The following is a 57,671-nucleotide window of genomic DNA, read 5'->3' as shown; positions in this document are numbered from 1 at the left end:
CCCCTTGAAATCAGAGGCTGAGACTGTTGCGGATGCTTTGACTTCCACTGCCACCAGTGAACCCACTTCATTTTCCATGATGAGGTCGACCTCGTCCTGATCCTTATCGCGATAATGCGAAAGCCGAACCTCTACACTGGACCAACTGGCGATCTTGAGTACTTCGGAGATGACGAAACTCTCCAGAATCGCTCCGAACCGCGAGCGGTCAGCCGTAATCCGTTCGGAGTTGGCGCCGAGCAGAACGGATAGCAGCCCAGTATCTAGGAAGTGCAACTTCGGTGTCTTGACGATTCTCTTGAGGTCGTTGCGAAACCAAGGCTCGATACGCCTTACGAGAAAGACGTGTTCGAGTATGCCGATGTAACGCCGTACCGTCTTGTCATCGAGGTGGAGTTGGCCGCCAAGCTGTGAGAAGTTCGTGAGTTGGCTCGCATGGCTGGCGAGTGCCCGTAACAATTGTGGCATCCGCTCAAGCTTGTCTACCTCGATGATGTCGCGAACATCTCGTTCAATGATTGCTCGAATGTATTCTCTCGCCCATGCCGCTCGACGGCGACTGTTGTGGCGGGCAAGAACCTCTGGATAGCCCCCGGTTACAACAACATCGACCAGTTCTTTGCCGAGAGCTAAATTTGTTGGCTGGTCAATCTTGCCAGTGAAGGCGTCCTCGATGAAATCGGTTTTACGTCCTCCGATTTCCGCTTGAGACAGCGGAAGCAAGGTAACTACCTCCATGCGCCCGGCCAAGCTTTCCGCAATCGTCGGCATAGCAAGGATATTGGCCGAGCCCGTTAGCAGAAAGCGACCGGGCCGGCGGTCATCATCCACCGATCGTTTGATGGCGCGCAGCAGGTCGGGTGCGCGTTGAACTTCGTCAATGGTCGCAACGTCAAGCTCTCGAATGAAACCCGCTGGGTCAGCACGCGCGGATGCCAGAACCGTCTCATCGTCAAGCGTAAAATAGCGACGGCTGCCATTTTCGAGCCCTCTTACAAGCGTCGTCTTGCCACATTGGCGAGGCCCGTTCACCATCACAACAGGCGTATCCGCCAGTGCAATGGTGATACGGTCATTTGCATATCGTGGATAGAGAAGTGCCTGCGTGGTCATGATCGTCCAATTGGGAATCTACCTACGTCCAGCTCGGAATTTACATACGTCCATTCCGGATTTCAAGAGCGTCCAATTCGGATAAGAGACTTAGCACCCGCGTACTCTTTTGATAGCTTTGTAGAGGGAGCTCTTTACACCTCACGATCTGGGTGCCTGTTGCAGGGTTGGCAACAAGCGCTCTGCTGATATCCGTTGATCTGTTAGGGTAGCGTCTCCGCAGCGTTTCTCTCACATGGCGCCTCTCGCAAATTCTGCGGACGTTTTGTCCTGGATCAATCCATGTGCAACAGGCGATGCGATAATCGCGATACCTTTGCAGCAATCAGATGCTTGATCGTCAAGCGATCGAAGTCTGAGGAAATTCTAGTCAAGGGAGGAACCAGCCATGATGATTCGTGAGATGTTGCATGCGGATTGCGTTGCGCTGCTGGCGAAAAGCCGGATCGGGCGCCTGGCATGCTGCAAGGAGAATGTGCCTTATGTGGTGCCCATTCAGTTCGCCTATGTCGACAACCGCATAGTCAGTTTTTCACTTCCCGGTCAGAAGATCGAATGGATGAGGTTGAATCCGCGTGTTTGTCTTCAGATCGACGACATCACCGACAAACACCGCTGGCAGTGCCTGCTCGTCAACGGCGTATTTAAAGAACAGGCCCGGGATGAACAACGCGATCGCGCCTGGCTCGCTCTCAAGGCCGACAACGACTGGTGGGAACCGGGCTCTTTCAAACCGGGCCCGCAGGCCATAGCCAGCGAACGCAACCACGTCTTCTATGCCATCGATATCGATGAATTGACGGGCCGCGAAGCATTTTGATGAGCACGCTTAGTGGCTCGAAGATACGCGAGTGGCGCGAGATTTCTTGCTTCAGGAGGGCATGATGAAACTGCGTGAATCATGGGCCTTGGCCATACGCGCATCCTTTCCATTGCTTGTCGTTTTGCTGTGCACGGGTGCGGTCCTGTATGCTGCCTCCGAGCCAGCAGTCGCGGCTCTGGCGTGGCAGGCAGGAACAGCGATCGCGCTCGCAGTGCTGGCAATAGAGATTTTGAGAAATGCCTTGCGCGGCCAGTTTGCGCTCGACGTGGTGGCAGCGGTTGCCATGGCCACAGCCCTGGCGCTGAACGAGCCGCTGACCGGCATGATTATCGCGGTCATGTATGCTGGCGGGCAGGCGCTTGAGGACTTCGCGCAGGGGCGCGTCGCTCGCGAGATGAACGCATTGTTGGCAGGTGCCCCTCGCAGCGCCTCGCGATATCGCGACGGTCGGCTGGAAGAAGTCCCGGTTTCCGCAATCGTCCGTGGAGATCGGATGCTGATCAAGCGCGGCGAGGTCGTACCTGTTGACGGTCGGATCTGTTCGGCCAGCGCGATCCTGGATCAATCGACTCTTACCGGTGAAGCTCTCCCGGTTCGCCTCCAGGCCGATGATCCGGTCCTGAGTGGTACGACGAATTCCGGCGAAGCCTTTGAGATGGAGGCCAGCAATTCCAGCGCAGACAGCACCTACGCCGGTATTGTCCGTCTGGTCGAAGCCGCCCAGAAGTCCAAGGCACCGATCATGCGGATCGCCGACCGATATGCCTTGCTTTTCCTGCTCCTGACGATTGCGACGAGTGTCGCGGCGTGGTTGCTGTCAGGCGATCCGCACAGAGCATTGGCGGTCCTTGTCGTCGCCACACCGTGCCCTCTTATCCTCGCAGTGCCGGTGGCCATTCTCTCAGGCGTATCGCATTGCGCCAGACGCGGCGTTCTGGTCAAGGGTGGAGAAGCTTTGGAACGCTTGGCCGCCATCAACATCGTTCTGCTGGACAAGACAGGAACCATCACCGATGGGCGGGCGCGACTGATCGAAACGAAAACCTTCGACGGTCTGGAACCGCAATTTTTGCTTGGCCTCGCGGCATCCCTGGACCAAGGTTCACCGCATGTCTTCGCCCAAGCTCTTGTCGTAGCCGCCCGGACTCGAGGGCTTACACTCGAGAGCCCGGAGGAGATTGAGGAGCAACCGGGAAGTGGACTCCAGGGGCGCGTGGGCACCCACCAAGTTGCACTGGGCGGCTCCGGCTTCATCCTGTCGAAAGGCGGGGATCCGCAACGGGTCGCCGAGATCGACCTCTGGGCAACGAGCAAGCGCGCGAGCTCGGTCATCGTGGTGATTGACGGTCGTGTCGCAGGTGCGCTGCTGCTTGCCGACCATATGCGACCCGAAGCGCCAACGGTCCTCAGGCAATTGAGGGCGTCGGGCGTTGACCGTATCGTCCTGTTGACGGGCGATCATGCCGAACTGGCGGCAGCGGTTGCGACGTCTCTCGGTCTTGACGGCTTCAAGAGCGACATGAAACCCTCCGACAAGTCTACGGCGGTCCAGGCCGAAAAGGCAAACGGTCGGGTGCTGATGGTTGGCGATGGCGTGAACGATGCTCCTGCTCTCGCTGCGGCCGATGTTGGCGTTGCGATGGGCGCACGCGGGGCGGCGGCCTCAAGTGAAGCTGCTGATGTTGTCATCCTCCTCGATCGCCTGGACCGGCTGGTCACGGCTCTTCGAATTGCACGCCGCTCGCGCGCAATCGCACTGCAGAGCGCATTTGCGGGAATTGCTCTGTCATTGGTCGCGATGGTGGCGGCCATGCTCGGATATCTGCCGGCGATCAAGGGCGCTGTCTTGCAGGAAGTTATCGATGTCGCCGTGATACTCAACGCGTTGCGGGCGTTGGGTGGGCCCAACTGGCTACAGAGCAGCAGCGTCAGCGCCAAAGAGCTTGTGACCCTCGAAGACGAACACCGACATCTCTCTGGAATCGTCGATGAAATTCGCAGCGCGGCCGACGCAGTTCCCTATCTGTCGTATATCGAACTGCGTCAGCGCCTGGGTCAACTTGAGGCACTGCTAAACGAACATCTGTTGCCGCACGAAAGGCGTGATGAAAGCGAACTCTACCCTCGACTCAACGGCAAGTCCGGCAACGTTCATGCAATGACAGGTATGAGCCGAACACATATGGAGATCCGGCGTCGCTGCAACTCCTTCGGCGCCCTTGTCCGCTCCCTGTCCAGCACGCCAAGCGACGCGGAACGGCGAGAAATCCAGCGTCTTCTCGATGGCCTCGACGCCATCACCAGGCTACATTTCGACCAGGAGGAAGAGATCTATCGGATGCTGGAAGCCAACTGATGCGCCGCCTCCCGGCAGCATAGATCGGATGGCTATCGACCCTTGCGTGTAGCTTTCATCCCTTGATCGTACTTGCCGGATCGGAGTACGCCCTGGTGGATAGGCTCCCAACGCCCGAGGTCTACCGGCGGTGTTTTTCAGGGGCGGCCGCATCTCTAACGTCGTCTTCCAACACCCTCCAGGACGCACCTTCCAGATCATCGTATTGACCCGCCCTGAGCGACCAGAGGAAGGCGACAAGGCCCAGCCCACCTAGGCCAAGCGCGATCGGAATCAGGAAAATCAGTGCGTTCATGCTGCAACCTCATTCGTCGTGCGAGGTTCACGCTCGCGTTCCGTCGGCGTCGGTTTTCCGCCAAGCTCATTGAGCCTCAGCGAATTGGCAACGACGATGAGTGACGACGTCGACATGGCGATTGCCGCAACCAGTGGCGATGCCTGACCCAGGATGGCTATGGGCACCGCGATGACATTGTAGCCGATTGCGAGGGCGAAATTTTCCCTGATAAGCCGCCCCGCGCGTCGCGCCACGTCGATCGCATGGGTCACGGCAGCAAGTTCGCTGCGCAGGAAAACGAAGTCGGCGGCCTGCCTGCCGATATCGGCGGCGGTCGAGGGCGCCATCGAGACATAAGCGGTCCGAAGCGCTGGGGCGTCATTGATGCCGTCTCCCACCATCAAGACCTTCGCACAAGCCGCCTGTGCCGCGGCGATCGCGTCGACCTTGCCCTGCGGCGCCAGCCCACCGGCCCATTGTTCAATACCGAGCTTGCGCGCCACGCCCTCGACGATACGCGTCCGGTCGCCGGACAACACTGATGTCTTGACACCGTGCCGATGTAAACTGCGGATCGTCGCCGCAGCATCCGGCCGGACGAGATCCTCGAACCGGAACGTGGCGATCTCGCTGCCATCGAAAGAAAGAATGGCCTCGGAGAAATCGTTGGACGCGTCTCCTCCGGTTGGGTTCTGAAGTGCGAAGGCGCGCTGGCCGAGCCGCCATGTGCCTCTCCCATCGCGCGCTTCCAATCCTGCTCCGGCGATTTCGGTGACGCTGCCAAAGCGTTGCGGCACAACCAGGCATGCCACGCTGATTGCCTGCGCGATAGGATGTCGGGAATGCCCGGCGAGGCCTGCGGCGACGGCAAATGCGTCTGCGCGGATCTCCCTGGAATTGCGCAAAATCGGCTTGCCGAGTGTCAATGTTCCCGTCTTGTCGAAATAGGCGGTGTCGATCTCGGCCAGCCGCTCCATTGCAGAGCCGTCCTTCACCATGATGCCGTTTCGAAAAAGCCGGCCGGCCGCGACAACCTGCACGACCGGCACCGCAAGCCCGAGCGCGCATGGGCAAGTAATGATCAGCACGGCGACGGCCACGAGCATCGCATGCTTCCAGTCGCCATCGTAGAATCCCCAGCCGAGGAAGGACAGCAGCGCAAGAAGATGGACCGCAGGCGAATAAAGTTGTGCGGCCCGGTCCGCAATCCGACGGTAGCGCGCCTTGCCGCCCTCGGCAGCCTCCATCAACGACATGATCTCCGCCAGGAAGGAATTCCTTGCCTCGGCTACGGCTTCGACAACCAGCGATCCCGTCAGGTTGAGCGTTCCCGCAAGCAAGCGCGTGCCAGACCGTGCCGCCGCAGGTGTGCTTTCGCCGTTTACGATTGACCAGTCGATATCGCTTTCACCGGCCCGGACCACGGCGTCGACAGGAATGCGCTCGCCAACGGCAACCAACAGCCTGTTGCCGGGGCGAATATCCTCGATAGGTCGGTATTCCCTGCCCCCGCTCTCCAGCTCAAGCATCGCACCGCGGGGAGACAGACGTGCAAGTCCTGATATCGCCGACCGCGCCTTGTCCCGCATGAAGTGATCCAGGGTGCGGCCGATCAGCAGGAAAAACAACAGCGATGCTGTGGCATCGAACCATGCATGCTCACCATGGTGGATCGTCTCCCAGAGCGAAACACCGTAGCTCAAAAGGACTGCGAGCGAGATCGGCACATCCATGTTGGTATGGCCGTGCTTCAGCGCTTTCCAGGCCGACACGAAGAAGAAGCGCCCGGAATAAATCAGCGCCGGTGCGGCGATCATTGCCGAGATCCAGTGGAAGAGATCACGGGTCGTTGCATCCGCACCCGACCAGATCGACACGGAAAGCAGCATGATGTTGGTGGCGGCGAAACCTGCGACTGCAACCGCACGCAGGAGCTTGTTTCGCAGTTCGTCACTCAGTTCGCCCGCATCCTGGAAAAGATGAACCTCGTAGCCAGTCCCGTTCACTGCCATGACGAGGTCGACAGGATCCGTCGGGCGGCCATTGAAACTGTCGCGCCAGATCACCGCTATTCTCTTCGCCGAGAGATTGACGCGGGCGCGTTCGACGAAAGGGAGCTTGGCGAGCGCTCCTTCGATGGTCGTGATGCACGCGCCGCAATGGATTTCAGGGGCACTCAGGTCGAGCTGGTGCCGGCCATCGCCAAGATCTCGCGATGCGAATTTGAGTTCATCGGTGCTCGGCAAGCTGAGTGCCAGAATCCCTCGGCTATCGACGCTGCAGCAGGTCATGGCGTGTCACCCGCTATGTGAAGTCGCATTGCCTCGTGAAAGATCGTCCGGCCATCCTCGATGGCGGCGATATCGGCGATCCATTGTCCAGGCGCGAGCCCGTGGCGGGCGACAAAGATCCCATCGGCGCTTCGCGGCAAGGTGAGGACGAAATCCTGCTGTTCGCCCACCGGGCGATGGAAAATGGCGGACACGGCGTGTAGCGCCTCGACGGACTTGGCAGGTCCCTCAAGTCTGTATTTCAACAGATCGCCTTCGACAGTCAGTTTGCCCTTGAAACCCTCCCTGGCCCACTCTCGCGCCTCGGCGGCCTTCAAGTTGAAATCCTGGCTCGCCACGTAGGTGTTCTTGGCGAGGATGCCGCTCCAGCTCGCACTGGCGTAATAGGCCATCAGTACATTGACGCCGATGACCGTGCCGAAGAAGGCGCACATGATGGCCAGCATGTGCCAGCCGGTGAAGTTCGCAGATTTTACTGTCACTGAAGGGATCGTCATGGACGTTTCTCCGGCGCGATGAAGGTTGATTTGTAGTCATAGCTTTCGCCCGTGGGCGGGTGCTCGATGTGGAAAGTGAAATCACGCATCGCAGCCGGGAGCTGGTCCTTGGGCACCGTGACGTAGAGTTTCAGCTTGCGCACGGAATCGGCGTCTGCCTGGATCTCGAAGGAGCGCCCCTTCCGTTGGGGTTCTCCGGCAATTGTCATATCGGCGCCGGGCAGGTCACTGATGGAAAGAACCAGAGAGCGGGGCTCCGGCTGCATGTTAAGCACCTTGATCGTATAGCCGTTGCGTATGGACCCGTCCGATTCCAGCACAAACTGCGGATTGCGGTCATGCAGCACGTCGAGTTGCAGGCGGTCGCGCATCGCAAGGCCGACCAGAAGGCCGATGCCGACCAATGTCCAAAGGGCTGAATAGAGGATGATCCTCGGGCGGAAGATGATCCGCCAGTTGAAATGCCTGACTTTGTTGTTGAACCCGCCGTTGGAATCACGAACGAGCGAGGGGTTGATCGGGACAGAATTGCCGGCAGTGGCGAGGGCCATGTTGAAAGTGTAATCGTGCAGGGTCGAGTAGCCGATGAGCCCCTTGTCCCGGCCGAGCTTGTCCATGACGCCATCACAGGCATCGATGCACAGCGCGCAGGTGATGCATTCCATTTGCAGCCCGTCGCGAATGTCGATCCCCATGGGACAGACTGCCACGCAGGCATTGCAGTCTACGCAATCGCCCGCCGCAAACCCTTCTGACACGGCCTTCTTGGTGTGACGGGTGCGAGGTTCGCCGCGCCAGTCGTTGTAGGTGACGACCAGCGAATTCTCATCCAGCATCGCTCCCTGAATGCGTGGCCAAGGACACATGTAGGTGCACACCTGTTCACGCATGAGGCCGCCGAACACGTAGGTCGTGGCGGTCAGGATCGCGACAGTGAAATAGGCGACGGGTTGTGCCTGCAAAGTGACGAGATCAACCAGCAACGTCGGGGCATCCGCGAAGTAGAATATCCATGCCCCGCCGGTGAGAATGCCGATCAGCAGCCAAATGCCGTGCTTGGCTGTTCGCTTGGCCATCTTGTCGAGCGACCAAGGCGCTGCGTCCAGCTTGATGCGCGCATTGCGGTCGCCTTCCACGGCTCGCTCGACGACAAGGAAGAGGTCGACCCATACGGTTTGGGGGCAGGTATAGCCGCACCAGGCCCGCCCCACTGCCGATGTGACGAGGAAAAGGCCCAGACCTGCCATGATCAGCAGACCGGCGACGAAGTAGAATTCCTGCGGCCAGATCTCAACGAAGAAGAAATAGAAGCGCCGATCGGCGAGGTCGAGCAGGATGGCTTGGTCCGGCGCATGCGGCCCGCGATCCCAACGGATCCACGGCGCGAGATAATAAATGCCGAGCGTGACCGCCATGATGCGCCACTTGAAGCGCCGGAACTGTCCCTCGGCTCGCTTCGGGTGGATTTTTTTGCGCTTCTCATAAAGCGGCTGCCGGATTTTTGCCGAGTTGACAGGCTCGGCCTCCAGCTGTTCGACCGCAACGCCGGCATTCGTTGTCGTGGGAGAGGAATCGAGGGTCATGGCACATCCATCATTCGCCATTGACCTATCCCGACAGTCCATGGGCTGCTTTGATTTAGGTCAACTGTCGTCACTCGCTGCTGCCGCCCCGAAAAAACCCCATGCTCAGGAGAGGCATGGGGTTCACGGCGGCAGAGGATTGGGGCTACTCCCCGCCGCCAAGGGAGTGAATGTAAACCGCCAGCTGCTTGATCGTCGTGTCGGGCAACCGACCGGCCCATGCCGGCATCACACCATGTCGGGGCGCCGAGACCTGACGTGCGATCGCATCCTCGCCCTCTCCTTTCAGCCAGATGGCATCGGCGAGATTGGGCGCACCCAAGTCACGCTTGCCCTCTGCACTATCGCCGTGGCAGGCGACACAGTTTTCCTTGAAGACCTTCATGCCGGGCTCGATCATGGCCGCATCTGCCGGCGTTCCGGTCAAACTGACCACATAGGCGGCGACATCACGGATCTGGGTGCTGTCCAGCATATCCACAAAAGGAGACATTTCGGAAAAGCGCGTCTCGGAATCGTCGCTACGAATGCCGTGCGAGATCGTCTGGTAGATTTCGTCGATCGTGCCGCCCCAAAGCCAGTCGTCGTCGTTGAGATTGGGATAGCCCGGCCGACCACTGGCACCGGTTCCATGACAAGTGGTGCAATTGATCTTGAATGCAGCCTCCCCGCCATTCATCGCAAACTGGGAAAGCTCGGGATCGCCGGCGATCTCCTTGACAGGAAGAGCAGCGATCTTGTCGAGATAGATTTTCTGAGCGGCGACAGCGGTCTTCATTTCGTGCTGGAGATCCTGCCGGCTGGCATAGCCCAGCATGCCCCGGGTCGCATCGCTGACAAGCGGCCAGGCCGGGAACGCGATCGTATAGGCGATCGACCAGACGATCGTTGCGTAGAAAGTCCATAGCCACCAGCGCGGCAGCGGATTGTTGAGTTCCTCGATGCCGTCCCATTCATGGCCGGTCGTCTCAACGCCTGAGAGTTTATCAATCTGCTTTTCTGACATTTCAATCCTCCTTCAGGGGGATTTGCGCAGCCTCGTCGGCGCGCCTTTTCGAGCCGGGGAGGAACAGGATAGCGATGCTGCTCGCAAAGAAGACGAGCATCGCCAGCATTGCCCAACTGTCGGCGAAATGGCGCATGGTTTCGTAAGTGCTCATGGTCGCCCCTTCACCGGTAACCGGACGCGTCGTTGTAGGTCGAGAAGTCGACCAGTGTGCCGAGCATCTGGAGATAGGCGACGAGCGCGTCCATCTCCGTAAGCTTTTGCGGGTCACCGTCGAAATCACCGATCTTGGCCTTGGGATACCGCTTGAGCAGCGCTGTCGTATCCGCATCGGGATCGGCCTGCGCCTTCATGTCGATATCGGCATTGGTGAGCATGTCGGGCGAATATGGAACCCCGACCATCTGATTGGCCTTGAGAGTGCCCTTGACGTCGAACGCACCCAGATCGATTTCCGTCGACTTGAGAAACGCATAGCTCGGCATGACCGATTCCGGCACGACGTCGCGCGGCTCAGTGAGATGCTGCACGTGCCATTCATTGGAATAACGGCCGCCGACCCGAGCGAGATCCGGACCTGTGCGCTTCGAACCCCATTGGAACGGGTGATCGAACATCGATTCCGCGGCCAGTGAATAATGGCCATAGCGCTCGACTTCGTCGCGGAACGGTCGGATCATCTGGCTGTGGCAGACATAACAGCCTTCGCGGATATAGATGTTGCGACCGGCGAGCTCCAGCGGCGTATAGGGCCGCATGCCTTCGACCTTCTCGATCGTATTCTGAAGATAGAAGAGTGGTGCGATTTCCACGATACCGCCAATCGTCACCACCAGGAGTGACCCGACGAGAAGCAACGTGACGTTACGCTCCAGGACTGCGTGTTTTTCGAGAATGGACATTGCCTGTCACCTCCTTATTCAGCTGGTACGGCGGCAGGAATGCCCGCAAGCGGAGCCTCCTGACGCTCATGGCCGTAGATGGTCATCAGGACGTTGAAGCCCATGATCACGCCGCCTGCGAGATAGAGGACGCCTGCGAAGACGCGCACTAGGTAGTACGGGAACATGGCGGCGACGGATTCGGCGAACGAATAGACCAGGAAGCCCTGCTCGTTATATTCGCGCCACATGAGGCCCTGCTGGATGCCCGCGACCCAGAATGCGGCGGCGTAGATCACGATGCCGATTGTCGCGAGCCAGAAGTGCCAGTTGACCAGGCGCAAGCTATAGAGCCGCTCCCTGTTCCACAGCTTGGGGACCAGGAAGTAGACCGCTCCGAAGGTGATCATGCCAACCCAGCCGAGTGCACCCGAATGCACGTGACCGATGGTCCATTCCGTATAGTGGCTGAGCGAATTGACCGTCTTGATCGACATCATCGGACCTTCGAAGGTCGACATGCCGTAGAAAGCGATGGCCATGACCATCATGCGGATGATCGGATCTGTGCGCACCTTGTCCCAGGCACCCGAAAGCGTCATCAGGCCGTTGATCATGCCTCCCCAGGAGGGCATCCACAGCATCACCGAGAAAACCATGCCGAGTGTCTGTGCCCAGTCGGGCAGCGCGGTGTAATGCAGATGATGCGGACCGGCCCAGATATACATGAAGATCAGGGCCCAGAAGTGGATGATCGACAGACGATAGGAGTAGACCGGGCGGTTGGCCTGCTTGGGCACGAAATAATACATCATGCCGAGGAAGCCGGCAGTGAGGAAGAATCCCACCGCGTTGTGTCCGTACCACCACTGGGTCAGGGCATCCTGTACGCCGGAGAAAAGCGAGTAGCTTTTCGTCCCGAGGAAAGAGACCGGTACCGCCAGATTGTTGACAAGATGCAACATCGCGATGGTCACGATGAAGGACAGGTAGAACCAGTTAGCAACATAGATATGCGGCTCCTCGCGCTTCACCAGCGTGCCCAGGAAGACCACGAGATATGCGACCCAGACGACTGTCAGCCAGATGTCCACGTACCATTCCGGCTCCGCATACTCGCGGCCCTGGGTGATGCCCAGGAGATAACCGGTCGCGGCCATGATGATGAAGAACTGGTAACCCCAGAAGACGAACCAGGCGAGATCGCCACCGAACAGGCGGGTGCGGCAGGTGCGCTGGACGACGTAAAAGGATGTGGCGATCAGCGCATTGCCACCGAAGGCAAATATGACTGCCGATGTATGCAGCGGCCGAAGCCTGCCGAAATTGAGATACGGCTCAATGTCGAGATCGGGAAACGCCAACTGCAGGGCTACAACGACTCCGACGAGGAAGCCGACCACGCCCCAGAATACGGTGGCAATCACGCCGTACCGAATGACTTCGTCGAAATAGCCTGACTTGTCGATTTTCCTGGACGCCGCGTCATGGGAGAAATCGATCTGCCGCATCATCAGAAAAGCCCCGATGAGCAATACCAGGCCTGCGATCGTCATGTGGGCCCGAAACAGTCCATCATGCGTGAAGCCTGCCGCGAGCAGCGTGATAAACGCCCCGGTGACAAGCGAGCCTATCTTTAGTGTAGTGTCCATATTGGTGTCCCCAACGAACCGAATGCCGTTCGGAAAACTTCCGCCAAGAGTCGGCAGCGTCCCTGCACCTGCCATCCCATGTTTTCGCTCGGATCGGCCTTGATCTAGATCAAAGCGGATTCGGCTTGGCTGGCGACAATGAGCGCACATTAGGCATTGGGGTAAGAGCGATGACTGACAATGTCGCAGCGATCGAGGATTGGCGCATGAGCGCGAGATTGCCACGCGAGGCAAGATGGAAGCTCGGCCAGTCCTTGCAATTGCGGCTCTGCGACGAGCTCGAAGAGATCGCCGATTCTCTTCCGTCGAATATCGACCATGCCGCTTGCCTGCGTGCCGCGCGGGGGCTGGGAAACCTCATAAAGGAAATTCATCGCTTCGAGGAAGACAGTTTCTTTCCCGAGGCAAGGAGCGTCGCTGCGAACGAAGATGAGCTGATCGCTACCATCGAGAGACTGAAGCTCGAGCACATGACGGACGAAAGCTATGCCGAAGATCTTGTCGAGCGTCTGAAATATCTCAGCGCGGGCGGTACCGATCTAAACATGGAAACCACCGGCTACATGCTGCGCGGTTTTTTCGAGGCATTGCGGCGGCATGTGGCCTTCGAGCAGAGCTTTTTTGCGGCCGCGAGTGGATCGCACGGCGTGCTTCACTAGATAAGGCTCGCCGGCCGGTGCCCTGTGGGCCTACGCGACATCCGATCGAGAAATGAGTGACGAATTGATTCAGATCAATCACATCCCAAAGGGGATTGATTAGTATAGCGGCATGCGTGGGTGAAGGCGTTTCGACCAAACGCCAATGTCCACGCAGGCGCGGCACAGGGCGCTGGAGCCAGGGGCACTTTTATGAACATGCATTCCAGAGACATTCGCTCACAAGTCCCTGCACAGTGTCAGGGCTGCGGTGCCCGGAGGGACGGCGTTTGTGCCGCCATGACCGCCGCCGACCTGACCGAACTGAACCGCTTCACATCGCGCAAGGTCATTCCAACCGGTGCAGAGGTGCATGGCCAGGGCGATCAGATCCAAAGCTACGCCAATATCCTCCGGGGCGTGATCAAGCTGACAAAGATCATGGCAGACGGTCGCCAGCAGATCGTGGGATTGCAGTTTGCGCCGCATTTCATTGGCCGCCCCTTTGCGGACGAAAGCGCGATCACCGCCGAGGCGGCGACCGATATGGAAATCTGCACCGTCTCCAAACCGGCACTCGACCGGCTTATGGCAAACAATCCGGATCTGGAACACAAGCTTTACAATCAGGCACTTACAGAACTCGACGAAGCTCGCGACTGGATGCTCACGCTCGGCCGCAAGACGGCCCGTGAAAGGGTTGCGAGCTTTCTGAATCTCATTGCCTCGCACTTCGATACGCTGAACAGTGACGGAATTTGCTTCGACCTGCCCCTGACGCGCCAGGACATGGGCGACTTCCTCGGACTCACCATCGAAACGGTCAGTCGCCAAATGACTCGGCTGCGAAACGACGGAATCATCAAAGTCGCGCATAGCCGCTGCGTCACCGTACCGTCGAGGGCGCGCTTGGCCAAAGCTTCCGGAAATCACGAATGAGCTAGTCCGTCGCGGGTTATGATCGTCGTGGCCATGCAGAAAGCTCGCGCGCGGGCTTCGGACCTTGCTCATGGCCTGAAGACACCACTGACCATCATATCCAACAACGTCCTGAAGCTCGAAGAGAAAGGTGAAAGCCAGATTGCCCAGGAACTCGACATGGTCAGTTCCTCCATGCTGGCGCATATCAACCACGAACTCGCCCGCACCCGCATTGCTCAGGACCCCGATCTTCGGCGATCAGACGCCGATTGCGCCCGCATCGCGAGCGAAGTGATCAGAACGTTGAAACACACCGAGAGACGGGCGAACGGCTGAGCTTTTCTCAAGCCATCAGACCAACTCAGCTATAATTCTTGCTATAGAGCCCGAGCCATTCCAAACCTGCCGGATGGGCGTGAGGGACTTGTGCCGGTCGAATCAAAGTTGTTTCAGAGTGGATCCCCGCTGATCGTATGAGCAGCGGGGATCCACTGATGATACAACGGCTGATCACTCCGCCGGCAATGCACTTGGGACGCCCGCGGCATTCGGGAGATCCTTACCCGCGAGTGCAGCGGCAAACCTCTCCTGATCAAGCTCACCTTCCCAGCGCGCCACCACGACGGTGGCGACCGCATTGCCGATGAAGTTGGTCAGTGCCCGGCATTCCGACATGAAGCGGTCGATGCCGAGGATCAACGCCATGCCGGCGACAGGCACGGTCGGGACCACGGACAAAGTTGCTGCGAGGGTAATGAAGCCGGCGCCGGTGATGCCGGCCGCACCCTTGGAGCTCAACATCGCGACGAGCAACAGCAGGATCTGGTCGCCGAAGGACAGTGGCGTATCCGTTGCCTGGGCGATGAACAGCGCGGCCAGCGTCATATAGATGTTGGTACCGTCAAGATTGAACGAGTAGCCGGTCGGAATGACCAGGCCGACGACCGAGCGCTTGCAGCCGGCCTGCTCCATCTTGTTCATGAGACCCGGAAGGGCTGCTTCCGAAGACGAGGTGCCGAGCACCAGCAAGAGCTCTTCCTTGATATAGCGGATCAGCGCCAGGATGGAGAAGCCGTTGTAGCGGGCGACAGCGCCGAGGACGACGACAACGAAGAAGATTGCGGTGAAATAGAACGTGCCGATCAGCATTGCCAGATTGGCAATCGAGCCGACGCCATATTTGCCGATGGTGAAGGCCATGGCGCCAAACGCACCGATCGGCGCGGCCTTCATCAGGATTGCCACCAGCCGGAAGATCGGAACCGTCAGGCTCTGCAGGAAATCGACGACGGGTCGGCCACGATCGCCGACCATGGCGAGCGCTACACCGAACAGAACAGAGAAGAACAGCACCTGCAGGATGTTGCCTTCCGCGAATGCGCCGACGATCGTGCTCGGGATGATCTCCATCAGGAAGCCGACGACGCTCTGATCATGCGCCTTTGCGGCGTAATCGGTCACCTTGGATGTATCGAGCGTCGATACATCGATATGCATGCCGGCACCAGGCTGGATGACATTCGACACGACGAGTCCGACGGCCAGCGCCAGCGTCGAGAAGGTCAGGAAGTAGATCATCGCCTTGCCGGCGACACGGCCGATCTTTTGCAGGTCCGACATGCCGGCGATGCCGGTAGCGACTGTCAGAAAGATTACAGGGGCGATAATCATCTTCACCAGCTTGATGAAGGCGTCGCCGAGTGGCTTCAGGCTTTCCCCAATCTGGGGGTAGAAATGTCCGAGCAGGATGCCCGCCGCGATGGCGACGAGAACCTGCACATAGAGTTGCCGATAAAGCGGCAGCTTGCCGCGGGGTTCCGCGGTTGCGAATGATGCGTCCATGCTATCCTCCACCATGCCCCAACCAGATATCTGGCCTCCCGGAGCAAAATCGTTGACAGGTTGACAGCCTCCTGGCTGTCAGGATGGAGTTTGCAACTGGCGTGCCAAGTGCGTTCCGGATACGCAAGCAATTGAATTAGCGTTATTTATTTCAAGATTTCAAAACTCGCTGACGGCATTTGTGCGGATTTACACACAAAAGACATTGCCATCCGTGTGAAACCATGCACACAATAAGCGATGTCGAATATGTCGGGATCGACCAAGGGAAGTCTGGGGAATCTGCAACGCCGGGCGCGACACGCCTGGCTGTGGTTCGCTGTCGCCCTGCTGCTTGCCGCTGGCGTCACAGCCTTTGCATCGCGGGAATTTGGTCGATCGTCGGCAATTACAGCTCTCGAAGAGCAGGGACGAACGGAAGCCAATCTGAAGGTAGCCTTGCTGCGCGCCGTGCTGGAGCGTCCGCGCGCGCTGTCGCTGGTGCTCTCGCAGGATCGCGACATCACCGATGCGCTTGCGACGAAAAGCCCATCGGCGATCGACAAGCTGAATCGCAAGCTGGAAGGACTGATCAAGGACACCAAAGCCGCCGTGATCTATGTCATCGGCACGAATGGGATCGCCATCGCGTCGAGCAACTGGCAGGAGCCGTTGAGCTTCGTCGGCAACGACTACACGTTCCGGGAATACTTCCGTGGCGCCATGAAGTCCGGCATCGCCGAACATTTCGCCCTGGGCAGCGTCAGCAAGCGGCCGGGCCTTTACATCTCGCGGCGGGTCGGCGCGACTGAGACGCCGTTGGGCGTTGTGGTCGTGAAAATGGAATTCGATCAGCTTGAAGCAGATTGGCGCGACACTGGCCGGCCGACCTATATTATCGACGATCGCGGCGTCGTGTTGGTCACCAGCATTCCCTCCTGGCGTTTCATGACCATCCAGCCGCTCGCCGCGGACCGTCTGTCGACTATTCGCAGCAGCCTGCAGTTCGGCGACGCCCCCTTGCAGCCATTGCCGTTTTGGGAGCAGGCCGTGCTTGCCACCGACGCGGTCGAACTGCGGGCGGTGTTGCCCGGCACGGGCGAGAGCGCATTCCTTCGCCTTGCCGCACCGGTTGCGACCACGCCATGGGCGCTTCAGTATCTCCTGCCGCTCGAACCTGCATTGTCCGCCGGCATGCGCCAGGCGATGTTGGCCGCGTCTGCCGGCCTGATACCGCTGTTTCTGCTCGCCGCGCTGGTTCTGTGGCGCCGGCAGGCTGCAGCTCTGCGACTGGCGCGTGAGTTGCAGGCGCGAGAAAATCTGGAACAGCGCGTGCTGGAGCGCACTGAGGCTCTCACCCGCGCGCGTGACCGGCTCGAAATCGAGATATCGGAGCACCGAAGCACCGAGGAAAAGCTGCAGGGCGTGCAGCAGGAACTGGTGGCGGCAAATCGGCTTGCCATTTTGGGCCAGGTCGCGGCCGGCGTCGCGCACGAGATCAACCAGCCGGTCGCCACCATTCGCGCCTATGCCGACAATGCCCGCGTCTTCCTCGAGCGCAGCCAGACGGCGCCGGTCGTCGAAAACCTCACATCGATTGCCGCGCTAACGGAGCGCATCGGCGCGATCACCGACGAACTCAGGGCATTCGCCCGCAAAGGCCGCACCGCACCGGAACCAATCGCCTTGCGCGATGTCATCGAAGGCGCCGTCGTGCTGTTGCGCAGCCGATTTGCGGGCCGGATGGAAGCGCTCGACATTCGTCTTCCGCCCGCCGAGCTCAAGGTTCTGGGCAATCGCATTCGGCTGGAACAGGTGTTTATCAATCTCTTCCAGAATGCTTTGGAAGCTCTGGAGAACACGACACCCGGCCGGATCGAGGTGCGGGCGGAGGAGGCATCGCTGGGCGTTACAATCACGATCGCCGACAATGGCCCGGGGATTCCGCCGGAGATTCTCGACGTGCTGTTTACCCCCTTCAACACATCAAAAGAGCGCGGTCTTGGCCTCGGCCTGGTGATCAGCAAGGAAATCCTCGCCGACTACGGCGGCAGCATCGACGTGAAAAGCAATGGCGGCGGCACATGCTTCACTATCCACCTGAAAAAGGCCTGACATGGATCCTGTAAACTCGGTCATTCTGGTCGACGACGACAAGGACTTGCGCAGGGCGACCGCGCAGACACTTGAACTTGCGGGATTTGCAGTGACTGCCTTTGCACGAGCGACTGATGCACTCGCCGCGCTGCCGCCAGATTTTCCGGGCGTGGTGGTCAGCGATATCCGCATGCCGGAGATCGACGGGCTGCAACTGTTCGAGCGCATCCGGTCCATGGATCAGGACTTGCCTGTCATCCTCATTACCGGTCACGGCGATATACCGATGGCGGTACAGGCGATCCAGGACGGTGTCTACGACTTCATCACCAAGCCTTTTGCGGCCGAGCGCCTGGTGCAGAGCCTCAGGCGCGCGCAGGAAAAACGCACGCTGGTGCTGGAGAACCGGGCCTTGCGGCATGCTATCGATACAGCCGACGACGATATGCCATTGCTGGGTCAGACGACGTCCATGGCCCGGCTGCGCCACACCTTGCGTCAGATCGCCAACACCGATGTCGATGTCCTCGTCAGGGGCGAGACCGGCAGCGGCAAAGAAGTGGTCGCCACCCTGCTGCATCGCTGGAGCCGCCGCAGCCGCGGTCATTTCGTGGCGTTGAATTGCGGCGCCCTGCCCGAGACCGTCATCGAAAGCGAGCTTTTCGGACACGAGGCTGGCGCCTTCACCGGCGCCCAGAAGAAGCGCATCGGCCGCATCGAGCATGCCAGTGGCGGCACGCTGTTTCTCGACGAGATCGAGAGCATGCCGCTCTCCACTCAGGTCAAAATGCTGCGGGTGCTGGAAATGCGCGAAATCACCCCGCTCGGGACAAACGAGGTCAGGTCTGTCGATCTCAGGGTGGTGGCGGCCGCCAAGGTCGATCTGTCGGACCCAGCTGCGCGCGCTGATTTCCGCGAAGATCTTTATTATCGGCTGAATGTGGTGACGATCTCCATCCCGCCGCTCAGGGAACGTCGTGACGATATCCCGTTGTTGTTCACCTATTTTGCCGAGCGCGCGGCACGGCGTTTCAAAAAGCAGATTCCGGAGGTTTCCCGGGGGCTGCTCGACCAGCTGCAAAAGCGCGACTGGATGGGCAATGTTCGTGAACTGTCGCACTTTGCCGAACGGTTCGTGCTGGGCCTGGAAAGCAACGAGCCGGTAAGGGCACCGCTTGTCGACAATCCGAGTTCCACGTTGCCCGAGCGCCTCGAACGCCACGAGGCCGAGATCATTCGTGAAGTGCTGGCTCTCCATCAGGGCGATGTGCGACAGACGATCATGGCACTCGGCATTGCCCGCAAGACCTTCTACGACAAGCTTCTGCGCCATGGTATCAACCGGTCGGAATACGCGTTGCGCGACGATTGATTCGGTCGCATGCCGAAGAGACGTTAGAACCCTTCAGATTATCCGGCGCGAGGCGTTCCGCCATCGGCTCAATACTCTTGCGATCACCAGGTCCGATGAGATCCGAAATATACACCGGGCACATCTGCCGCCGCTTCTTGTGACCAAGCGTTTCCACGAATGGCTTCAGCCAATCCGTCAGTGCAATATCCTCCTCCACCATCCATAGCACCCCGTTGAAGTGCCAAAGTGTGGACTGGGTCAGGCGGAGCCCTTGTTGATCACCTTGGTGAGCTTTTCGAAGAATTGCCCTGCTAGCTTCTTCGATGAAGAATCGATCAATCGTGAGCCGAGCATGGCCAGCTTGCCGCCGATCTTGGCTGTCGTCTTGTAGGTCAGCACCGTCTCCTCGCCCTCCTCGGTTAGCACGACATCAGCGCCACCCTTGGCAAAGCCGGCAATGCCGCCCGATCCTTCGCCCGAAATCGTGTAGCTTTCCGGCGGGTTGAGGTTGGAGAGCGACACATTGCCCTTGAACGAGGCGGAGACCGGGCCGATCTTGATTTTCACCGTTGCGGTGAATTCGGTTGGCGAGCTTGCTTCGAGTGTCTCGCATCCAGGAATGCAGCGCCGGAGGATATCGGCGTCGTTGAGCGCGGCCCAGACCTGTTCCCTGCTGGCAGCAATCCGCTCTTCTCCGGACATTTCCATGGTGTTCTCCCTGTTCTGTCGTGCTTTCGTTCTTATTGCCGCCGTCAAAGCGCTTTGCCAAGAGGCCGAGCGGTGCTATTTCATCGCCGATGTCGCATAAATGAGAAAACGAGACAGCGTGAAGAGCAAGAACCACCCGCGCGGGACAAAGCCCTCGGGCAACCGACCGGACAACCGCGCCAGCGCCCGGCCGGCCGCCTCCTATAGCGCCAAGCCGCGGCCAACGGAACGTCCGAAGAAAGAAGCGCCACCGGCCGATGAGCCGCGCCCCAGGCGCGAGCGTGAAGCCGCACCTGCAGCCCAGATCACCCTGCCACGGCGCGATGGGGCACGTCCTGCGGAAAAGACACCCGTCATCCTGGAAACGGCTGGTGAGGAAGGCTACCGGCTTCTCGATTCCGGCGCCGGCGTCAAGCTTGAGCGCTACGGGGATATCTCTGTTGTCCGCCCGGAGGCACAGGCACTCTGGCCGAAAGCTCTTCCCGAAAGCGCCTGGGACAAGGCCGATGCGGTGTTCACCGGCGACACCGACGAGGAAGGCATGGGCCGCTGGCGCTTTCCGCGCGAAGCCTATGGTGAGACCTGGCCGATGAAATTGCTGGGCGTCGATTTCTTCGGCCGCTTCACATCGTTTCGGCACACAGGCGTCTTTCCCGAGCAGATCGTCCACTGGTCGTGGATGGCCGAGCAGATCCGCGCACGTGGCGGCAAGCCCAAAGTGCTCAATCTTTTCGGCTACACCGGCGTCGCCTCGCTGATCGCTGCAGAGGCTGGCGCGGAAGTGACCCATGTCGATGCTTCGAAGAAAGCCATCAACTGGGCCAAGGAGAACCAGACTCTGGCGCGGCTCACCGATCGGCCGATCCGCTGGATCCTCGACGATGCGATGAAATTCATCGAACGCGAACGACGCCGCGGCAACACCTATGACATCATCCTCACCGATCCGCCGAAGTTCGGCCGCGGCCCGGACGGTGAGGTCTGGCAGTTGTTCGACCACCTGCCTGTCATGCTCGACATCTGCCGTGACTTGCTGTCGCCCAAGCCGATCGGCCTGGTGCTGACGGCCTATTCGATCCGCGCCAGCTTTTATTCCATGCATGAACTGATGATGGAGACGATGCGTGGCATGGGCGGTCTGGTCGAATCCGGCGAACTGATCATTCGCGAGCATCCCACCATGCCAGATCAGGCAGCGCGCGCGCTGTCCACCTCCCTCTTCAGCCGCTGGACAAGAGCATGACCCAGAGAAACAATGACGACGGTCCGCGCCGGCCGGGGCAGGTCAAGGAGATCACCTCGCTTGCCAATCCGATCATCAAGGACATCAAGGCACTCAGCGAAAAGAAGAACCGCGAGCGTAGCGGCACCTTCATGGCCGAGGGCCTGAAGCTTGTGCTCGATGCGCTGGAAACCGGCTGGAAGATCGATACCCTGATGTATTCCAAGGCGGGCATCGGCAAGCCGCTGATCGAAAAGGCGGCCTCGCGGACGATCGCCACAGGTGGCCTCGTGCTCGAAGTCACCGAAAAGGTGTTGTCGTCTGTTACGCGGCGCGACAATCCGCAGATGGTGGTGGGCATCTTCGAATCCCGCTGGCACACGCTTGCCGATATCAAGCCGAAGCAGGGCGAGACCTGGGTGGCGCTTGACCGCGTGCGCGACCCCGGCAATCTCGGCACCATCATCCGCACCGCCGATGCCTCTGGCGCGTCCGGCGTCATCCTGGTCGGAGAGACCACCGATCCGTTCTCGCTCGAGACCGTGCGGGCGACCATGGGCTCGGTCTTCTCGATGCCGCTTGTCCGCGCCACCGCCGCTGAATTCGTCAAATGGCAAAAGACATCCGGCACCAACATGGTTGCCACCCACCTCAAGGGCGCGATCGACTACCGAACCGCCGATTACAAATCGAGGCCCGTCGTGCTGCTGATGGGCAACGAGCAGGCCGGCCTGCCCGACGATCTCGCCGAGGCCGCCACCACCAAGGTGCGCATCCCGCAACAAGGACGCGCCGACTCACTCAACCTTGCGGTCGCTACGGCAGTCATGCTGTTTGAGGCACGCCGCCATCTCCTGACCCTCGGCGATGCCGATGCCTGAGAAGACAGCGCTTTTTGCTCGTCCGTGGCTGGCCGGTGTATTTATCGTCGCGATGGTGCTGATCGACCAGTTGATCAAATATCTGGTCGAGGTGATGTTGCCGTTCCAAGAGGCGGTTCCGGTCATTCCCTATCTCGCGCTCTATCGCACCTGGAACGAGGGCGTGGCCTTCTCCTTCCTTTCCGGCATGAGCGGCTGGGCGATCGTTGCGATGCGGCTGCTGATCGTCGCCTTCATCTTCTGGTGGTGGAAGGGGGCGAGCCGGTCGGCCAACCTGATGCATCTCGGATTTGCGATGATCGTCGCCGGCGCGGTGGGCAATATCGTCGATCGTTTCATTTATGGACACGTGGTCGACTACGTGCTGTTTTACACCGAAACGTGGTCATTTGCCGTGTTCAACCTGGCCGACAGCCTCATTACCCTGGGCGCCGTAGCGGTTGGTTTCTCCGAAATCTTCCTGCATCACAAGCCTGCCGGACAGAGCTGAGACGATTCGTTAACAACACTCCGCAAGGCTTTGTAAGTCGCCTCATGCTAAAACCGGGGCATGAACGAAGCCAAGAAACTTCAACACCGCGTTGCGATCGCGTTCAATGAGCCGGCCCCCCACTCCACCCCAGGGACGCCGGACGATCGCGATTCGAAGCCCAGGCATGTTCCGGAAAGGCCGGTTCGGCGTCCCGCAGGCCCGCTTCCGCCGCATGCCGATCGGGGCGAAAAAGAAAACCTGTTCCCCTACATGCTGATCTCTGGCGGATTGCTGGTGCTGATGCTGGCGCTCTATGTTCACCTGGATGCGGGCTATGTCATCGTCACCGTTTGCCTGGGTGCCGGCGCTATTGCTGCGGGTCTTTACTTCTACGCGCAAAAACTGGATTCCGCGAGCACCGCGAGGGGGCATGACGACTTCCCGCTGTTCGAGGCGCGGCAGCCCGAATGGCAACTTCGCAGCCGGGTGATCCCGGGCGCCGTTCTGCCCTTCAGTTCCGTTCATGATGCCTTGGGCGAAATTGTCCTTAGCCGCAGCCTTGATGGTCTCATCCTGTCGGCCAACCGGGTCTTTCGCGAGATCACCGGCCAGCCGCGACCCGAAGGACGAACCTGCGAGGAACTGCGGATACGCTTCCGGCCGGGTATCGCAGAACATTGCTACGATGTGGAATTCACGACAACGTCCGGCGCGCGCATCTACTTCTGGCAGGATGTGGTGATGCGCGATCCCGTGTTTGGCGATCTGGTCATCCAGAGCGTCGCGCGTGATGTGACGGAGGACCGCCAGGAGGCGGCACGTCGAGAGCAGGCGAGGCTCAAGGCGCAGGACGAAAGCGATCGCAAGTCGAGGTTGATCGCCACGGTCAGCCACGAAATCCGCACGCCGCTCAGCGGCCTGCTCGGCATGGGTCATCTGCTGGCCGGCACCAAACTCTTGCCCGAACAGATGAACTATCTCGACGGCCTTCGTCAATCGGGTGCCGCCCTCGTCCAACTGGTCGAGGACCTGCTGGACTTTTCCACTATAGCCGCGGGCCGGTTCCAGCTGCATCTGAAGGACGAGGCCATCCGGTCGCTGATCGAGAACACGGTGGAGATGCTGTCGAGCCGCGCCCATGCCAAGGGCATCGAGATCGGCTCGACGATATCGGTGAGCTTGCCCGAAGTGCTGACCTTCGATCCCGCGCGTTTCCGTCAGGTGCTCTACAATGTCATCGGCAATGCGGTGAAATTCACCGAGGCTGGCGGCGTGCTGGTCAAGGCCGCACTGGAAAACGAGATGCTGGTCATCCGGGTCAAGGATAGCGGGCCGGGTATGAACGAAGCCGAGATGCAGCGCATCTTCGGGGAGTTCGAGCAGGGCAATCTCAGCCGGCTGCGCGAAGGTGGTGTTGGCCTCGGCCTGGCGATTTCGGCGCGCATCATGGCGGAAATTGGCGGCGGCCTTTCCGTTGAAAGCACGATCGGCGAGGGCAGTACATTCCTGATCCGGCTGCCGGTCGGCAGGGATGCGCGGCCGATGCGCGACGGCCATGAGCTCTCCGGCGCCAGTATCTTGCTGTTTGCGCCGCGCGGTCCGGCTGCGGCTGCGCTTTGCGAGACCATGATTGGGCTGGGCGCAAGCATTGTCCTTGCGGCCGATTTGAGCGAGGCCCGTCAGGCAATCGAAACACGTGGGCCTTTCTCTGCGATCATCATCGATCATCGGCTGGACGCGGATTTTGCCGATACTCTGAGCCACGAACCGGGGCTCGCCAGCGCCAAGCGGATTTTCCTGGTCAATCCCGAATCGCGGCCGGCGCGCATGTCCGGCAGCAGCTATGACAGCTGGCTGATCCGGCCGCTGCGCGAGCAATCCCTGATCGACGTGTTGACCGGCAAACTGAAGGGTCTCGAACCTCGGCCCGTCAAGCGGGAGGCATTTCCCGTCCTCCCGGCCGAACCGACAGAGGACGAGCGCGCGCCGGAAACGACCGATGCGAAGCAGGGGCTTTCCATCCTGCTCGGCGAGGATGATCCGGTCAATGCGATGATCTCGCAGGCGCTGCTGGAGCGCTCGGGTCATCGGGTGCGGCTGACGGAGACATTCTCGGCGCTTGAGGCCGGATTGGCCGAAGGCGACACGGACATTGTGCTAACCGACCACTCCATGCCGGGCGGTACCTGCGAAGAATTCATCGAGGCGACGCGCAAGCGCGAGCGGCTGGACGACCGTCGGCGCATGCCGATTCTCGTGCTGACCGCCGACGGCAGCGATGACACCCGCCGCAATCTGCTGGCGGCCGGCGCCGATCTCGTTCTGGTCAAGCCAGCCGGCCCCAAGATCCTCAACGGAGCGATCGAACATCTTGCAGGCGAGCGCGCCCGGTCCGCGTGAGCCGGGTAACTATCTCACCTTGCAACTGTCATCATCCTGTCTCAGAGCTATGGTTATAGAGCCGCATCGCTGATAGAAGGATGCGGGTCATGACACTGGAGCTTTTCGAGCAGAAAGCGGAAATAGCCTCTCCCATGGAAAGCCGCATTGCATTGCCTGGCCGGTCCGAAGCCGTCATGGGCCGTATCGGTTCGCTTGTGACGCGCCTTGCCACCACGCGCGCTGAAATCGAAGCGGCGCAGGTCATCCGCTACCGGGTTTTCGTCGAGGAAATGGGCGCCGAACTGCCCGTCGAGGCCATGCGGGCCAGGCGCGACTATGACGCTTTCGATGAAATCTGCGATCACCTGATCGTGCTCGATACCGCGATCGAAGGTGATTCGGCCGACCAGATCGTCGCGACCTACCGCTTGCTGCGGCAGGAAGTGGCGATGCGCCACTCCGGCTTCTATTCGGCGTCGGAATTCGACATCGCGCCACTGATCGCGCGCAATCCCGGCAAGAATTTCATGGAACTCGGCCGTTCATGCGTGCTGGCGCCCTATCGCACCAAGCGCACCGTCGAACTGCTCTGGCAGGGCAACTGGGCCTATGCGCTGAAGCATGGACTCGACGTGATGTTCGGCTGCGCCTCGTTCCATGGCCGTTTCCCGGAACTGCACGCGCTGCCGCTGTCGTTCCTGCATCACAATTCGCTGGCAACCGGCGGCTGGTCCGTCAAGGCCCAGGCCGGCCTTGGCCGCAACATGGACCTGATGCCGACTGAAGCGGTCAATGCCAAGCGGGCGCTGGTCGCCATGCCGCCGTTGATCAAGGGCTACTTGCGCCTCGGCGCGATGATCGGCGAAGGCGCGGTGGTCGATGAAGCCTTCGGCACGACCGACGTGCTGGTCGTGCTGCCGATCGAGAGCATCTCCGGCCGCTATGTCAATCACTACGGCGCGGATGCGCAACGTTTTGCCTGCTGAACATCCACCCCTCCTTCAGCAGGTCCGGAGCGGCCATCCCCGGTAGCTCCGGTTTTTTATTCAGCCGGCTAAGGATCTAACGGCAGCGGTTCCTGCTTGCCGGACGGGGAAACGGCAAGTCGGCGAGCTCGCGCGACGACATCACCTTCAGCGCGGGATGCGCAAGCGGATCGCGGAACGTATCGGTACCGCCGTCATATTCGGTCTCGCCCAGCCGGCGGATCATGTATTTCAATCTGGTCATCATCATCGTTGCTCCTGTCACGCGGGCTGCAATTGCGATGAGTGATTTAGGCGTTTGAGAATTCTGCGCTGTAACCATGGTGACTCACCTCGTTTGGGTGTCTCCTGCATGGTTCAGATATCGGCTTCACCGTCTACTTATTCAATTGAGAAAAAATGGTGTCTGCTTTAGAAAAGCTAAATGAAGAATTTGAATCTCGTGCACCTCAATGGCCTGCGCGCTATTGAAACGGTTGGTCGTCTCGGTTCCCTGCAGGCCGCCGCGGATGAGCTCGGTGTGTCGGTCGGTGCCGTCAGCCAGCAGATATCGAAAGCCGAGGCGCAGCTCGGTCACCTGATGTTCGAACGGCGCCCGAAGGGCCTGGTGCCGACGGATATCGGACGGCCGGTGCTCGCGCGCCTCAGCGACAGCTTTGCGAAAATGTCCGAGGCCGTAGCGCTCGCCCAGCGGCGCGACAACAACTGCCTGACGATTTCGGTAGCGCCCGTGTTTGCCGCCCGCTGGCTGGTGCGCCGGCTGGAGAGTTTCGCGCGGCAGTTTCCGGATATCGTGCTCAGGATCGACGCGACGATGAGGCTCGTCGACCCCGCGATCTCCGATATCGACCTCGGCATCCGGGTCGGCAAGGGCGATTGGCCGGATGTCGTTGCCGAACTCATCCTGCCTCAGGAGGTGTTTCCGGTGGTCGCGCCATCGCTGGCCGCCGAATTGAAGAGCCCACGCGATATTCTTGCGCTGCCGGCGGTGATCGATTCCAAGGCGATGTTCGGCTGGGATGTCTGGCTTGACCAGGCGGGCCTTGCCGGCGAGACGATCAATGCGCGGCATTTTTTCAATGAGGCGTCGCTGTGTATCGACGCGGTCATGGCCGGACAGGGCGTCATGCTTGCCTGGCAGACGCTGACGTCGGATGCGATTTGCGAGGGCCGTCTCGTCGCGCCCTTCAAGATCCGCGCCCGAACGGGCTTCGGCCACTATTTCGTCACCGCCAGGGACCAGCGCGAGAGCCACAAGGTCAAGGTCTTCAAGACGTGGCTGCGCAAGGAACTGGCATCGAGCATGGATGCGCTCGATGCGTATTTTGACAGGTCTCACGTCCCGGCATTATAGGCCGCGATCGCCGCCATATTGACGATGTCGGAATCCTTGGCGCCCATCGAGGCGATCTGCACCGGCTTGTCGAGGCCGACCAGCAGCGGACCGATGACGGTCGAGCCGCCGAGTTCCTGCAGCATCTTGGTCGAGATGGACGCTGAGTGGAACGCCGGCATCACGAGCACATTGGCCGGTCCCTTCAATCGGCAGAACGGATACTGCTCCATCAGCTTCGGATTGAGGGCCACGTCGGCGGCCATCTCGCCGTCATACTCGAAATCGACGCGTCTCTTGTCGAGGATTTTGACGGCCTCGCGGACCCGTTCGGAGCGCTCGCCTTCTGGGTGACCGAAGGTGGAGTATGCCAGCATCGCCACGCGCGGATCGTAGCCCAGCTTACGGGCGAGGCCGGCGGCTTCCTCGGCGATATCGGCAAGCTCTTCCGATGACGGCATGTCATGAACGGCTGTGTCGGCAACCAGCACGTTGCGGCCGCGACACAGTGCCAGCGACACGCCGATCACCCGGTGACCGGGCTTGGCGTCGATACAGCGCCTGATATCGTCTAGTGCCGTGGAATAGTTGCGGGTGATACCGGTGACCATCGCATCGGCGTCGCCCAGCGCCACCATCGAGGCGGCGAAGTGGTTGCGGTCGGTGTTGATCAGCCGCTGCGCATCGCGATAGAGGTAGCCCTTCCGCTGCAGCCGCGCATAGAGATAGTCGATATAGACCTCGCGCCGCTTCGATGTGCGCGCGTTGATCAGCTGGATGCCGGGCCGATTGAGATCGATCCCCGCCCTTTCAGCCGTTGCCTGGATGATGTCGTCGCGTCCCAGCAGGATGGCGGTGCCGAGCTGCTGGTTGACATAGGCGATCGCCGCCCGCATCACCTGCTCTTCCTCGGCCTCGGCAAACACCACCCGCTTGGGCATGCGGCGGACGCGATCGTAGATACGCTGCAGCGTCGAGGCGATCGGATCGCGACGGCCGCGCAATTGCCTGGCATAGGCATCGAGATCCGCAATCGGCTTGCGCGCCACGCCCGATTCCATCGCAGCCTTTGCTACCGCCACCGGGATCGACGAGATCAGCCTGGGGTCGAACGGCACGGGGATGATGTAATTCGGCCCGAAGCGCGGCCGGTTGCCCTGATAGGCAGCGGCGACATCGTCGGGTACATCTTCCTTGGCGAGATTGGCAAGCGCCATGACGGCGGCGATCTTCATCGCATCATTGATGGTCGAGGCACGCACGTCCAGCGCCCCGCGGAAGATGTAGGGAAAGCCAAGCACATTGTTGACCTGGTTTGGATAGTCCGAGCGGCCGGTTGCCATGATCGCATCATCGCGAATGCGGGCGACTTCCTCCGGCGTGATTTCCGGATCGGGATTGGCCATAGCGAAGATGATCGGATTGGGCGCCATCGAACGGATCATCTCTTCCGACAGTGTGCCCTTGGCCGACAGGCCGAGCACGACATCGGCGCCGTTCATAGCTTCTGTCAGCGTCCGGTCCTTGGTCTTGACGGCATGGGCCGATTTCCACTGGTTCATGCCCTCGGTGCGGCCCTGGTAGACAACACCCTTGGTGTCGCACAACGTGATGTTGGCCGGGTTGAAGCCGATGGCCTTGATCAGTTCGATACAGGCGATGGCGGCGGCGCCGGCGCCGTTGCAGACCAGCTTGGTGGTCTTGTAGTCGCGGCCGGTAAGGTCGAGTGCATTGATCAGGCCGGCAGCAGCGATGATGGCCGTGCCGTGCTGGTCGTCATGAAACACCGGAATGTCCATGAGCTCGCGCAGCCGGCTTTCGATCACGAAACAGTCCGGCGCCTTGATATCCTCGAGATTGATGCCGCCGAAGGACGGGCCGAGATAGCGCACGCAATTGATGAACTCGTCGACGTTCTCGGTATCGATCTCGAGGTCGATGGCGTCAACATCGGCAAACCGCTTGAAGAGCACCGCCTTGCCTTCCATCACCGGCTTGGAGGCCAACGCGCCCAGATTGCCAAGGCCGAGGATGGCGGTACCGTTGGAAATCACCGCGACCATGTTGCCGCGAGCGGTGTAGTCATAGGCGGTGGATGGATCGGCGGCGATGGCCTTGACGGGCTCGGCTACCCCCGGCGAATAGGCGAGCGACAGATCCCGCTGCGTCGCCATCGGCTTCGTGGGGGTGATCTCAAGTTTGCCCGGTCGGCCCTGCGAGTGGAAGTCCAGTGCCTCCTGTCTGGTGACAGTGGGCAGACTCCGGTCGCGCTTCTCGTTCGATTCCATGCTTCCTCCCAAGCTTCTGTGGGCACGTTGGTTTTTGACCGAGCCTCTTATTGTGTCACCGCCTCCCTTGCGGCTAGTGTCGCCTACTTTAGACACCCACCACCCATTGTCAAAGAACAGTATGACAAATTTCGATGCCCTGACAGTTGCCCAGTTGGCCACGGAAGAGAGCCGTCTCTCCGCCACGCCGATGATGGAGCAGTATATCGAGATCAAGGCGAACAACGCCGACAGCCTGCTGTTCTACCGCATGGGCGATTTCTACGAGCTGTTCTTTGAAGATGCCGTCGAGGCATCGCGCGCGCTCGGCATCACGCTGACGCGGCGTGGCCAGCATCTCGGTCAGGACATCCCGATGTGCGGCGTGCCGGTGCATGCCGCCGACGATTACCTGCAGAAGCTGATCGGCTTCGGCTATCGGGTGGCGGTCTGCGAGCAGACCGAGGATCCGGCGGAAGCCAAGAAGCGCGGCGGCAAATCGGTCGTCAAGCGCGACGTCGTTCGCCTGGTCACGCCCGGCACAATCACCGAGGAGAAACTCCTCAATCCCGGCGACACCAATTACCTGATGACGCTGGCGCGCATCAAGGGTGGCGATCGCCCGCAATATGCGTTGGCCTGGATCGACATCTCGACCGGCATTTTCCGGCTGGCGGAGACCGATGTCTATCGGCTGCTCTCCGACATCATGCGCATCGACCCCAAGGAACTGATCGTCGCCGACACGCTGTTCCACGATCCCGAATTGCGCCCGACTTTCGATATCCTTGGTAAAGTCGTCAGTCCACAGCCGGCTGTGCTGTTTGACTCCGCCACTGCTGAGAATCGCATAGCACGCTATTATGATATCAAAGCACTCGATGGATTTGGCACGTTCAGCCGCGCCGAGCTTTCCGCAGGTGCCGCGGCCGTCGCCTATGTCGAAAAGACGCAGCTGGCCGAGCGGCCGGCGCTCGGCCACCCGGAACGCGAAAATGCCGCCTCGACCCTGCTGATCGATCCGGCCACCCGCGCCAATCTGGAACTGGTCAAAACCCTCTCCGGCGACCGCAATGGCTCGCTGCTCAAGGCCATCGACCGGACCGTGACGGGTGGCGGAGCGCGATTGCTCGGCGAACGGCTGATGTCGCCGCTCACCGACGCGGAGCGCATCAATGAGCGGCTCGATTCCATTTCGTTTTTCCTCGACGAGCAGCGCTTGACCGACTACATCAGGCAGGAGCTGAAACACGCACCAGATATGCCGCGCGCGCTGTCACGGCTAGCGCTCGATCGCGGTGGACCACGCGATCTTGCAGCGGTGCTGAGGGGTCTCGAGGCAGCTCGTTCGCTAGCCGCGATGCTGTCGGCCAAGCGTCTTCCATCGGAGCTTGCCGAAGCCTTTGCCGGCCTGGGCGCCGTGCCGTTCGAACTGACCGACCAACTCGCCGACCTGCTCGCCGAAGACCTGCCGTTATTGAAGCGCGACGGCGGTTTCGTTCGCGATGGCGCGCTCGCCGATCTCGATGAACTCCGGGAATTGCGCGGTCAGTCGCGCCGGGTGATCGTCGGGCTGCAGGCCTCCTATTCGGAGGAAACCGGCGTCAAGTCGCTGAAGATCAAGCACAACAATGTGCTGGGCTATTTCATCGAACTGACGGCAGGCACCGCCGGTGCCTTGACGGAGACGCCTGAGCGGCGGGCGCGTTTCATCCATCGCCAGACCATTGCCAACGCCATGCGGTTCACCACTGTCGAACTGTCCGACCTTGAAAGCCGCATCGCCAACGCCGCCGAAAAGGCACTGGCAATCGAACTCGGCATTTTCGACCAGCTCACGGAAGCGGTGGTCAAGTCGGCCGATGCGATCAAGGCTGCAGCGCTCGCGATTGCGGTGGTCGATGTGTCCGCATCGCTCGCGGCTCTTGCCGACGAGCAGGCCTATTGCCGACCAGCGGTGGACGACAGCCAGGATTTCCGCATCGAGGGCGGCCGCCATCCGGTTGTCGAACAGGCGCTGCGCAAGTCAGCGCAAAATGCCTTCGTCGCCAACAATTGCGACCTCTCGCCGCTCGATGGCCAGGTGAATGGGGCGATCTGGCTGATCACCGGCCCGAATATGGGTGGTAAATCGACGTTCCTGCGCCAGAATGCCCTGATTGCCATCATGGCGCAGATGGGTTCCTTCGTGCCTGCCGCCGCCGCCAACATCGGGGTCGTCGACCGGCTGTTTTCACGCGTTGGCGCGTCCGACGATCTGGCGCGGGGCCGCTCGACCTTCATGGTCGAGATGGTCGAGACGGCGGCGATCCTCAATCAGGCCACGCCGCGCTCGCTGGTCATTCTCGACGAGATCGGCCGGGGCACTGCCACCTTCGACGGCTTGTCGATCGCCTGGGCGGCGGTCGAGCACCTCCATGAGGTCAATCGATGCCGGTCGCTGTTTGCTACCCATTTCCACGAATTGACGGTGCTGTCGGAAAAGCTGCCGCGCATGGCCAATGCCACGATGCGGGTCAAGGAGTGGGATGGCGACGTCATCTTCCTGCATGAAGTGGGACCCGGCGCCGCCGACCGTTCCTACGGTATCCAGGTCGCTCGCCTGGCCGGGTTGCCGGCCTCGGTCGTATCGCGTGCCCGCGAGGTTCTCACTTTGCTGGAAGATGCCGACCGCAAGAACCCGGCGGTAACCCTGATCGACGACCTGCCGCTGTTTCAGGCGGCAGTGCGCCGCGAGGAGCCGAAATCCTCCAAGCCGTCCAAGGTGGAGGACCTGCTCAAGGCCCTGCATCCCGACGAAATGACGCCGCGCGATGCATTGGAAGCGCTCTATGCGCTAAAGAAGGAACTCGGCTGATCAGGCGACGCCGATCCGCAACAGATCGTGGAAGTGCACGATACCGACCGGACGATTGTCCTCGTCGGTCACCATCAGCGCCGAGATGTTGTAGAGATTGAGCAGGCCCATGGCGCTCGTCGCCAGCGTGTTTTTGCGCACGGTCTTGGGGTTCTTGGTCATGATCTCCTCAACCTTCATCTCGACGAGATTCTTGTCGAGGCGCCGGGCGATATCGCCGTCGGTGACGATCCCGGCCAGCACGCCGTCTTCTCCCACCACGCCAACGCAGCCGAAGCGCTTGTGCGACAGTGTCATCACCGCTTCCGGTACAGGTGTGCCGAGGGCCACCAGCGGCAGGCTTTCATCGCCATGCATGACGTCGCCGACATGGGCGAGCGTCGCACCCAGCTTTCCGCCGGGATGGAAGGTCTTGAAATCGACGGCGGTGAAGCCACGTGCCTCGAGCAGAGCCACGGCCAGCGCATCGCCCATGGCAAGCTGCATGATCGAGGACGTGGTGGGCGCCAGCCCATGCGGGCAGGCTTCCTGCGATTTTGGCAGGCACAGCACGATATCGGCCTCGCGCGCCAGCGTCGAATTCTCGCCCGAGGTCAAGGCAATCAGCGGAATCGAAAACCGCCTCGAATAGGCGACGATGCCGCGAAGCTCAGACGTCTCGCCGCTCCAGGAAAGCGCGATGATCGCATCGCGTGTGGTGATCATGCCGAGGTCGCCATGATTGGCCTCGACGGGATGGACGAAAAAGGACGGCGTGCCGGTCGAGGCAAAGGTGGCGGCGATCTTGGTGCCGACATGACCACTCTTGCCGATGCCGGTGACGACGACGCGACCCGGCAGCGTCACGATGCGTTGCACGGTTTCCTCGAACGGCCGCGCAAGGCCGTTGCCAAGCGCCTTTTCGAGATCGGCAAGGCCGGATTTTTCCGCCTTCAACGTACGGATCGCGGAACGGGCGGCGTCGCTGTCTGGCAGCTTCAGGATGTTTTCTGTCATGCGGTTGATTTACTCCTCTTTTTTGCTCTGTCCAGACCGGAAAATCTCTCAATCGATTGAAAAGCCGCCCACAACCGGGAGATATCCACGAGTTTGCGAGTCTCCTCCTCCTGATCAGAGCGCTGACACAATAGAAATCCGCCGCTTTTATGGCCGATCGAGGAGTCGCTGACGCCCCGGGAAACGATTGGTTAACCTTGCTCCTTTACCCCTAGGTAATAACTATTGATCCGCCAAACACCGGCCGCTTCCCGCATGAACACCCGTAGCCCATCGACCGACCTCGCATTGAGATGTCTGCCGGCAGCATTGCTGGCGGTGCATCTGGCTGCTTTCGGCGTGCCGGGGCAGGCGCTTTCCCAGTCCGCGACGCTAACCAGCAGCAACGACACCAATAATCCCACATTCGACCAGACGAACAGCAAGCTCCGCACGACGACAATAGGTGTGCAACAGTCTGCCGACGATCAGGACGCCGATCCCGACACTGCGACTGTGCCCGATCCGGATGCCGAAGACGTGACCGACGCAACGCTCAACGCGGCGGCCCTCAAAGAGCTACGCCGGCAGAACGACCGCGAGGAAACTGTCGACGGCCTGCGCCCGAAGCTGCCCGAGGATCCCACCCAAACACCCGGCATTGCTGTCGGCACGATGACCTTCCGGCCGACGATCTCGGAATCGCTGGGCACAGAAAGCACCACGACTGGCAAGGACACATCGACGCGGACCTACCTGCAGACCGGCTTCAAGGGTTCGCTGGTTTCAGACTGGTCGCTGCATCAGCTGAAGATCGATGCTGAAGGTACATGGGACAAGACCCTGAGCGGTATTCCCGATGACAATCCGGAAGGCGATATCAATGCCGAGCTGCGGCTCGATCTGTCCAACGACACAACAGCGCGGCTGAAGGCCGGGTATTCGCTGCAGCGCGAAGATGTCGGCGACCCCAATGCCATTTCCGCCGCCGAAAATCAGGCGCAGGTCTCCACCTACACGGCAACCGCAGAAGTAACCCACGATCTCGGCCTCATTCGTGGCACGGCCGGCATCGACTTCACGCGCGAAACCTATGGGGAGGCAACACTCGAGAACGGCACGCGGATCGATCAATCCGATCGCGACAACAACGAAGCCATAGTGCGTGGCCGGATCGGCTACGAACTGTCGCCGGCCCTGATCCCATTCCTCGAGGCTTCCTACGGGCAGGTCATCTATGACAATCAGAAGGACTCGCTTGGCTATGTCCGGGATGCCACGCTCTACGCGCTGAAGGCCGGCGTCGAGGGCGATTTTGGCGACAAGCTGCGCGGCGAACTGTCGACTGGGTTGGCACGTGCGGAGTTCGATGACGACAGGCTCAAGGCAATCTCCGCCTGGACAGTCGACGGCAATGCGACATGGTCGCCGCAACGCGGCACCGATGTCCTGGCTGGCCTGAAGACCGAAATCGAGCCATCGACCACCGCCGGAGCCAGCGGCTCAGTAGCCTACACGGCAAGTGCCGCCCTGACGCAGGTAATCATCGAGCAGCTGTCCGGCCGTGTTTCCGGCTCGTTCACCTGGCGCGACTACTCGGAACAAAGCGTGCCCCAGCAGACGGTCTTCAATGCCGGCGCCGGCCTGACATGGGGCCTGTCGCGTTCGATCGACCTGACCAGCGATGTAACCTGGGAACGAACCCAGCAGAGCAAGGCCCCGAACCAGGAGGTCTTCACCGGCTTGGTCGGCATCGCCTTCAAGCGCTGATATCCAGGGCTTTCCGAGATTCATCTCGACATTTCCCGAGACTGGGCAGAAGATAATTGCGGCAGTCGAACTATCCCACGCGAAGAGTTGTATGCAATTCGCCACCAAAAGGCTAAATTTTAGTCATCGATTTCTATATGACGCAATTTTAGGCTGTAAATAGGGCTTGTCCCGCTGAATTGAATTCTACTCAGATTTTTTCCTCTATAATTTCATGGGCTTATCGCACCGAAAAATCTGGCATGCAATTTGCGTTTCTACTCCCGGAGCGCATGATGCGCCTTTGTTGAGGGAGCCTGCCATGACCTATTCGGAAATTTCCCGCCGTAGATTGCTTAAAGTCGGTGCTGCCGGCTTGGCTGCCAGTGCCTTGCCCTTCTCTTTCGCCCGCGCCGAAACCGCCGTCATCGTCGGCGTCGTCTATGTCGGCCCGCGTGACGATTTCGGCTGGAACCAGGCCCATGCCGTCGCCATCGCGGCGCTGAAGGCCGTCCCCGGCGTCACCGTTGTCGAGGAAGAGAATGTCCCTGAGACCGACGCCGTGTCGAAATCGATGGAGTCGATGATCAACATCGATGGCGCCAACCTCGTTCTGGCGACCTCGTTTGGCTACTATAAGCCGTTCGTGGCTGAGCTGGCGGCAAAATATCCGGCGGTCGAATTTCGCCATGCCGCGCCACTTTGGAACAAGGACACGGATCCCAAGAACGCGGGCTCGTACTTCCCCTATCTCAATCAGGCCCATTATGTGGATGGCGTCGCCGCCGGCCTCTCGGCGCCCGGCGGCAAGATCGGCTTCGTCGCCGCCAAGCCCATCCCGTCCGTGCTATCCAACATCAATTCGGTGCTGCTGGGCGCCCGCAGCGTCAATCCCAAGGCGACCGTGCATGTCATCTTCACCGGCGAATGGTCGCTGCCGGTGCGCGAGGCAGAAGCCACCAATGCGCTGGTCGATGCCGGCTGTGAAGTCATCACCTGTCACGTCGACAGTCCCAAAGTGGTGATCGAAACGGCTGAGGGTCGTGGCGTCAAGACCTGCGGTCACAATGCCTCGCAGGCATCGCTGGCGCCCAAGGGCTTCATTACCGGCGCCGAATACAAGTGGGAAACGATCTACAAGTCCTATGCTGCCGACATTGCTGCCGGCAAGCCGCTGCCGAATTTCCTGGTCGGTGGCTATGACCAGGACATGTTGCGCAACACGTCCTATGGCGCGGGCGCAACACCGGAGGCGATCAAGGCGGCTGACGCCGCGATCGACAAGATGCGCAAGGGTGACCCGATCTATGCCGGCACGCTGAAGGACAACACCGGCAAGGTCGTCGTCGACAAGACCTACACCAACTATGACCCCTATCTCGACGGCATGAACTGGCTGCTCGAAGGCGTCGAGGGCTCGATCACCTGATCTTTGTCGCGACCTGCCCGGGCGCGGTCGACGCGCCTGGCGCTTCCTCGATGAACTGAAGGAGCAAGACGATGAGCGTTGAAGCCATCGCGCCCACGGCAACCATCAGAGTGCCCAGCCTGGCGACGTTGAAATTCGCAGAAGCCCTGTTCATACCCATCGCGGCGCTTCTGGTTTCTGCGTTGCTGTTCTCGATCTTCCTGCTGGCGCTCGGTAAATCGCCCGCTATGTTCTATTCGCTGATCTGGACTGGCGGCTTCGGCTCGAGCTTCTCGTTTCAGAACTCGCTGCAACGCGCAGCCCCGCTGGTACTGACCGGGCTTGCCTTCGCTATCCCCGCCCGGATCGGACTGACGATGATTGGCGGCGAAGGAGCATTGGTGCTTGGCGGCTTTTCGTCGGCGGCGATCGCCATTCCGCTGGTCACCCACGGTGTGCCGCCAATCATAACCCTGCCGTTGATGGCCATCGCCGGCATGCTGGCAGGCAGCTTCTGGCTCGGCCTGACCGGCTGGCTGCGGCACTATCGTGGCGTCAACGAAACGATCTCGTCGCTGCTCCTTTCCTACATCGCCATCGCCATCATGAATTTCTTCGTCGAGGGCATCCTCCGCGATCCGGCATCGGCCAACAAGCCGTCGACCATGCCGATCGGTGATATCTATCGCGTCGGGTCGATCCCCGGCACTTCGGTCCATTGGGGACTGGCGGCTGGCATTGCCCTCGCCATATTGCTGCATCTCCTGATGACGCGCACCACGTTTGGCTTTGCCGCGCGCATGACCGGCGGCAATCCTCGTGCTGCCAAAGCGCAGGGACTGCCAGTCGGCTTGCTCCTGGTCTCGTGCTGCGCCATTGCCGGTGCCTGTGCCGGTCTTGCTGGCTTCTTCGAAGTTGCCGCGATTCATGGCCAGGCAAATGCGTCGCTTGTCGCGGGCTACGGTTTCACCGGTATCCTTGTCGCCTTTCTGGCCCGGCAGGTGCCGCTGGCGGTGATCCCGGTTGCCGTCTTGTTCGGTGCGCTGGCGGCGGCTGGTGGGGTCATCCAGCGGCGCATGGGCCTGCCGGATGCGACGATCCTCGTGCTCCAGGGCATGATCTTCGTCATCCTGCTCACCAGCGAGACCTTCTACGGCCGCATACCATTCTTCCAGCAACGGGGAGCCAGCACATGACCGGCGACGACATGCTGATTACCGCGCTGATTGCCATGCTGGGCGGCGCGATCCGTGTCTCCACCCCTTTCATGTTCGTCGCACTCGGCGAGTGCCTGACGGAGAAATCCGGCCGGATCAATCTCGGCCTTGAGGGCTCGCTGGTGCTGGGCGCGATGGTCGCTTATGCGGGATCCTATCTCTCCGGCAGTCCTTGGCTCGGCGTGTTCGCGGCAGGCCTTGCAGGCATGGTGCTCGGTGCTATCCACGGCTATATCTGCAAGCTGCCGAAGGTCAACGACATGGCGGTCGGCATCGCCATCATGAGTTTCGGCACTGGCCTCGCCTTCTTCTTCGGCAAGCCCTACATCCAGCCGACCGCGCCACGCCTCGAAGCCATTCCGCTGGGTTCGTGGAGCAGCGACCCACGGCTGGCCCAGGCGCTCGACGTCAACCCGCTGTTCTTCGTCGGCATCGCGCTCGGCGTCTTTCTATGGTGGGCGCTCAAGAACACCAAATGGGGCCTCATCGTCCGCATGACCGGCGATAGCGCACCTGCCGCCAAGGCCATGGGCGTTTCGGTCGATCTCGTCCGCTTCCTCACCACCGCCACCGGCGGCTTCATGGCCGGCATCGGTGGCGCCTTCCTGTCCCTTTACTATCCCGGTTCGTGGAACCAGGGCCTGTCCTCAGGCCAGGGCCTGATGGCCGTGGCGCTGGTGATCTTTGCCCGCTGGGGGCCGATCCGCTGCCTGGCTGCAGCCTTGCTGTTCGGCGCTGCCGGTGCATTGGGGCCGGCGCTGCAGTCGATCGGCATTTCCCAGGGCTACTACTTCTTCAACGCCGCCCCCTACATCCTGACGCTGTTCATCATGATTGCCTCGGCGCAATCGAAGTCGGCGGCACGCGAGGTTCCCGGCGAGCTTTCCATCAATAAGTGAGGTCTGACATGACGACGATGGATGAACGTGTCGACGCAGCATTCGTAAAGGGCGGCACCACGCTCGCGGCCGATCCCTATCCCTGGCCCTTCGACGGCGATTGGGGTCCTCACAACACGGCGCTTGTCGTTATCGACATGCAGACCGATTTCTGCGCGCCGGGCGGCTATGTCGACTCGATGGGCTACGATATCTCGTTGACCCGCGCCCCGATCGGGCCGATCCAGAACATGCTCGCTGCGATGCGCGCCAAGGGCTACTTCATCATCCATACCCGCGAGGGTCACAAGCCGGATCTCTCCGACCTCCCCGCCAACAAGCGCTGGCGCTCGCAGCGTATCGGCGCCGGCATCGGCGACCAGGGGCCGTGTGGACGCATTCTGGTGCGTGGCGAGCCGGGCTGGGAGATCATCCCGGAATTGCAACCATTAGCCGGCGAAGCAATTATCGACAAACCGGGCAAGGGCACCTTCCTCGCCACCGATTTCCAGCTGGTCCTGTCGATGAAGAACATCCGCAACATCGTCTTCACCGGCGTCACTACCGATGTCTGCGTGCACACGACGATGCGCGACGCCAATGACCGCGGCTACGAGTGCCTGCTGCTGGAGGATTGTTGTGCGGCGACCAAGGTTGAGAACCACCTTGCTGCCGTGGATATGATCAAGATGCAAGGCGGCGTGTTTGGTGCGGTCTCCAATTCGGTCGATTTCATCGCTGCTTTGCCGGGGGATAGATCATGACCGGGATGATCCTTTCTCCAAAGCGCGCGCCCTCACTCGAAACCAGGGGCATGACCAAGATCTTCGGGCATTTCACCGCGCTCGGCGATGTCTCGATCAATGTCGAGCCGGGGTCGTTTCACGCGCTTCTCGGCGAAAACGGCGCCGGTAAGTCGACGCTGGTGAAATGCATCATGGGCTTCTACTCCGCCACACGCGGCGAGGTGCTACTTGATGGCAAGCCGGTGGCCATCGGTTCGCCGAAGGATGCGCTGGCCCATGGCATCGGCATGGTCTACCAGCATTTCACGTTGGTGCCCTGCCTGACGGCCGCCGAAAACCTCGTCATCTCCCGCGCCGACGTGCCTGCTATCATCGACTGGGCCAAGGAACGCAAGGCGCTCGGCGCGTTCATGGAGACGATGCCGTTCAAAGTTCCGCTCGACCAGCAGGTGTCTTCGCTTTCGGCTGGAGAAAAGCAGAAGCTCGAAATCCTCAAGCTGCTCTATCTCGACCAGCGTTTCATGATCCTCGACGAGCCGACCTCGGTGCTGACTCCGGGCGAGGCCGACGAAATGCTTGGCCTGCTGCGCGGCATGACCGAGCGCGGCGAGATCACTGTGCTGATGATTTCCCATAAGTTCCGAGAGGTAAAAACCTTCTGCGACCACTTCTCGGTGCTCCGGCGCGGCCGGCTGACCGGCGAGGGCGACGCCAAGACGGCGAGCGTCGAGGACATGAGCCGGATGATGATCGGCGACACCGAGGTGCGCGAGCGCGCGGTCCGCATGCCGCAAACCGAGCGCAAGGACGTCCTCGATCTCGCCGGCCTGTTCGCCGAGGATGAAATCGGATTGCCGGCGATCCATGCCGTCAATCTCAAGGTCAAGTCCGGCGAAATCGTCGGCATTGCCGGCGTGTCGGGAAATGGTCAGAGCGCGCTGGTGGAGGCGCTGGCCGGCCAGAGGCCGCTTTGGCAGGGCCAGATCTTCATCCACGGCAAGGATTTCACCCCGACGCGCGGCAATTTCGACCGCTTCAAGGTGTTCGGCCTGCCGGAAGAACCGCTGAAGAATGCCGCCGTGCCGCGCATGAGCGTCGCTGAAAACATCGCCTTCCGTTCGTTCGACAAACCGCCGATCGCCAGTCTCGGCTGGTGGATGCGGCCCGGTCCGATGAAGAAGAGGGCGCAGGACCTGATCGCCCGCTACAACGTCAAGACCACCTCGCCGGAAGCACCGATCGAGACTCTGTCGGGCGGCAACGTACAGAGGGCGATCCTGGCGCGTGAACTCTCCGGCGATGTCGACGTGCTGATCGTCGCCAATCCCTGTTTCGGCCTGGATTTCGCCTCGGTCGCTGATATCCGGTCGCAGATCATGGAGGCGCGCAACCGGGGCGCTGCCGTGCTGCTGGTGTCGGAAGATCTCGACGAAATCCTCGAACTTGCAGACCGCGTCGCCGTGATGTCCGGCGGCACGATCTCCTATATCTCACCCATCGAGCAAACCGACCGTAACACCATCGGTCAGCATATGGCAGGGCACTGACATGGCGATTTCTGTCAAAGCGCGTCCCTGTCCATATGAACTCGATCCGGCGCACACGGCGCTGGTGGTTATCGATATGCAGCGCGATTTCATCGAAAAGGGCGGTTTCGGCGACAGTCTCGGCAACGATGTCGCGCGGCTGGAGGCGATCATCCCGACCGTCGTCGGCCTGATCGGTCTGTTCCGCAAGCAGGGCTGGCCGGTCATACATACCCGCGAGGCCCACAAAACAGATCTGTCAGATTGCCCGCCGTCAAAAATCCGGCGTGGCAACCCCTCGCTGAAGATCGGTGAAGCTGGCGCCATGGGCAGGCTGCTGGTGCGCGGCGAACCCGGTAACCAGATCGTTGGCAGTCTTGCCCCAATCCCCGGCGAAATCGTCATCGACAAGCCCGGCAAAGGCATGTTCTGGGCGACCGGTCTTGAGGAAACTCTGAAGGAGCTTGGCATCACCCATCTGGTGTTTGCCGGCGTGACGACCGAGGTTTGTGTGCAGACATCCATGCGCGAGGCCAATGATCGCGGCTATGAATGCCTGCTGGTCGAGGATGCCACCGAGAGCTATTTTGCAGCGTTCAAAGCGGCAGCCATCGAGATGATCGTGGCGCAAGGTGGCATCGTCGGCTGGGTGGCGCCGCTCTCGGCATTGGAGATGGCGGTCGAGAAGGAACGCGCGCATGCATGAATGGGCAGGCTGATGGTCATCAACGATCCCGAAGTCATCGCCGAAGTCGAGGCGATATTCCACGTCTACGAGAAGGCGCTGCTGGTCAATGACAATGCGCTGCTGGCCACCATGTTTCTCGAAAGCGCCCAGACTGTCCGCTACGGCTTGAACGACGTCCAGCACGGCTACCTTGAGATCATCGCCTGGCGGCAGACGCAGGCGCCGTTCGAGCGCAAGCTTGACCGTACCGTCATCACCAGCTACGGACGCGATTGCGCAACCGCCTCGACCGAGTTCCTGCGCGACGACACGCCCGGCAAGATCGGGCGGCAGACGCAGGTCTGGGTCAGGACGGCGAGTGGCTGGAAGGTGGCCGCCGCGCATGTGAGCATGATGGATGGCTGAAACCCACGGATTAGACGCGTGCTAAAGAAAACCCCCCGTACATCGACGGAGGACATCCGCCGGCAGCTGTCGGAGCGGATCATCGGCGGCATCCTGTCTCCGGGCTCGGTGCTCGATGAATCCAATCTCGCCACCGAATTCTCGGTGTCGCGCACGCCGATTCGTGAAGCGTTGAGGCTGCTGGCAGCCAGCGGCCTGGTCGAGCAGAAGCCGCATAGCCGCACCATCGTCGCCAAGCCCGCCCCGGATGCTCTTGCTGGTATGTTCGAGCTGATGGGTCATCTCGAAGCGCTGTGCGCCGGCTATTGCGCGCAACGGATGACAGGTGCCGAGCGCAACGGCCTCGATCAGATGCACATTTCCATGGCCGCGATCGTCTCGGCTGGTGATCGTCTGGCTTACATCAAGGCCAATGAAGCCTTTCACAACGCGATTTATTGCGGCTCGCACAACGCCTATCTTGAAGACGTGACCCGCTCGACGCGTCTCAGGCTGCAGCCCTTCCGCCGTGCGCAATTCTCCACGCTTGGCCGTCTCGCCAAATCGCATGCCGAACATGGACTGATCGTCGAGGCGATCCTCCGCGGCAACAGCCAGCAGGCGGAAGCCGATATGCGCTCGCATATCACGCTGGTGGAAGACGCCTGGAACGAATTCGCCGGCGGCTGAACAACCCCATTCGACAGCCCTGGGCTGTCCTTTACATTTTCGTCCGGGGCCGCGACAACTCCTGCGCGCTACCGTTGCGTTGCAGCATCAAAATTTTAGTGACACTAAAATTTGTCATTGACAATAAACTATCCTCGCCGCTTAATTGAAGTAATACTAAAAATGGGGAATCCCATTGGGAACAGACGAAAACATCAGAGCTGAGTCCAGCGACGCCGAGATCGATCCACTCGGTGAACGCCTCCGCCTTCGGCGCAAGGCGCTTCAGCTGACACTCCAGGAGGTCGCCGATCAGGCAGGGTTCTCCGTCGGCTTCATCTCCCAGATCGAACGCGGCATCACGGTTCCCTCGCTGGTTTCGCTGATTTCCGTCTGCCGTGTGCTGAAGGTCGAGATAGGCTCGTTCTTCAAGCAGCCCAAGAATGAAGCACCGGTCACAAGGCGCGAAAGCCGCCCCGTCTATGGGCTTGGCGGCATCACCGGTAACGCCGTAACCTATGAGCGGCTGTCGGCCGCCTTCCCGGGCAATGTGCTGCGCTCGACGCTGATCCATGAGCCGCCGGGCTTCCGAAGCGAGCCGATGTCACATGAGGGCGAGGAGATCTTCTTCATGGTCGAGGGTGCGCTAACGATCGAGATCGATGGCGAAGTCATGATCCTTGAAACCGGCGACACGGTGCACTTTCCGTCGAGCCGCACCCACACGACCTGGAACCACACCGACAAACCGGCGACGATCTTCCATACCTGCACGATGGATGTTTTCGGCGACGGCGTTCCATCCGGCGATCCAGATACCAGCCTGGTGGTCACGCGCGCTGCAAGCCGGCGCAGTGCGCCTAAGAAACTCAAAGTAAGCAAGGGGAACTAAAAAATGAGAACGCCATTCAAAATGCTGGCCGCAGCACTGCTCGCCGCCGCTTCCATCCATAGCTATGCCGCCGCCGAAACTGTGCTGCGCCTCGACGAGGTAGCGGTCGGTGAACTCGATCCGGCGAAGGCCTCCGACTACGCCGACTCCATCCTGATGTACAACGTCTACGACACGCTGGTGATGCCCAAGGCCGGTCAGCCTGGCTTCGATCCGCTGCTTGCCGCGTCCTGGGAAACCGACGGCAAGACCTACACATTCAAGCTGCGTCCGGATGTGAAGTTCCAGAGCGGCAATCCGGTCATGGCAGACGACGTGGTGTTCTCCTACCAGCGCATGATGGCGCTTGGCCAGGGCCTCTCCTACCTCTTCACCAATGTAGAAAAGGCCGAGGTAGTCGATCCCACGACCGTAAAGTTCACGCTCAAGGAGATCTATGCGCCGTTCGTCTCGTCGCTGACCCGCCTGCCGATCGTCGACAAGAAGCTGGTCATGGAAAACCTCGCCGCCGGCACCGGTGACATGAAGGATTGGGGCCAGGCCTATCTCTCCGGCCATTCCGCCGGTACCGGCGCCTACAAGATCGTGTCGCACAATCCGCAGGAAGAAACGGTCATGGCGAAAAACGCCGACTACTTCCTGAAAGTCCCCGCCAAGGCTCCGGACACCGTGCGCCTTCGCTACGGTCTGGAAGCCGCAACCGTCCGCACGCTGATCGCCCAGGGCGAACACGACATCTCGTCGCAATGGCTGCCGCCCGAAGTCCTGAAGTCGCTGGCGGCCGATGGTGCTCAGCTTCTGACCGAAAAGGGCTCAAGCGAATTCTACATCAAGATGAACACGTCAAAGGCGCCGTTCGACGATATCGAATGCCGCCTCGCGGTCTCCTACGCCTTCGACTATCAGGCCGGCGTGCAGATGGTTGCCGTCACCGACAAGGTTTCGCAGGGCAGCCCGGCAACCGGCGCCTTACCGGTCGGCATGCTGGGCTCGCTCCCGGCCGATCAGGCCATCAAGCGCGATCTCGACAAGGCCAAGGAACATCTCGCCAAATGCAAGTACAAGCCCGAAGACATGAAGGTCGAGCTCTCCTGGATCGGCGAAGTGCCGCTCGAAGAGCGTTTCGCACTGTTGATGCAGGCCAATTTCAGCGAGATCGGCATCAAGGCCGAGGTCAGGAAGCTGCCTTGGGCACTGTTCTCGGAACAGGTCACCAAGCCTGAAAATACGCCGAATATCAGCCAGGTCTTCGTCAACACGATGACCGGCGATCCCGATACGCTGCTTTACGGCATGTATCATTCGACGGCGGGCGGCACCTGGATGTCTCCGGAGTACCTGAAGGACAAGGACGTCGACGCGCTGCTTGAAAAGGGCCGCACCACGATCGACGATGCTGAGCGCGCCAAGATCTATACCGAGCTCAACCAGCGCCTGATCGCGCTTGCACCGACCATCTTCGCGCAGGATCAGACGGCCGTGTTTGCCGCCAGCAACCGCGTCTCCGTTCCGGCTCTGTCCGACCCGGCCAAGGCCTATGCCCTGTCTGGCTTCGGCTTCAACTTCCGCTTCATGGAAATGAAGGAATAGCTGGGGTCGCTGGGTGAAGAATTGCCCCTCACCCTAACCCTCTCCCCGTTAAAACGGGGAGAGGGAATCTGATCTGAAACTGCCGCTCCATTGGCGCATCCGCAGCCGCTTGATGGGGAATCAAACGGCGCCACATCGCCTTCTCCCCGTGTGCGGGGAGAAGGTGGCGGCAGCCGGATGAGGGGCAGCCACAACGTCGACCCAAGAGGTCGGAGCTTGTAACGAAAGATGAACTGATGTCCTCGCTCACCCGCCTCCTCGCGAAGCGGTTCGGAACCTCATTGGTCGTGTTGATCGGGGTTTCCCTGCTGATCTTCGCCATCGCCCGGGTCATTCCCGGCGATCCGGCACGCATCGCGCTCGGCCCCAATGCCACGGCAGCTGCGGTCGAAGCGTTGCGAGAGAGACTGCATCTCAATGATTCCTTCATCGCCCAATATGGCTATTTCCTGTCGGACCTGGTGCGTGGCGATCTCGGCATCTCGCTCTATACCAACCGGCCTGTTATGGCCGACATCGCCCAGTTCCTGCCGGCAACGCTGGAGCTGGTGATTATCTCGGGTATCATGATGGTGGCCTTCGGCCTGCCGCTCGGCATTCTTTCCGCGAGGTATCGCGGCACGTGGATCGACCACATCATCCGGCTGGTAACACTCCTCGGCGTCTCAGCACCCGCCTTCGTCTGGGCCGTCGTCCTGATGCTGGTCTTTTCGTACTTCATCAAGATCTTCCCGATCGCGGGTCGCATCTCCGATTCGATGACGATCCAGAGCGTGACGGGCTTCCTACTGGTCGACACGCTGATCGCGGGCAATTTCAAGGCCTTCGGCAACGCGGTCTGGCATATCATCCTGCCTGCCTTCGCGCTGGCACTCTCCGGTATTGGACAGGCGGCGCGGCTCGTCCGCTCCAATATGGTCGAAACCTATGACAAGCCGTATATCGAAATGGCTGAGGCCTATGGCTTTCCCGCCAAGCGCATCGCCAACCGCTATGCCTTCCGGCCGTCCCTGATCCCGTCGCTGACCATTATCGGGCTCGATTTCGCCGCCATGCTTGGCAGCGCCTTCCTGGTAGAGGCTGTCTACGCGTGGCCGGGCCTGTCGCGCTATGGCGTCGCCGTCATTCTGCGCAAGGATCTCAACGCCATTGTCGGCACGGTGCTGATCATTTCGGCGATGTTCCTGATCGTCAATCTCATCGTCGACCTGCTGGTGTCGATCATCAATCCGCGCATCCGTCTTTCGCAGAGGGCATCATGAAAAAGACCCTCGTCATTCTCGCCCGCAATCCGCTGTCGCTGATCGGACTGATCCTGGTTGGCATCGTCGTGCTGTCGGCACTACTGGCTGATTTCATCACACCGTTCCCGGCCCATGTCGGCGCAGTCGTGGATTTCACCAACTTCAATAAGCCGCCGCACTGGCCAAACATTTTCGGCACCGACCTGGTCGGCCGCGATCTCTTTACCCGCGTTGTCTATGCCTATCGCATCTCGCTGATCCTCGGCATCGTCGTGCTGGCAATCGCCGTGCCGATCGGCGTCGCTATCGGCTTGGCGGCCGGCTATCTCGGCGGCTGGACCGAATATCTGCTGATGCGGCTGACCGACGTGTTCCTGTCGATCCCGCCGCTGGTGCTGGCCATGTCGATCATGGGCCTGCTCGAGCCGACGCTAACCAATGGCATGATCGCGGTCACGGCCATGTGGTGGCCCTGGTATACGCGGCTCGTCTACAACATCGCCCGCTCGGAGAAGGAAGAGGGCTATGTGCTGGCCGCCGAAGTCATCGGCGCTTCGAAGATGCACATCATGTTCCGCGAAATCCTGCCGAATTGCGTGCCGTCGATCGTCACCAAGATGACGCTGGATTTCGGCTTCGTCATCCTGATTGCCTCATCGCTGTCGTTCCTCGGCCTCGGCGTCCAGCCGCCGACACCGGATCTTGGCTCGATGGTGGCGGAAGGCGCGAAATACCTGCCGGACAGCTGGTGGCTGACGGTATTCCCCGGCGTCGCCATTCTGGTGGCCGTGTTCGGCTTCAACCTGATCGGCGATGCGCTGCGCGAAATCCTGGGAGTCGACCAATGAGTGCGCCTACTCTCAGAATCGAAAACCTCAAGCTCGGCTTCAAGACCTATTCCGGCATATCAGAGGTGCTGCACGGCATTTCCCTGCACATCCAGCGCGGCGAACGCGTGGCGCTGGTCGGCGAATCCGGTTCCGGCAAGTCGGTCACCGCCCGTATCGTGCTGGGCATGCTGCAGCAGATCAAGACGGCGCGCATTTCCGGCACCGTCGAGTTCGAGGGCACAAATCTGGAGTCTCTGCGGCCAGCCTCGCGACACGCCTTGCGCGGCACAAAGATGTCGATGATCTTCCAGGATCCGACCTCGTCGCTCAATCCGGTCTATCCGATCTTCACCCAGTTCAAGGAAGTGCTGGAGCGGGCTGAGCCGGGGATCACGATCGAGAAGGCGCGCGCGAAAGCGATCGCCGCCCTCGCCGACGTTGCCATCAACGAGCCGGATCGCGTGCTTGAATCCTATGCTTTCCAGCTCTCGGGCGGCATGAACCAACGCGTCATGATCGCCATGGCGCTCGCCAACAATCCGGCACTGCTTCTGGCCGACGAGCCCGGCACGGCACTCGATGTGACGGTGCAGGCGCAGACGCTGAAGCTGATGAGCGAGCTGGTCGAAAAGCACCACACGTCAGTGCTGTTCATCTCCCACAATCTCGGTGTCGTCCGCGAATTCGCCGACCGTGTTTACGTCATCTACAAGGGCAACATCGTCGAACAGGGCCCGACCGAACAGCTGTTTGCGGAGCCCAAGCACCCCTATACGCGGGCCCTCATGGCCGCCGTGCCGCGCATTACAGGTGGTGGAATTCCCGACCTCGATGACGATTCCGCGCAGTTCCTGGCGCCACTTGTTGCCCATGCCGGCTATAGCGAGAAGGAGCTTCTGGCATGAGCGCGCTGCTTTCCGTTGCAAACGTCTCCAAACAGTTCGACGTCAATGGTCGCAAGGTCCAGGCGCTCGACAGCGTGTCTTTCGATGTCGACAAGGGCGAATGCCTGGCGATCGTCGGCGAGAGCGGCTCGGGCAAGTCGACCATTGCCAACATCATTCTCGGCATCTACGGCGCGACATCCGGCAGCCTGACCTTCAACGGCAGCGAACTGCCGGCCAAGCGCGCCCGCGAGCATCGCCGCGCCATCCAGCTCGTGCAGCAGAATCCGCTGTCGTCGCTCAACCCGCGCCGCTCGATCGGGGCCTCCCTGCGATTGGCGCTCGATGTCCATGATATCGGCAACAAGACGGAAAGAACGAGGCGCACCGGCGAATTGCTCGAAGAGGTCGGCCTACCCGCCGATTTCCGCACGCGTTCGCCGTCGTCGCTGTCGGGCGGCCAGCGCCAGCGCGTGGCGATTGCCCGTGCGCTTGCCTGCCAGTCCGAGCTTGTCGTGCTCGATGAGCCCACCTCGGCGCTAGACGTGCTGGTACAGGCCCGTGTGCTCAAGCTGCTCAAGGACCTCAAGGACAAGCGCGGCCTGACCTACGTCTTCATCACCCACGACCTCTCCGTGGTGCGCAACATCGCTGATCGCGTCGCCGTTTTCGAGCGCGGCAAGCTGGTCGAGCTCGGCACTACCGGCGCCATCTTCACCAACCCGCAAAACCCCTATACGCGCCGGCTGATCGGCGCAGTTCCCGTCGTCAGCCGCGAGGAGGCAGCACTTCGGGATCGTCTCATGGAGCAAGAGAATGGAAATGCCTGATTACACGAAATTCGTCGCCGCCGTCGCTGAAGCCGGCACCCAGCCCGACAAGGCCTATGCGGCGCTCGAGGCGCTGACCAAGGAACTCGTTGGCGTCAAGCTTTTCACCATCATGACCTCGGACACATCAGAGAAGCTTTCCGAGCGCATCTATTCCAACATGCCCGAAGCGTATCCTGTCTCCGGCACCAAGCCGTACAACGAGACGCATTGGTCGGACATCACCCTGAACCAGAAGAAGACCTTCGTCGCCAACACGATCAAGGACATTGCCGATGTGTTCGATGACCACGAGCTGATCAAGTCGCTCGGCTGCGAATCCGTCATCAACGTGCCGATCATCGTCGATGGCGAAGTCATCGGCACGCTCAACTGCCTGCATGATGAGGGCTTCTACACCGAAGACCGCATCCAGGCGGCTGAGGCGCTCAAGCTGCCCGGCGCCGTCTGCATGCTGCTTCACGCCCAGCAGAAGAAGGAAGGCCGCTGATGAGCAAGACAATTCGCGTCGCCACCGATGTTGGCGGCACCTTCACCGATCTGGTTTGCTTCGAAACCGATCACGCCACCGGAGAATCGCGGATTACAACCGCGAAATCCGACACGACGCCGCCCAACTTCGAGCAGGGCGTGCTCAATGTACTGGAGAAGGGCGGCGTCGATCCCAAATCAGTGGATTTCCTGGCGCACGGCACCACAGTGGTCATCAATGCGCTGACCGAACGCAAGGGCGTGAAGGTTGGCCTGATCACCACCGAGGGCTTCCGCGATTCGCTCGAAATCGCCCGCGGCAATCGCCCGGATTTCTTCAACCTGCATTACGAGAAGCCTGAGCCCTTCGTGCCGCGCTATCTGCGCCGCGAATTGCCGGGCCGCTTCAACTACCACGGTCAGGAAATGAAGCCGCTGGATCTGGCCGGCCTTCCGGCAATCCTCGACGACTTCCGCGCTGACGGCGTCAAGGCGATCGCCGTCTGCTTCATCCACTCCTACGCCAATCCCAGCCATGAGCAGGCGACCATTGCCGAGATCAAGCGCCTCTGGCCGGAAATCGCCGCCGTCGCCTCCCACCAGATCACCCGTGAATGGCGCGAATACGAGCGTACCAGCACAGCGGTTCTGTCGGCCTATGTGCAGCCGACCGCCGAGCGTTATCTGTCGCGCCTCAATGACGGCCTCTCCGCCAAGGGTTTTGACGGCAACCTCTTCATCATGCAGTCCAACTGCGGCGTCGACTCGCTCGATTCGGTCAAGAAGATCCCGATCACCATGGTCGAATCCGGCCCGGCCTCGGGCTTCTGGGGGGCGGCCGAACTCGGCAAGCTGATCGGCGAGAAGAACGTGCTGGCGCTCGACATCGGCGGCACGACGGCAAAATGCTCACTGATCGAGGACGGCAAGGTCAAGATCATGACCGACTACTGGATCGAGCGCGACCGCGTCTCTGCCGGCTATCCGATCATGGTGCCCGTGGTCGATCTCGTCGAGATCGGCAATGGCGGCGGCTCGATCGCCTGGGTCGATGATTTTGGCAAGCTGCATGTCGGCCCCAAATCGGCCGGCGCCATGCCGGGACCGGCGGCCTATGGCCGTGGCGGCACCAGCGCCACGACCACCGACGCCAATCTCTGGCTCGGCCGCATCAACCGCGATTACTTCTGCGGCGGCGCAATCGATGCCGACATGGTCGCGGCGGAAAAAGCGCTCACCGAGCTCGGCAACAAGCTCGGCGTCTCCGCTGACGACGTGGCGCGCGGCATCGTCCGCATCGCCAACAACAACATGGTCAATGCGCTGAAACTGGTGTCGCTCAATCGCGGCTTCGACCCCAGAGACTTCACCCTGGTCGCCTTCGGTGGCGGCGGCGCCATGCATGCCGCAGCGCTCGGCGTCGAACTCGGCGTCAAGAAGGTCGTCATCCCCGCCGGCGCCGCTGTGTTCTCGGCCTGGGGCATGATGATGTCGGACCTGCGCCGCGACTATTTCGTCACCAAGCTTGCTGATCTCAAGCCGGGCTCGGCCGCAGCCATCGAAGCCCTGTTTGCCGAGACCGAGGCACTGGCGCTGAAACAGTTCAGCGAGGAAGGCGTCGAGAAGTCGAAGGTCAAGTTCCTGCGCTACGGCAAATTCCGCTACCAGAACCAGGAGCACACGACCGAGGTGCTGGTCGAAGGCACGATTTCCGATGCCGGCCTTGCGGCGATCGAAACCGCCTTCCATGAAGCCTATGAGCGCGAATACACCTACCGCCTCACTGCGCCTGTCGAGCTGGTCGGTATCCATCTCGTCGCCTCCGCCGAGGTCGGCAAGCTGACGATGAAGGAAAAGCCGCTATCGACAACCCCGGCCTCCGCAGCTCTGAAGGGCGAACGCGATGTCGACTATGCGCTCGAAGGCATCCACAAGGCTTCCATCTATGACGGCGACAAGCTCGAGCCCGGCATGAGCTTCACGGGGCCGGCCGTCGTCGAGGATTCCGGCACGACCATCGTCATCCATCCCGGCAATCGTGTCGCGGTCGATGGCTTCGGCAACATCCACATCAATCTGAAATCCTAAGGAGTGCGAAACATGACCACAGTTTCCCACGATCCGATCACGCTCGAAATCATCCAGAATTCGCTGCAGGCGACCGCCGACGAAATGTTTGCGGCCATGCGCAAGACGGCGATGAGCTCGATCATCTACGAAGTGCTCGATATGGGCACGGGTATTACCGACGGCAAGGGCCAGCTGGCCTCTTCCGGCGCCGGCATTCCGGGCTTTATCGGCGTGCTCGACAAATCGGTGAAAGTGTTGCTGGCGAAGTTCCCCAAGCCCGGCGACATCGAGCCCGGCGATGTCTTCATCACCAATGATCCCTACTATGGTGGCGTCACCCATCTCAACGACCTCGTCGTCGCCATGCCGGTGTTCGCCGATGGCCGGATCATCGCGTGGACAGCCAATATCGCCCACAATTCCGACGTCGGCGGCAAGTCACCCGGCTCATTGTCGGCGGACGCGACGGAAATCTTCCAGGAAGGCCTGCGCCTGCCGGCGATCAAGATGATCTCGAAGGGCCAGCCCATCCCGGGCATCTTCGACATCATCACGGTCAATTCACGCATGCCCGATTTCCTCGAGGGCGATCTCTGGGCGGCGATTGCCTCTGTGCGCATCGGCGCAAAGCGGCTCGCCGAACTCGCCGAGAAATATACCGTCGCGACCTTCGAAGCCGCGATGCAAAGCTTTATGGATCACGGCGAGAAGATCGCGCTCGCCGAACTCGCCAAGCTGCCGCATGGCACATTCGAGCTGACCGAAGAGCAAGACGATGGACGCATGTTCAACGTCAAGATCACCATCTCCGACACCGAATTCGTCGTCGACCTTCGCGACAATCCGGACCAGGATGCGGGTCCCTCGAATGCCGGCCATGACGACACGCTGGTCAGCATGCAGGTCATCTTCAAGGCGCTCACCGATCCGACGTCGCCGGCCAACGAAGGCTCGTTCAGGCCGCTCAAGGTACTGACGCGCGAGGGCTCCTGCTTCCATGCCAAGGAACCGGCCGCAGTCGGCTTCTATTACGAGATCGGCATTCGCGGCTACGATCTGGTCTGGCGCTGCCTGGCACCGCACATTCCGGAGAAGCTTCCCGCCGGCCATTTCTCCTCGATCGCCGGCACGTTCATCGGCGGCATCCATCCCGACACTGGCCGTCAATACACGATCATCGAGCCGCAGATCGGCGGCTGGGGGGCGTCGAAGGGCCGTGACGGCAATTCGGCGATCTTCTCCGGCGTGCACGGCGAGACCTACAATTGCCCGGCTGAGATTTCCGAAGCCCGCAACGGCCTGTTCGTCGACCGCATGGAGCTCAATGTCGATCCCGGTGGCGAAGGCAAATGGTCCGGCGGCCACGGTATCCGCATGGATTATCGTATCCGTCGCGACAACTCGTTCCTGACGCTTGGCTATACCCGCTCTCGCATCGTGCCATGGGCGCTTGAAGGCGCTGAGGAAGGCTCGGCGAACTACGCGCTTGTCATGCGCACCGATGGCACCAGCGAGCGCTACGCCTTTGCCTCCGGCGTTCGTGTTGATACCGACGACGTCATCCGCATCATCACCGGCGCGGGTGGCGGCCTCGGCGACCCCAAGGAACGCGATCCCAAGCTGGTGGCTGAGGATATCCGCAACGGCTTCATCACCCCGGAACGGGCAGCCAAAGTGCACGGCTACAGGGCCTAGACAGATCCCTCTTCTCCCCGTCGGGGAGAAGATGCCCGAAGGGCAGATGAGGGGGCACTCTTGCTCCAAGCGAGCCCCACCCCCTCATCGCCTCGCATGCGCTCGGCACTTCTCCCCGCTGGGGAGAAGACGAGTCGAGCAAGCCTCACTACCGGGTCCCACACTGAGACGAAGGAAAAATCATGCCCGAAAAGCCGCTGAAGATCATGTACCTCAACCCGGTCGGCGAAGACGCAATCGTCGACCAGATCTTTGCCGACATGGCGCGGGATCATAAATTGCCGGGAACGGAAGTGCATGTCACAGCACTTCCCAAACAGCATTACGGTTTCTCGCATATCGAATTCCGCACTTATGAGGCGCTGGTGACACGCGGCATCCTGCGCGCCGTGCGCGCCGCTGCCGCCGAGGGCTTCGATGCATTCGCCATCGGCTGTTTCTATGACACAGCACTACATGATGCCCGCGAGATCTCAGGCGACATGATCATCACGGCGCCTTGCTACGCATCCTGTGAAATTGCGGCGACGCTTTCCAACCGCTTCGGCATCATCGTTGGTCGCCGCAAATGGATCCACCAGATGGAATCGACCGTGCGCGAATATGGCCACGGCCATCGGCTCGCCGGCTTCTACGATGTCGGCCTCGGCGTTGATGACTTCCAGAAGGACCACGACGAAACCAACCGCCGGCTGATCGCCGCCGGCCGCAAGGCGGTCGAGGAAGGTGGCGCGGAATCGCTGATCCTCGGCTGCACCATGGAAATCGGTTTCTACAAGGAAATCGAACGCCAGCTCGGCGTGCCGGTGATCGATCCGTCGATCGCGGCGCTGAAACGGGCGGAATATGCCGCAATCCTCAAGCGCCAATGCGGCTGGATCCCCAGCCGGGCTGGCTCGTGCGAGTCGCCATCGGAAGCGGAACTCGAAGCCTTCAACGCATTCGGCGGCAACGAGCCGGTCTTCGGCAGCCGCATTGTCATTCCAGCCAATTGATCAAGGACATTTTCTCATGACCGAACAAACCGAAAAACGACTCGCCGCGTTGCGCGAGAAGATGGCTGCCACCGTCACCGGCCTCGTTGCCATTTCGCCGGGCTCGCACATGGATTGGGTGCTGGGCTTCCATCCGCATCCCGACGAACGCCCCTGCCTGCTGCTCGTGGCGCCCGAGAAGGAATGCTTCCTGATGCCGGCGCTGAATGCCGAGGGCAGCCGCGAATTCACCGATATCGAATTCTTCAACTGGGCCGATGATGTTGGCCCGGTCGCCGCTCTCGATGAGGCGCTTGCCGCCATCGGTGCATCCGCTCCCGGTCTCGTCGCGCTTGACGAGACGATGCGTGCCGATTTCGCGCTGCTGCTGCTCGACGCGCTGCCGGCTGATACCGCGCGCGATTTCACGACCGACACCATCGGTGCACTGCGCATGCGCAAGGACAGCGCTGAATACAAGAAGCTGAAGATGAATGCCGGCATTGCCGATCGTGCCATGCAGACGGCATTCTCCAAGATCAAGCCGGGTATGACGGAAAACCAGGTCGCGGCCGAAATTCGTGCGCATTTCTCCTCGGAAGGCGCCTCGCCGCAATTCTGGATCGTCGGCGCTGGTGGCAATGGCGCCTTCCCGCACCACTCTGCGAGCGAAAAGGTCATCAGCGAAGGCGATGCCGTGGTTATCGACATAGGCGGCCGCAAGAGCGGTTTCCCCAGCGACATCACCCGCATGGCCGTGATCGGCGAACCACCGGAAGGTTACGGCCAGATCCACTCCATCGTCGAAAAGGCCGTTCAGGCAGCGCTGAAAGCCGCCAAACCCGGCGTTCTGGCCAGGGAAGTCGATGCGGCGGCACGCGGCGTGATCACCGATGCCGGTTACGGCGAATACTTCGTCCATCGCACCGGCCACGGCATGGGCATCGACGGCCACGAGCCGCCCTACATCACCGCAACGTCCGATACGGTGCTGGAAGAGGGCATGGTGTTCTCGATCGAACCCGGCATCTATCTGCCCGGCCGCTTCGGCATCCGGCTGGAGGATATCGTCATCCTGCGCGAGGACGGCCCGGAGATCCTTTCGGAACTGCCGCGCAACGCACATTTCGTCCAGCTCTAGATCTTTGCTGTTCCGCATCAGAAGCACGCCCCGGCATCGCCGGGGCGTCTTGCTTTTCGGCCGGGGCATCTCGGCAGATTCTACTTGCGATCCTTCGGTAAGCCTTTAAGACGTCGAATGACAGCGCTGTCATATGGCGCGAGATGATTGGGAAGAACGACCATGAGTGAGAAAAAGCAGACTGTGGCTGTGATCGGCCTGGGATCGATGGGGCTAGGCATGGCGAAGTCGCTGCATCGTGCCGGCTTCAATGTTTGCGGTTTTGATCTCAACCCTGAAGCCCTGCAGAAACTCGCCGAAGCGGGCGGCACGAAGGCGGCTTCGCCAAGTGAGGCCGTCTCGGGCGCCGATGTGATTGTCGTCGTCGTGGTCAATGCGGTCCAGACGAGGGAGGCCCTGTTTGGCGCCGACGGCGCAGCCAAGGGCGCCAGGCCCGGCGCGGTCGTGCTGTCCTCTGCTACGATGTCACCAGACGACGCCCGCCATCTTGCGGCCGATGCCGAGGCGCATGGCCTCGATTACATAGATGCGCCGGTCAGCGGCGGGCCTGCCAAGGCCGCCGACGGGCGGCTGACCATGATGGCGTCGGGGACGCCGCAAGCATTCGCGAAAGCCAATGCTGCGCTGGATGCTATGTCGGAGAAACTGCATCGTCTCGGCGATGAAGCCGGCACGGGTGCAGCCTTCAAGATGGTCAACCAGTTGCTGGCCGGCGTGCATATTGCCGCTGCCTGCGAGGCGATGTCGCTGGCCGCCAAGCTGGGGCTCGATCTGGAAAAAGTCTACGAGGTGATCGTCGGTGCCGCCGGCAATTCGTGGATGTTCGAAAACCGAGTGCCACATATTCTGGCCGGCGATTACCGGCCGCTCAGCGCCGTCAACATCTTCACCAAGGATCTCGGCATTATTGCCGACATGGGCCGCAAGGAGCAGTTTCCCATGCCGGTCGCCGCGACCGCGCTCCAGCAGTTCATCGCCACGGCCGCTGCGGGTATGGGCCGCGACGACGATACCTCGATCATCCGCATGATCGCCGGTATCACCGGCATCACGCTGCCGCAGGGAGAATGACGCATGCCGCGCTTCGCCGCCAATCTCTCGATGATGTTCAACGAAGTGCCATTCGCCGAGCGGTTCGAAGCGGCCGCGAAAGCCGGCTTCAATGCCGTCGAATATCTCTTTCCCTATGAACTGCCACCGGAAACAGTGGGCGAACTGCTGCGTAGCAATGGCCTGACGCAGGTGCTGTTCAACCTGCCGCCGGGCGATTGGGCCGCTGGCGAGCGCGGCATGGCATCGTTGGATGGACGGCGCGAGGAGTTCGAGACGTCCGTGGCGACGGCGCTTGCCTATGCAAGGGTAACCGGTTGTGCCCGCCTGCATATGATGGCCGGCAATGCGCCCTCCACTGACGCCTCCGTGCGCAGGAATTATCTCGCGCGGCTTCGATGGGCTGCCGATCAGGCGGCGTCCGACGGCGTATCGGTCCTGGTCGAGCCGATCAACCGGCGCGACATGCCTGCTTACTTCCTCAATGACTTCATCATGGCCGCCGATCTGATCGGCGAAAGTGGCAGGCCGAATGTACTGCTGCAGTATGATATCTATCACCGGCAGATCCTGCATGGCGATGTGATGAAATCACTTGAGGCAATGCTGCCGTTGATCGGCCATATCCAGATCGCCTCGGTGCCCCTGCGCAACGAGCCCGGCACAGGCGAACTGAACGACACACGGATTTTCGAACATCTCGACGCGATGGGTTATGAGGGCTTTGTCGGCTGCGAATATCGCCCTGCAGGCGAAACTCTGGCAGGGTTGGAATGGCTGCGCCAATGGCGCGCCACTCACTAACCCTTAGCCGGCTAACACAAATGGTCGCCAGCCGCCGAAGTCACTGATGTCGCGGGCACCCGATGTTGCCACGGCCTCGACCAGGAAGCCCTTGGCGCTGCTGCCGTCGGAAAAGCTGAGCGTGCCGATGCCGAGCGGTGCCGGGATCTTCGCGACGAACTGGCCGAAGGCGGAAGGTTCCAGAGCCCAGATCTCCGCCTCGATGGCGCGGCCTTCTCCATTGGCGACCCGCAGCAGGCCCGGCTTCGGCGGTGTCGTGCCCGCCAGCGCAAACAGCTTGTAGCTCGGCAATGTCTCGACCTTGCGCAGGAAGGTGCCACCCAGGTTGGTCAGTTCATGATTGAGCGGCAGGCCGGAGAGATGTGCCCCAACGACCGCAAGTTCAATGTGGTTATCGCCACCTGCTGATCCTGAACCTGGCAGTCCGCCAGACTCGACCGCCATGCCGATGCCGGCGAGAAAACCATCGCGGCCAGCCGATGCGATAAAGGTCAGGCTCGACGGCAGGCCATCCCCGCGCATGCCTACGGGCACCGAG

General features: G+C 60.8%; 51 protein-coding genes and 1 pseudogene (2 of these 52 running past the window's edge). 36 read left to right on the top strand and 16 right to left on the bottom strand.

Annotated features, from left to right (window positions below):
• Positions 1–1,113 carry the 5' portion of an ATP-binding protein gene (locus ACXHRN_RS24415; protein WP_488638866.1) on the bottom strand. 126 nt of this gene lie to the left of the window's left edge, so only the first 1,113 of its 1,239 coding nucleotides appear in the window; the start codon lies at positions 1,111–1,113; its stop codon lies beyond the left edge, outside the window.
• A gap of 388 nt (positions 1,114–1,501) precedes the next feature.
• Here ACXHRN_RS24415 and ACXHRN_RS24410 point away from each other — a divergent pair, with 388 nt between their 5' ends.
• Both ACXHRN_RS24410 and ACXHRN_RS24405 read left to right on the top strand, forming a co-directional pair.
• Entirely contained in the window at positions 1,502–1,933 is a 432-nt protein-coding gene (locus ACXHRN_RS24410) for a pyridoxamine 5'-phosphate oxidase family protein (RefSeq protein WP_488638865.1), read from the top strand.
• Between the two features lie 64 nt (positions 1,934–1,997).
• Complete coding sequence (locus ACXHRN_RS24405) at positions 1,998–4,292, top strand: heavy metal translocating P-type ATPase (RefSeq protein ID WP_488642009.1); 2,295 nt, start codon at positions 1,998–2,000, stop codon at positions 4,290–4,292.
• 121 nt (positions 4,293–4,413) lie between these two features.
• Here ACXHRN_RS24405 and ccoS read toward each other — a convergent pair whose 3' ends face one another.
• From ccoS to ccoN, 8 genes are all read right to left on the bottom strand, one after another.
• A complete protein-coding gene (ccoS, locus tag ACXHRN_RS24400) occupies positions 4,414–4,587 on the bottom strand; it encodes a cbb3-type cytochrome oxidase assembly protein CcoS (protein WP_488638864.1) in 174 nt (57 codons plus the stop codon).
• Positions 4,584–6,860: a cation-translocating P-type ATPase gene (locus ACXHRN_RS24395; RefSeq protein WP_488638863.1), complete on the bottom strand. Its 2,277-nt coding sequence runs from the start codon at positions 6,858–6,860 to the stop codon at positions 4,584–4,586. Before ACXHRN_RS24395 ends, ccoS begins: the two co-directional genes overlap by 4 nt.
• The gene (locus ACXHRN_RS24390; protein ID WP_488638862.1) at positions 6,857–7,357 is read right to left on the bottom strand and encodes a FixH family protein; all 501 of its coding nucleotides are present in this window, start codon (positions 7,355–7,357) and stop codon (positions 6,857–6,859) included. The genes ACXHRN_RS24395 and ACXHRN_RS24390 overlap by 4 nt, the downstream gene beginning before the upstream one ends.
• Entirely contained in the window at positions 7,354–8,940 is a 1,587-nt protein-coding gene (gene ccoG, locus ACXHRN_RS24385; RefSeq protein WP_488638861.1) for a cytochrome c oxidase accessory protein CcoG, read from the bottom strand. Before ccoG ends, ACXHRN_RS24390 begins: the two co-directional genes overlap by 4 nt.
• A 145-nt stretch (positions 8,941–9,085) precedes the next feature.
• On the bottom strand, positions 9,086–9,946 hold the full coding sequence (ccoP, locus tag ACXHRN_RS24380) for a cytochrome-c oxidase, cbb3-type subunit III (protein ID WP_488638860.1): 861 nt from the start codon (positions 9,944–9,946) through the stop codon (positions 9,086–9,088).
• Position 9,947: 1 nt separating this feature from the next.
• Positions 9,948–10,100 carry a cbb3-type cytochrome c oxidase subunit 3 gene (locus ACXHRN_RS24375; protein ID WP_488638859.1) on the bottom strand — a complete coding sequence of 51 codons (153 nt, stop codon included), beginning with the start codon at positions 10,098–10,100 and terminating at the stop codon, positions 9,948–9,950.
• A gap of 10 nt (positions 10,101–10,110) precedes the next feature.
• Positions 10,111–10,848 carry a cytochrome-c oxidase, cbb3-type subunit II gene (ccoO, locus tag ACXHRN_RS24370; protein WP_488638858.1) on the bottom strand — a complete coding sequence of 246 codons (738 nt, stop codon included), beginning with the start codon at positions 10,846–10,848 and terminating at the stop codon, positions 10,111–10,113.
• Positions 10,849–10,862: 14 nt separating this feature from the next.
• Positions 10,863–12,479: a cytochrome-c oxidase, cbb3-type subunit I gene (gene ccoN / locus ACXHRN_RS24365; RefSeq protein ID WP_488638857.1), complete on the bottom strand. Its 1,617-nt coding sequence runs from the start codon at positions 12,477–12,479 to the stop codon at positions 10,863–10,865.
• A 170-nt stretch (positions 12,480–12,649) separates the two neighbouring features.
• Between ccoN and ACXHRN_RS24360 the strand changes: the two genes are divergently transcribed.
• The 3 genes from ACXHRN_RS24360 to ACXHRN_RS24350 all read left to right on the top strand — a co-directional run bounded on the left by ACXHRN_RS24360 (position 12,650) and on the right by ACXHRN_RS24350 (position 14,374).
• On the top strand, positions 12,650–13,138 hold the full coding sequence (locus ACXHRN_RS24360) for a hemerythrin domain-containing protein (protein WP_488638856.1): 489 nt from the start codon (positions 12,650–12,652) through the stop codon (positions 13,136–13,138).
• 192 nt (positions 13,139–13,330) lie between these two features.
• Positions 13,331–14,056, top strand: a complete 726-nt coding sequence (locus tag ACXHRN_RS24355) for a Crp/Fnr family transcriptional regulator (protein ID WP_488638855.1) — start codon at positions 13,331–13,333, stop codon at positions 14,054–14,056.
• 33 nt (positions 14,057–14,089) lie between these two features.
• The gene (locus tag ACXHRN_RS24350) at positions 14,090–14,374 is read left to right on the top strand and encodes a hypothetical protein (RefSeq protein WP_488638854.1); all 285 of its coding nucleotides are present in this window, start codon (positions 14,090–14,092) and stop codon (positions 14,372–14,374) included.
• 174 nt (positions 14,375–14,548) lie between these two features.
• Here the strand turns inward: ACXHRN_RS24350 and ACXHRN_RS24345 are convergent, their stop codons facing one another.
• Positions 14,549–15,880 (bottom strand): dicarboxylate/amino acid:cation symporter, encoded by a 1,332-nt coding sequence (locus ACXHRN_RS24345; RefSeq protein ID WP_488638853.1) that lies wholly within the window; start codon positions 15,878–15,880, stop codon positions 14,549–14,551.
• Between the two features lie 249 nt (positions 15,881–16,129).
• Here ACXHRN_RS24345 and ACXHRN_RS24340 point away from each other — a divergent pair, with 249 nt between their 5' ends.
• Positions 16,130–17,974, top strand: coding sequence for a sensor histidine kinase (locus ACXHRN_RS24340; protein ID WP_488638852.1), 1,845 nt, complete (start codon positions 16,130–16,132; stop codon positions 17,972–17,974).
• Position 17,975: 1 nt separating this feature from the next.
• A complete protein-coding gene (locus tag ACXHRN_RS24335) occupies positions 17,976–19,328 on the top strand; it encodes a sigma-54-dependent transcriptional regulator (protein ID WP_488638851.1) in 1,353 nt (450 codons plus the stop codon).
• A 43-nt stretch (positions 19,329–19,371) separates the two neighbouring features.
• Here the strand turns inward: ACXHRN_RS24335 and ACXHRN_RS24330 are convergent.
• Both ACXHRN_RS24330 and ACXHRN_RS24325 read right to left on the bottom strand, forming a co-directional pair.
• Positions 19,372–19,530 (bottom strand): annotated as a pseudogene (locus ACXHRN_RS24330) (transposase); the annotation flags it as partial.
• Between the two features lie 38 nt (positions 19,531–19,568).
• Positions 19,569–20,018, bottom strand: a complete 450-nt coding sequence (locus tag ACXHRN_RS24325) for an SRPBCC family protein (protein ID WP_488638850.1) — start codon at positions 20,016–20,018, stop codon at positions 19,569–19,571.
• 100 nt (positions 20,019–20,118) lie between these two features.
• Here ACXHRN_RS24325 and ACXHRN_RS24320 point away from each other — a divergent pair, with 100 nt between their 5' ends.
• The 5 genes from ACXHRN_RS24320 (at position 20,119) to olsB (ending at position 25,961) form a co-directional block, all read left to right on the top strand.
• Complete coding sequence (locus ACXHRN_RS24320; protein ID WP_488638849.1) at positions 20,119–21,261, top strand: class I SAM-dependent methyltransferase; 1,143 nt, start codon at positions 20,119–20,121, stop codon at positions 21,259–21,261.
• A complete protein-coding gene (locus ACXHRN_RS24315; protein WP_488638848.1) occupies positions 21,258–22,121 on the top strand; it encodes a TrmH family RNA methyltransferase in 864 nt (287 codons plus the stop codon). The genes ACXHRN_RS24320 and ACXHRN_RS24315 overlap by 4 nt, the downstream gene beginning before the upstream one ends.
• Positions 22,114–22,611 carry a signal peptidase II gene (gene lspA / locus ACXHRN_RS24310; protein WP_488638847.1) on the top strand — a complete coding sequence of 166 codons (498 nt, stop codon included), beginning with the start codon at positions 22,114–22,116 and terminating at the stop codon, positions 22,609–22,611. Before ACXHRN_RS24315 ends, lspA begins: the two co-directional genes overlap by 8 nt.
• Positions 22,612–22,671: 60 nt before the next feature.
• Positions 22,672–24,993 (top strand): hybrid sensor histidine kinase/response regulator, encoded by a 2,322-nt coding sequence (locus ACXHRN_RS24305; protein WP_488638846.1) that lies wholly within the window; start codon positions 22,672–22,674, stop codon positions 24,991–24,993.
• Positions 24,994–25,082: 89 nt separating this feature from the next.
• The gene (olsB, locus tag ACXHRN_RS24300) at positions 25,083–25,961 is read left to right on the top strand and encodes a l-ornithine N(alpha)-acyltransferase (RefSeq protein ID WP_488638845.1); all 879 of its coding nucleotides are present in this window, start codon (positions 25,083–25,085) and stop codon (positions 25,959–25,961) included.
• Positions 25,962–26,037: 76 nt separating this feature from the next.
• On the opposite strand, the gene ACXHRN_RS24295 is transcribed toward olsB, so the two are convergent.
• Positions 26,038–26,211, bottom strand: a complete 174-nt coding sequence (locus ACXHRN_RS24295) for a hypothetical protein (protein WP_488638844.1) — start codon at positions 26,209–26,211, stop codon at positions 26,038–26,040.
• 174 nt (positions 26,212–26,385) lie between these two features.
• Here ACXHRN_RS24295 and ACXHRN_RS24290 point away from each other — a divergent pair, with 174 nt between their 5' ends.
• On the top strand, positions 26,386–27,315 hold the full coding sequence (locus ACXHRN_RS24290; protein ID WP_488638843.1) for a LysR substrate-binding domain-containing protein: 930 nt from the start codon (positions 26,386–26,388) through the stop codon (positions 27,313–27,315).
• Here the strand turns inward: ACXHRN_RS24290 and ACXHRN_RS24285 are convergent.
• Complete coding sequence (locus ACXHRN_RS24285) at positions 27,297–29,582, bottom strand: NADP-dependent malic enzyme (protein ID WP_488638842.1); 2,286 nt, start codon at positions 29,580–29,582, stop codon at positions 27,297–27,299. The two genes, ACXHRN_RS24290 and ACXHRN_RS24285, sit on opposite strands and share 19 nt — an antisense overlap.
• A gap of 121 nt (positions 29,583–29,703) precedes the next feature.
• Between ACXHRN_RS24285 and mutS the strand changes: the two genes are divergently transcribed.
• Positions 29,704–32,418, top strand: a complete 2,715-nt coding sequence (gene mutS, locus ACXHRN_RS24280) for a DNA mismatch repair protein MutS (RefSeq protein ID WP_488638841.1) — start codon at positions 29,704–29,706, stop codon at positions 32,416–32,418.
• On the opposite strand, the gene ACXHRN_RS24275 is transcribed toward mutS, so the two are convergent.
• The gene (locus tag ACXHRN_RS24275; RefSeq protein WP_488638840.1) at positions 32,419–33,414 is read right to left on the bottom strand and encodes a KpsF/GutQ family sugar-phosphate isomerase; all 996 of its coding nucleotides are present in this window, start codon (positions 33,412–33,414) and stop codon (positions 32,419–32,421) included. It abuts the gene before it with no gap.
• Positions 33,415–33,669: 255 nt separating this feature from the next.
• Here ACXHRN_RS24275 and ACXHRN_RS24270 point away from each other — a divergent pair, with 255 nt between their 5' ends.
• The 22 genes from ACXHRN_RS24270 (at position 33,670) to otnI (ending at position 57,133) form a co-directional block, all read left to right on the top strand.
• Positions 33,670–35,163 (top strand): outer membrane beta-barrel protein, encoded by a 1,494-nt coding sequence (locus ACXHRN_RS24270; RefSeq protein ID WP_488638839.1) that lies wholly within the window; start codon positions 33,670–33,672, stop codon positions 35,161–35,163.
• A gap of 301 nt (positions 35,164–35,464) precedes the next feature.
• Positions 35,465–36,571 (top strand): BMP family ABC transporter substrate-binding protein, encoded by a 1,107-nt coding sequence (locus tag ACXHRN_RS24265; protein WP_488638838.1) that lies wholly within the window; start codon positions 35,465–35,467, stop codon positions 36,569–36,571.
• A 71-nt stretch (positions 36,572–36,642) separates the two neighbouring features.
• Positions 36,643–37,746: an ABC transporter permease gene (locus ACXHRN_RS24260; RefSeq protein WP_488638837.1), complete on the top strand. Its 1,104-nt coding sequence runs from the start codon at positions 36,643–36,645 to the stop codon at positions 37,744–37,746.
• A complete protein-coding gene (locus ACXHRN_RS24255; RefSeq protein WP_488638836.1) occupies positions 37,743–38,666 on the top strand; it encodes an ABC transporter permease in 924 nt (307 codons plus the stop codon). Before ACXHRN_RS24260 ends, ACXHRN_RS24255 begins: the two co-directional genes overlap by 4 nt.
• Before the next feature lie 17 nt (positions 38,667–38,683).
• Complete coding sequence (gene biuH, locus ACXHRN_RS24250) at positions 38,684–39,409, top strand: biuret amidohydrolase (protein ID WP_488642008.1); 726 nt, start codon at positions 38,684–38,686, stop codon at positions 39,407–39,409.
• Positions 39,410–39,414: 5 nt separating this feature from the next.
• Complete coding sequence (locus tag ACXHRN_RS24245; protein WP_488642007.1) at positions 39,415–40,938, top strand: ABC transporter ATP-binding protein; 1,524 nt, start codon at positions 39,415–39,417, stop codon at positions 40,936–40,938.
• Between the two features lies 1 nt (position 40,939).
• Entirely contained in the window at positions 40,940–41,623 is a 684-nt protein-coding gene (locus ACXHRN_RS24240) for a cysteine hydrolase family protein (protein ID WP_488638835.1), read from the top strand.
• A gap of 12 nt (positions 41,624–41,635) precedes the next feature.
• Positions 41,636–42,010, top strand: coding sequence for an oxalurate catabolism protein HpxZ (hpxZ, locus tag ACXHRN_RS24235; protein ID WP_488642006.1), 375 nt, complete (start codon positions 41,636–41,638; stop codon positions 42,008–42,010).
• Positions 42,011–42,028: 18 nt separating this feature from the next.
• Positions 42,029–42,679: a GntR family transcriptional regulator gene (locus ACXHRN_RS24230; RefSeq protein WP_488638834.1), complete on the top strand. Its 651-nt coding sequence runs from the start codon at positions 42,029–42,031 to the stop codon at positions 42,677–42,679.
• A gap of 175 nt (positions 42,680–42,854) precedes the next feature.
• Positions 42,855–43,550, top strand: coding sequence for a helix-turn-helix domain-containing protein (locus tag ACXHRN_RS24225; RefSeq protein WP_488638833.1), 696 nt, complete (start codon positions 42,855–42,857; stop codon positions 43,548–43,550).
• A gap of 3 nt (positions 43,551–43,553) precedes the next feature.
• Entirely contained in the window at positions 43,554–45,140 is a 1,587-nt protein-coding gene (locus tag ACXHRN_RS24220) for an ABC transporter substrate-binding protein (RefSeq protein ID WP_488638832.1), read from the top strand.
• A 236-nt stretch (positions 45,141–45,376) separates the two neighbouring features.
• Entirely contained in the window at positions 45,377–46,402 is a 1,026-nt protein-coding gene (locus tag ACXHRN_RS24215; protein ID WP_488638831.1) for an ABC transporter permease, read from the top strand.
• Positions 46,399–47,232 carry an ABC transporter permease gene (locus ACXHRN_RS24210; protein WP_488638830.1) on the top strand — a complete coding sequence of 278 codons (834 nt, stop codon included), beginning with the start codon at positions 46,399–46,401 and terminating at the stop codon, positions 47,230–47,232. Before ACXHRN_RS24215 ends, ACXHRN_RS24210 begins: the two co-directional genes overlap by 4 nt.
• Entirely contained in the window at positions 47,229–48,119 is an 891-nt protein-coding gene (locus ACXHRN_RS24205; RefSeq protein WP_488638829.1) for an ABC transporter ATP-binding protein, read from the top strand. Before ACXHRN_RS24210 ends, ACXHRN_RS24205 begins: the two co-directional genes overlap by 4 nt.
• Entirely contained in the window at positions 48,116–48,928 is an 813-nt protein-coding gene (locus ACXHRN_RS24200) for an ABC transporter ATP-binding protein (protein ID WP_488638828.1), read from the top strand. The genes ACXHRN_RS24205 and ACXHRN_RS24200 overlap by 4 nt, the downstream gene beginning before the upstream one ends.
• Entirely contained in the window at positions 48,915–49,418 is a 504-nt protein-coding gene (locus tag ACXHRN_RS24195) for a GAF domain-containing protein (protein WP_488638827.1), read from the top strand. The genes ACXHRN_RS24200 and ACXHRN_RS24195 overlap by 14 nt, the downstream gene beginning before the upstream one ends.
• Positions 49,418–51,487 (top strand): hydantoinase/oxoprolinase family protein, encoded by a 2,070-nt coding sequence (locus tag ACXHRN_RS24190; protein ID WP_488638826.1) that lies wholly within the window; start codon positions 49,418–49,420, stop codon positions 51,485–51,487. Before ACXHRN_RS24195 ends, ACXHRN_RS24190 begins: the two co-directional genes overlap by 1 nt.
• A gap of 12 nt (positions 51,488–51,499) precedes the next feature.
• Positions 51,500–53,164 (top strand): hydantoinase B/oxoprolinase family protein, encoded by a 1,665-nt coding sequence (locus ACXHRN_RS24185; RefSeq protein WP_488638825.1) that lies wholly within the window; start codon positions 51,500–51,502, stop codon positions 53,162–53,164.
• A 182-nt stretch (positions 53,165–53,346) separates the two neighbouring features.
• On the top strand, positions 53,347–54,159 hold the full coding sequence (locus tag ACXHRN_RS24180; RefSeq protein WP_488638824.1) for an aspartate/glutamate racemase family protein: 813 nt from the start codon (positions 53,347–53,349) through the stop codon (positions 54,157–54,159).
• Between the two features lie 16 nt (positions 54,160–54,175).
• Positions 54,176–55,279, top strand: coding sequence for a M24 family metallopeptidase (locus tag ACXHRN_RS24175; protein WP_488638823.1), 1,104 nt, complete (start codon positions 54,176–54,178; stop codon positions 55,277–55,279).
• Between the two features lie 162 nt (positions 55,280–55,441).
• On the top strand, positions 55,442–56,350 hold the full coding sequence (gene ltnD / locus ACXHRN_RS24170; protein WP_488638822.1) for an L-threonate dehydrogenase: 909 nt from the start codon (positions 55,442–55,444) through the stop codon (positions 56,348–56,350).
• Positions 56,351–56,353: 3 nt separating this feature from the next.
• Entirely contained in the window at positions 56,354–57,133 is a 780-nt protein-coding gene (gene otnI / locus ACXHRN_RS24165) for a 2-oxo-tetronate isomerase (RefSeq protein ID WP_488638821.1), read from the top strand.
• A gap of 3 nt (positions 57,134–57,136) precedes the next feature.
• Here otnI and atzF read toward each other — a convergent pair whose 3' ends face one another.
• Positions 57,137–57,671 carry the end of an allophanate hydrolase gene (atzF, locus tag ACXHRN_RS24160; RefSeq protein WP_488638820.1) on the bottom strand. 1,187 nt of this gene lie beyond the right edge of the window, so 535 of the gene's 1,722 nt are visible here — the last part of the coding sequence; the start codon falls outside the window, past its right edge; it ends in the stop codon at positions 57,137–57,139.

This window comes from Shinella sp. OV683 (assembly GCF_057787725.1).
The sequence above is the reverse complement of the archived record's forward strand: the minus strand, read 5'-3'. Positions and strand labels throughout refer to the sequence as shown.

Coding starts and splice junctions, on each gene's coding strand:
- ACXHRN_RS24410 (WP_488638865.1), top strand. CDS start 1,502: ATGATGATTCGTGAGATGTTGCATGCGGATTGCGTTGCGCTGCTGGCG.
- ACXHRN_RS24405 (WP_488642009.1), top strand. CDS start 1,998: ATGAAACTGCGTGAATCATGGGCCTTGGCCATACGCGCATCCTTTCCA.
- ccoS (WP_488638864.1), bottom strand. CDS start 4,587: ATGAACGCACTGATTTTCCTGATTCCGATCGCGCTTGGCCTAGGTGGG.
- ACXHRN_RS24395 (WP_488638863.1), bottom strand. CDS start 6,860: ATGACCTGCTGCAGCGTCGATAGCCGAGGGATTCTGGCACTCAGCTTG.
- ACXHRN_RS24390 (WP_488638862.1), bottom strand. CDS start 7,357: ATGACGATCCCTTCAGTGACAGTAAAATCTGCGAACTTCACCGGCTGG.
- ccoG (WP_488638861.1), bottom strand. CDS start 8,940: ATGACCCTCGATTCCTCTCCCACGACAACGAATGCCGGCGTTGCGGTC.
- ccoP (WP_488638860.1), bottom strand. CDS start 9,946: ATGTCAGAAAAGCAGATTGATAAACTCTCAGGCGTTGAGACGACCGGC.
- ACXHRN_RS24375 (WP_488638859.1), bottom strand. CDS start 10,100: ATGAGCACTTACGAAACCATGCGCCATTTCGCCGACAGTTGGGCAATG.
- ccoO (WP_488638858.1), bottom strand. CDS start 10,848: ATGTCCATTCTCGAAAAACACGCAGTCCTGGAGCGTAACGTCACGTTG.
- ccoN (WP_488638857.1), bottom strand. CDS start 12,479: ATGGACACTACACTAAAGATAGGCTCGCTTGTCACCGGGGCGTTTATC.
- ACXHRN_RS24360 (WP_488638856.1), top strand. CDS start 12,650: ATGACTGACAATGTCGCAGCGATCGAGGATTGGCGCATGAGCGCGAGA.
- ACXHRN_RS24355 (WP_488638855.1), top strand. CDS start 13,331: ATGAACATGCATTCCAGAGACATTCGCTCACAAGTCCCTGCACAGTGT.
- ACXHRN_RS24350 (WP_488638854.1), top strand. CDS start 14,090: ATGCAGAAAGCTCGCGCGCGGGCTTCGGACCTTGCTCATGGCCTGAAG.
- ACXHRN_RS24345 (WP_488638853.1), bottom strand. CDS start 15,880: ATGGACGCATCATTCGCAACCGCGGAACCCCGCGGCAAGCTGCCGCTT.
- ACXHRN_RS24340 (WP_488638852.1), top strand. CDS start 16,130: ATGTCGGGATCGACCAAGGGAAGTCTGGGGAATCTGCAACGCCGGGCG.
- ACXHRN_RS24335 (WP_488638851.1), top strand. CDS start 17,976: ATGGATCCTGTAAACTCGGTCATTCTGGTCGACGACGACAAGGACTTG.
- ACXHRN_RS24325 (WP_488638850.1), bottom strand. CDS start 20,018: ATGGAAATGTCCGGAGAAGAGCGGATTGCTGCCAGCAGGGAACAGGTC.
- ACXHRN_RS24320 (WP_488638849.1), top strand. CDS start 20,119: ATGAGAAAACGAGACAGCGTGAAGAGCAAGAACCACCCGCGCGGGACA.
- ACXHRN_RS24315 (WP_488638848.1), top strand. CDS start 21,258: ATGACCCAGAGAAACAATGACGACGGTCCGCGCCGGCCGGGGCAGGTC.
- lspA (WP_488638847.1), top strand. CDS start 22,114: ATGCCTGAGAAGACAGCGCTTTTTGCTCGTCCGTGGCTGGCCGGTGTA.
- ACXHRN_RS24305 (WP_488638846.1), top strand. CDS start 22,672: ATGAACGAAGCCAAGAAACTTCAACACCGCGTTGCGATCGCGTTCAAT.
- olsB (WP_488638845.1), top strand. CDS start 25,083: ATGACACTGGAGCTTTTCGAGCAGAAAGCGGAAATAGCCTCTCCCATG.
- ACXHRN_RS24295 (WP_488638844.1), bottom strand. CDS start 26,211: ATGATGATGACCAGATTGAAATACATGATCCGCCGGCTGGGCGAGACC.
- ACXHRN_RS24290 (WP_488638843.1), top strand. CDS start 26,386: ATGAAGAATTTGAATCTCGTGCACCTCAATGGCCTGCGCGCTATTGAA.
- ACXHRN_RS24285 (WP_488638842.1), bottom strand. CDS start 29,582: ATGGAATCGAACGAGAAGCGCGACCGGAGTCTGCCCACTGTCACCAGA.
- mutS (WP_488638841.1), top strand. CDS start 29,704: ATGACAAATTTCGATGCCCTGACAGTTGCCCAGTTGGCCACGGAAGAG.
- ACXHRN_RS24275 (WP_488638840.1), bottom strand. CDS start 33,414: ATGACAGAAAACATCCTGAAGCTGCCAGACAGCGACGCCGCCCGTTCC.
- ACXHRN_RS24270 (WP_488638839.1), top strand. CDS start 33,670: ATGAACACCCGTAGCCCATCGACCGACCTCGCATTGAGATGTCTGCCG.
- ACXHRN_RS24265 (WP_488638838.1), top strand. CDS start 35,465: ATGACCTATTCGGAAATTTCCCGCCGTAGATTGCTTAAAGTCGGTGCT.
- ACXHRN_RS24260 (WP_488638837.1), top strand. CDS start 36,643: ATGAGCGTTGAAGCCATCGCGCCCACGGCAACCATCAGAGTGCCCAGC.
- ACXHRN_RS24255 (WP_488638836.1), top strand. CDS start 37,743: ATGACCGGCGACGACATGCTGATTACCGCGCTGATTGCCATGCTGGGC.
- biuH (WP_488642008.1), top strand. CDS start 38,684: ATGGATGAACGTGTCGACGCAGCATTCGTAAAGGGCGGCACCACGCTC.
- ACXHRN_RS24245 (WP_488642007.1), top strand. CDS start 39,415: ATGATCCTTTCTCCAAAGCGCGCGCCCTCACTCGAAACCAGGGGCATG.
- ACXHRN_RS24240 (WP_488638835.1), top strand. CDS start 40,940: ATGGCGATTTCTGTCAAAGCGCGTCCCTGTCCATATGAACTCGATCCG.
- hpxZ (WP_488642006.1), top strand. CDS start 41,636: ATGGTCATCAACGATCCCGAAGTCATCGCCGAAGTCGAGGCGATATTC.
- ACXHRN_RS24220 (WP_488638832.1), top strand. CDS start 43,554: ATGAGAACGCCATTCAAAATGCTGGCCGCAGCACTGCTCGCCGCCGCT.
- ACXHRN_RS24215 (WP_488638831.1), top strand. CDS start 45,377: ATGTCCTCGCTCACCCGCCTCCTCGCGAAGCGGTTCGGAACCTCATTG.
- ACXHRN_RS24210 (WP_488638830.1), top strand. CDS start 46,399: ATGAAAAAGACCCTCGTCATTCTCGCCCGCAATCCGCTGTCGCTGATC.
- ACXHRN_RS24205 (WP_488638829.1), top strand. CDS start 47,229: ATGAGTGCGCCTACTCTCAGAATCGAAAACCTCAAGCTCGGCTTCAAG.
- ACXHRN_RS24200 (WP_488638828.1), top strand. CDS start 48,116: ATGAGCGCGCTGCTTTCCGTTGCAAACGTCTCCAAACAGTTCGACGTC.
- ACXHRN_RS24195 (WP_488638827.1), top strand. CDS start 48,915: ATGGAAATGCCTGATTACACGAAATTCGTCGCCGCCGTCGCTGAAGCC.
- ACXHRN_RS24190 (WP_488638826.1), top strand. CDS start 49,418: ATGAGCAAGACAATTCGCGTCGCCACCGATGTTGGCGGCACCTTCACC.
- ACXHRN_RS24185 (WP_488638825.1), top strand. CDS start 51,500: ATGACCACAGTTTCCCACGATCCGATCACGCTCGAAATCATCCAGAAT.
- ACXHRN_RS24180 (WP_488638824.1), top strand. CDS start 53,347: ATGCCCGAAAAGCCGCTGAAGATCATGTACCTCAACCCGGTCGGCGAA.
- ACXHRN_RS24175 (WP_488638823.1), top strand. CDS start 54,176: ATGACCGAACAAACCGAAAAACGACTCGCCGCGTTGCGCGAGAAGATG.
- ltnD (WP_488638822.1), top strand. CDS start 55,442: ATGAGTGAGAAAAAGCAGACTGTGGCTGTGATCGGCCTGGGATCGATG.
- otnI (WP_488638821.1), top strand. CDS start 56,354: ATGCCGCGCTTCGCCGCCAATCTCTCGATGATGTTCAACGAAGTGCCA.